The organism is Thauera propionica, from assembly GCF_002245655.1.
In the GTDB taxonomy this organism is placed as follows: domain Bacteria; phylum Pseudomonadota; class Gammaproteobacteria; order Burkholderiales; family Rhodocyclaceae; genus Thauera; species Thauera propionica.
This window is the reverse complement of record NZ_NOIH01000007.1, coordinates 226831-282254: the sequence shown is the minus strand read 5'-3', so window position 1 is coordinate 282254 and position 55424 is coordinate 226831. Positions and strand designations below refer to the sequence as shown.

Here is a 55424-nt window from a genome sequence, read left to right as displayed (position 1 = left end):
GACACGTTGAACAGCACCATCTCGCTGCCGCGGGTGGCCTTGGCCAACTCGGCGACCACCGCAGCGGGCGCGTCGACCAGGAAGTAGCGCACGCCGCCTGCCTGCAGCCTGCTCGCCTCCGCGATCAGCGCGGCGGTGTCGGCGCCTTTGGCGCGTTCGAGCGCGAAATCCACCTTCAGCGCCTGGCCGACGAAGCGCGATTCGCGCAGGGCGACCTCGGCGCCGACGACCGGCGACCCGAGCGGCTGCGACAGCGTGCGGAAGAAGGTGCGCTTGTCGTCATAGGCGGGGTTGCGGTCGAGTTCGAGGAAACCGAAACGGACGGTCTCGGCGGCAGCCGGCAGGCTGGCGCACAGGGTGGCAGCGGCGAAGGCGCTGGCGTGGATCAGTCGGCGAAGAGACATGGTGCGGCCTCTGGGCGGGTCGTTGGGAATCCGGAGTGCATTCGCAGCCCGGTGTGGGCACGGGGTGTCCTGCACCGCACCCACCGGGGGGCGATGCAGGACAGATGCAGGTCAGTCGTCGATCACGGCCGTATGCGGCACGCGGCCGACCGGCACCGACTTGATGACCTTGTTGGTCCTGGTATCGACGATGGACACGTCGTCCGACAGGCCGTTGACCACGAACAGCAGGCTCTCGTCGCGGTTCAGCGTCGCACCCCAGGCGCGCTGGCCGACCAGCACGTAGTCCTTGACCGTACGGCTGGCGACGTCGACCACCGCGAAGTGGTTGGCACGGCCGAGTGTGACGTAGGCGGTCTTGCCGTCGCGCGTCATCGTGATGCCAACCGGTGTCACGTCGTCGGCGCGGAAGCCCTTGGGCGCGAAGGAGACGGTGCCCTTGATCTCGTCCTTTACGCCATCAAGGATGGTGACCGAGCCGCCGAGTTCGTTCGTCACCCAGACCTCGCTGCCGTCCGGCGTGGCGGCGAAGCGGCGTGGGCGGTTGCCGACGACGATGTTGGCCTTGACCTCGTTGGTGGCGGTGTCGATGACGTGCACCATGTTGGCGACCTCGGAGGTGACGTACAGCTTCTTGCCGTCGGGACTGATCATCACGCCCTCGGGTTCCTCGCCCACCTCGATCTCGGCCAGCACCTTGTTGCCGGCGATGTCGATCACCGAGACCTTGGCGTCCTCTTCGTTCGAGACGTAGAAGCGGCTGCCGTCCTTGCTGATGTCGAACATCTCGGGGTCCTCGCCGACATCCACCGAGCGCTCCACCGCCAGCTTGGCGATGTCGATGATGTCGACACGCTCGGAGTTGGAGGCGATCACGTAGAGCTTGTCGCGTGCGGCGTTGAGCTTCATGTCGCGCGGGCGCTCGCCGGTCGCGATGGTCTTGACCACCGCGTGGGACTTGCCGTCCAGCACTGTCACCGCGTTGTCGTTTTCGCTGCTGACGAAGATGTAGCCGGTGTCCTTGGCCACTGCCCCACTCATCGGCAGGGAAAACAGCATTACGGCGGAAAGTACGCCGACGATGCGTTTGACGGTGGCGGCGGGTCGTTTGTCGTTCATTGTGATTGTCTCCTCGGTGGTGGTCGGTTTTCGGCTGGCGCCGTGGTCCTACTCGGCAGTCACGGCTGCTGCATCCGTGCCGCCCGTCATCTGCAGGAAGGCTGCCGCGAGCGAGTCGGCACCGGTGGTGTCGACCAACGCCTGCGGCGATCCTTCCGCCAGAATCCTTCCTTTGTGCAGCACGATCACGCGATCGGCCGCCTCGGCTTCATCAACCAGATGCGAGGCCCACAGCACGGCGACACCGTGCGTGCGAAGGGCCAGCACCTCATCCAGCAGGTGGCGGCGCGAGGCCGGGTCCAGGCCCACGGTGGCTTCGTCCATCAGCAGCACGGCCGGGCGATGGATCAGGGCTCGCGCCAGTTCCACCTTGCGCCGATTGCCGCCGGACAGTTCGCGCACGCGATCGCGCGCACGCTCTGTCAGCCCCAGGCGTTGCAGCGCGTCGGCAATCCGGGCATGGCCCTCGCGGCGACCGAGGCCGTGCAGGCGGGCATGGAAAAGGAGGTTGGCCTCGACCGTCAGGTCGAGATCGAGCGTCATCTGCTGGAACACCACGCCGATGCGACCGAGCGCCCGCACGGGTTCGTGTCGCATGTCGTGGCCGCACACCCGCACCTGGCCGGCGTCGGCATTGAACAGCCCGGTGAGAAGCTGGAAAAGCGTGCTCTTGCCCGCGCCGTTGGGCCCCAGCAGCGCGACGAACTCGCCCGGCGCGACAGCGAGGCTGACGCCATTGAGTGCCGCGCGCGGGCCATAGGACTTGCGCACGTCCGCGACTTGCAGCAGCCAGTCGGCGCGCGGCGCTGCGTTGGCGGCGACAGCGGTCGCGGGCGGGCGTGTGGATGTTGCGTGGAGTTCAGGGCTGCTCAAGCTCGGTCTCCTCGATTGCATCGTCGGCGGCGTTGGCCAGCCCCGCCAGCAACTCGGGATGGCGTTCGAGCACCGCCTGTTGCAGCGCCTGCACAGCCGGATTGGCCGGGCTGCGTGGCCGGTCGAGCCTGACCGGCAGTTCGAGCACCACCCGCGCCGGCGCGCCCGACAGGAAGAACACCCGGTCGCCGAGCGCGAGCGCTTCGCGCAGGTCGTGGGTGACGAACAGCACCGTGGTCTGACGTTCGCGCCAGATCTCGACCAGCATGGTGCGCAGGCGGTCGGCCGTCGGCGCGTCGAGCGACACGAAAGGCTCGTCCATCAGCAGCAGTCGCGGCTCGATGACGAAGGCGCGCGCCAGTGCCACACGACGCTGCATGCCGCCGGACAAGCGCCCCGGGAAGGCGTCGAGGACGTCACCGAGCTCCATCGCCGCCAGCAGTTGGCGCGCCCGTTCCGGACCGCCGGGGTCGTCGCCCAGCACCAGCCGCACGTTGTCGAGCACGGTCAGCCAGGGCATCAGCCGGGGTTCCTGGAACATGAAGCCGACACCCCCGGCTGGCGGTTGTCCGTCGAGCGCGATGCGACCCTGGAAATCCGCATCCAGCCCGCCCACCAGGTTGAGCAGCGTGCTCTTGCCGCAGCCCGAGGGGCCGACGACGCAGGCGAACTCGCCGGGACGCACCCGCATGCGCAGGGCTTCGAGGGCCAGATGGGGCTGGCCGCCGCGATCCGGGTAGGACTTGCGCGCGATGTCGATCTCGAGCACGGTCAGCCCCTCCACCGCGTGACGCGCCGTTCCAGCGGGCGCAGCACCAGCGCCTCGACCAGCAGCACGATGGCAGCGAACACCAGCGTGTAGGCCAGGATGCCGGTGATGTCGAAGAACTGGAAGAACACGTTGAGCTGGAAGCCGATGCCGTTGCTGCGGCCGAGCAGCTCCACCACCAGCACGATCTTCCAGATCAGCGACAGGCCGGAACGTGCGGCCGCCATCAGGTAGGGCTGCAGCTGCGGCAGATAGACCCGCGTGAAGGTTCGCCAGCGCGACAGGCGGTAGGCGCTCGCTACCTGCATCAGTCGCGGATCGATCGCGCGCGCGCCCTCGCGCACCGTGACCACCACCGTCGGGATCTTGTTGATGGCGACGGCGATGATGGCGGCGGCGTCGTTGAGGCCGAACCACACGTAGCACAGGATGATGGTCACCAGCGCCGGGATGTTGAGCCCGAGCACCAGCCAGCCATCGAGGAACAGGTCGAGCCGGCGCCAGTGCCCCATGGCGATGCCGATGGCGGTGCCGATGAGCATCGCCGCGCCGAAGCTGATGACGACGCGCGACAAGGTGGTCGCCAGGTGCTCGGGCAGCGCAAGCGAAACGGTTTCGGCCACGATGCGCTCGAACACCGTGAGCGGCGGCGGCAGCGTGGAGGACTCGACGGCGAGCGCAGCCACATGCCAGACCAGCACGAAGACCAGCAGCGAGGCAAACCGGGTCAGCGCATCCCTGCGGGCAGGCGGGGATTCACTGGCGGGTGCCTGTGTGCTGGCCCTCTGGTGCGGCTGGGCTGACATGCGGGGTTCGTACTGTGCCTTGACCGTCACCGATCCGCGTGCTCCGTCCAGAATGTGCCGGCCGCCAGGCTGCGCGCATTGCCCACCAGCGCGGTGCCGCCTTCTGCGGCGAGGATGTCGAATACCTTGCGTGCGGCCTCTTCGGCCTCGCCCATCTTGGCGGCGGGAATGCCAGCGCGGTAGCCCTCGCGCAGCGCCACGAAGGTGGCGTCGTCATCGACCTTCATCGACGGGCGCAGCGCCAGCCAGGCTTCGTCCGACTCGCGCAGCAGGCGTTTCGTTTCGGCCGACGCCTGCAGGAAGCCCCGGATCGCGGCCGCATTGCTGGCGGCCCATTGCTCGCGGAACACCCAGCCCACCAGCGGCAACTCGGCCTTGACGTCGAGCGTCGCGAGAATCTCTTCCATGCTGAGCAGCGGCACCATGCCCGCGGCTTGCAGCCGGGCGGCGTAATGCCAGAAGTTGAGGCCCGCGGGCAGTTCGCCCTTGAACATCAGCTCGTTGAGCAGCGGCGGCGCGACAAAGTCGGGCTTGAGCCACTGTGCCGCATCCTCGCCCACCGTACGGCGCGCATAGGCGCGCAGCAGCAGCCAGCTCTTGTCGAGGGGGCCGCCGGCGATGCCGAGGCGTTTGCCGCGCAGATCGGCAAAGCCCCGGATGCCCGCATCGGGCCTGACCATGATGCCGCCCACTGCGAGCGAGTACGGTACGAAGGTGAAATCTCGCCCTTCGGCACGCTGGCGGGCGACCCAGATCCAGTCGTTGACGATGACATCGACCGCGCTGCCGAGCATGGCGACGTTGGCCGCATCCTTCAGCGCTAGCGGCACCACCTGCAGCCGGATGCCGGCCCGGGTGTCGAACCCCGCACGCTGCATGGCCTCGAGTTCCCAGCTGACGGTGCCGAACTGCAGCACACCGACGCGGATCGTCGGCAGCTCCGCCGCGCGCGATGACGCCGCGCTGAACGCGCAGGAAATCACCAGCATGGCCAGCCAGGCCCGAAACATCGTGCGCATGCCCCCTCCCGGATTCGTGTCGTCAGCTTCGGCGCGCGGGAAACGGCGCCAGCCATTGCCTGGACTTAGCAGTAAACGTGCCGAAAGGCGCACCGGGCGGTGATTTCAGGCAGGTCGAGGCGGATCTGAGCCCAGCGGCCGGGCCCGCGCGCCGGGACTCCTGTTTCGATTGGGAGCAGGTGTTCAATCCTGAAACAGCCCGTTGGCTGCTCCATGCTCCGCAGGACTCGCCCGCGACAGTCGAGTGCAACGGCACGAAATCTGCATAGCCGACGCTGCGACCGCTCCACGCTGCTCTTGCGGATGGGGGTCGCAACCCTCGTCACAGGACGACCCGCAACATGAGCCGAGCAGATCACACCGAGCATGTCGCAGACACCGGTTCCCCGGCGCCTCTTGCTGCAAGCGACGTGCTCGATGCCGAGCACGAGCGCTTGCTCGCGTTCTCGATGCCGGCCATGGAAAGCCTGCACCAGCAGTTGGCCAGCCCATCGCTTACCGTGCTGCTGGCGGACCGCCAGGGATTCGTCCTCGGCGTCGTCGGCCCGCTGCGGCCGGCGGCCTCTCATTCCCGGGAAACGTCCTCAACCCGTGAGGCGTCCCCAACCCGCGAAGCGTCCCGACTCGCGGCGGCCGGGTTTGGTGCGCACCCCGGCGCAGATGCGGACGATGCGGAATCGGGCACGTTCGCCGTCTTTGCGGGCAACCGGATCGTGATGGGTATCACCGCGCCCATTCTCGCGCCGCTGGGCGGCGTGCTCGGCATCCTCGATCTGTCTGCCGCACCCTTCGACAACCTGAGCCATGCGGGCGCCCTGCTGCAGACCACCGCCGGCATCATCGAACACAGGCTGATCGAGAGCGACGAACGCGGATTCCTGATGCTCCGCTTCCATACGCACCCGGGGGTACTGGGCAGCCCGCTCGAGGCCCTGGCCGTCTTCGACCGTGAAAGCCGGTTGGTGGTCGGCAACCGCGTCGCACGCAATCTGCTCGAGATCGACGAGCGGCGAGCCAGCCTGCTGTGTCCGGACTGTTTCGACGCGCCGTGGCCGGGGCTCGTCGGCCAGGCGGCACTCGCGCAGTCCGAGCCCTTCGTGTTGCGCACCTGTGGCGGCGGGCGATTCTTTGCCCGGGCCAGCCTGCGACTGAAGGCCACGGCATGAACCCTGCTTATGTCTGCAAATGAAGTCACGTATTCCTCACTCCTTGCCCGTCGAAACAATTGGAAGACGTCGCTCGCAGCGGGCTGAGTCTCCTTGCGCGAGGCTGCCGCGATGAAGTCGCTCATCCACTGGCTGACGGGCATCGCACCCGAGCGCGGTTCTCTGCCCGGCGCCCGCTCCGCCGCGAGGATCACCCTGCGAAGCCGGGTCACGCTGGTGCTCACCGCCCTGCTCGCCCTCGTCCTCGTGGTCGGCAGCACCGCCTGGGTGCGCGAGACGCGCCACGCGATCCACGAGGAGATCCAGGCTGCGAGTCGCGTCGCCGAGCAATGGCTGGTGGTGCTGATCGACGAAACCGTGCGTGACGGCGACGAGGGTCTGACACGGCTGATGTCCCACCTGGGCGCGGTCGGCCGCGTTCGGGCGAACCAGCTTGAGGTCTATGGCGCCGAGGGCGAGCTGCGCTACGTGTCGCCCGCCCCGACCTACAAGGCGGGCCGCTTCGCGCCGTCCTGGTTCGCGGAGTTGCTGACGCCTGAACTGGCCGCGCGCGACTACGCCGCCGGCGAACTTCACATCCGCATGGTGCCGGACGCGTCGCGTGCGGTACTCGATGCATGGGACAACGTGGTCGCCGGACTCGGCTGGGCCTGCGCGCTGCTCGTGCTTGGCTGGGTCATCAGCCGCGCGGCACTGGACCGTGCCCTCGCTCCGCTTGCGCAGATTCGCGATGCGCTCATTCGTGGCGCGGAAGGCAACTTCCAGACCCGGTTGCCGGCCTACCCGGTCGCGGAGGTCGACCTGCTGGCGCGCAGCTACAACCGCCTCGCCGACAGCCTCGACAGCACGCGCGCGCAGAATGCCCGCCTCGAACAGGATCAGGCTTTCTCGCGCGAACTGCACGCGCGCCTGGAGGAGGAGCGCCGCGTCATTGCGCGCGAACTGCACGACGAGCTGGGGCAGTCGATCACGGCCGTGCGCGCTATCGCCGGCGCCATCATGCAGCGCAGCGAACAGCTGCCGCCCATCCACGGCAGCGCCCAGGCCATCCTGGCGATGACCGGGCAGATGCAGGACGGCGTGCGTTCCATCCTGCAGCGCCTGCGACCCGGCAGCGCCGTGGCCGATGTCGCCATCGGCGATGCGGTGCGCGACTACTGTTCTTTATGGTCCAACCACCATCCCAGCATTCAGGTGGTGCTCGACCTCGGCACCCTGAACGCGCCCTTGTCCGAGAAGCTGGCCCTGACCGTGCTGCGCCTGCTGCAGGAGAGCCTGACCAATGTTGCCCGGCACGCAGGGGCGACCCAGGTGGAAGTGAGTCTGAAGCGCATCGGTGCGATGCTCGAGCTGCGCGTGCGCGACAATGGGCGCGGGTTCTCGGGCACTGCAGCACCTGATCGCTTTGGCGTGCTGGGAATGCGGGAGCGGGTCAGCGAACTGCACGGCGAGCTGTATTTCGAATCGCCCCCGAGCGGTGGGCTCAGCGTCTGTGCCCGCCTGCCGCATCGGGACAGCACACGGGAGACTTGAGTTGGGTTCGACGCTGGACAATCTGCGCATCCTGCTCGCCGACGATCATGCCGTCGTGCGCATGGGCTTTCGCCTGCTGCTCGAGGGTGCGGGCGCCCAGGTGGTGGGCGAAGCCGACAGCGGCGAGGCCGCGGTGTCGCGGTTCCTGGCGCTGAAGCCCGACGCACTGGTGATGGATGTGTCCATGCCGGGCATCGGCGGCATCACCGCGCTGGAGCGGCTGCGCGCGCATGCCCCGGAGGCGCGGGTGCTGATGCTTTCCGCGCATGAGGACGCCCAGATTCCGAGCCGCGCCCTGAAGGCGGGCGCGACAGGCTACCTGTCCAAGCGTGCCGAACCGCAGGAGTTCATCCGTGCGGTTGGCCAGGTGGCGCGTGGCAAGCGCTACCTCGACCCCGAGCTCGCGCCGCAACTGGCGCTGGCGCAACTCGGCGGAACGTCAGATCCGCTCGAGGCACTGACCGAGAAGGAATTCGCGGTCTTCATCCAGCTTGCTCAGGGCCGTTCGGTATCGGAAGTGGCGAGCAGCCACAACCTGAGTCCCAGCACGGTGGGCACGCACCTCTATCACATCAAGCAGAAGCTCAATGCGAGCAATGCTGCGGAATTGACGCTGATCGCGGTGCGGAGCGGGCTGATTGAAGTCTGATCCCGGGGCCAAGCCGTCGCCGGGCCCTTACCGCGCCTGTGCCGCGTCCTGATCCTGCGCGATCGGCTCCCCATGCAGCTTCGGCCGCCGGCGCGACTCCTCCGGCCCGCGGAACACCAGCGGCATCTCGCGCAGCAGCGGTTCGCCGCGCTGGGCGCGATCGACCGCTTCCAGCACCTTGTGGTGCGACGGCGATTTGTCGCACACCGGGTCGGCGGCAGCCGGATCGCCGGTGAGCATGAAGGCCTGGCAGCGGCAACCGCCGAGGTCCTTTTCCTTCTCCGGACAAGTGCGGCACGGCTCCTTCATCCAGCTGTCGCCGCGGTAGCGGTTGAAGCCCTCGGAGTCGGACCAGATGCTGCGCACGTCCATGTCGCGCACGTTGGGGAAGGACAGCCCGGGCAGCATGCGCGCCGTGTGGCAGGGCAAGGCGGTACCGTCGGGGGTGACGGTGAGGAACACGTTGCCCCAGCCGTTCATGCACTTCTTGGGTCGCGTCTCGTAGTAATCCGGCACGACGAAGAAGATGCGGATGCGATCGCCGTAGCGCTGGCGGCGTTCGTTGGTGACCCGTTCGGCGCGCTCGATCTGCTCGCGCGAGGGCAGCAGCTGGTCGCGGTTGAGCAGTGCCCAGGAGTAGTACTGGCTGTTGGCGAGTTCCAGGTACTCCGCATCGAGCTCCACCGCCATGTCGATGATGTGGTCGATGTAGTCGATGTTGAGGCGATGGATCACGCAGTTCATCACCATCGGCCAGCCATTGTCCTTGATGATGGCCGCGACCTTCTGCTTGAGGTCGAAGGTGCGGGTGTGCGACAGGAAGTCGTTGAGTTCCCTGGTGGAATCCTGGAAGGAGAGCTGTATGTGGTCCAGCCCGGCGTCCTTCAGCGCCCTCGCCCGTGCTTCCGTGAGGCCGACACCGGAGGTGAGCAGGTTGGTGTAGAAGCCGAGCCGGTGCGCCTCGGCGACCAGCACCTCGAGGTCGTCGCGCAACAGCGGTTCACCGCCGGAGAAGCCGCATTGAACGCTGCCGGCCGCCCTCGCCTCGCGCAGAACGCGCAACCAGTCGTCGGTGGAAAGTTCATCCGGCGTATGGGCGAAATCGACCGGGTTGTAGCAGAACACGCAGTGCAGCGGGCAGCGGTAGGTGACTTCGGCCAGCAGCCACAGTGGCGGCCCGGGTGGCGTTAGGGACGATGCGGGCGACGCCGGCGATGCGTGCTGGGCGCTCATGTCAGCCCTCGATCCAGTGCTGCTGCCTTGCCATGCCGAGGAAAGCCTGCACGTCGGCGAGCAGCCCGGTGGTGGCGAAGGCCTGTTCGAGGTCGGCGACGATGTCGAGCGTGCTGCGCGTGCCGTCGCAGCGCTGCAGGATCTCGCCGGCGCTCTGGTTGAGCTTCACCATCCCCTCGGGGTACAGCAGCACCCAGGCCTGCTGCGCGTCCTCCCACTGCAGGCGGAACTTGCGCGAGATGCGGGGGTAGGCGTCGGGGCTGAAAACAGCGGCCTCGGTCATTGCGCCCTCGCCCCCAGTTCGCGCGGTCCGGCAATGTGCACCTCGCACTGGCTCAACATGATTGCGTCGGCCAGCGCCCACAGCACGTCGAGCTTGAATTGCAGGATGTCGAGCGCGCGCTGCTGCAGCGCGCGGCTCTGGCTGAAGTAATCGAGCGTGAAGCGCAGGCCGTGCTCGACGTCGCGCCGCGCCTGGGTGAGGCGGTTCCTGAAGTACTGCAGGCCGGCGGTGTCGACCCAGGGGTACTGCGTCGGCCAGGTGTCGATGCGCTGCTGATGGATGTGCGGCGCGAACAGTTCGGTGAGGCTGGAGGCGACCGCTTCCTGCCACGGGCGCTGGCGGGCGAAGTTGATGTAGGCGTCGACCGCGAAGCGCGCTGCGGGCGCCACGTAGCGCAGCGAGGTGACGTCGTCGCGGCTGAGGCCCACCGCCTCGCCCAGCCGGATCCACGCCTCGATACCGCCGGGGTCGTGGATGCCACCGCCATCACCCAACTGAGCATAGCCGTCGTGGTCGAGGATGCGCTGGATCCACTCACGGCGGATCTCGCGGTCGCTGCAATTCGACAGGATCGCGGCGTCCTTCACCGGAATGGCGATCTGATAGTAGAAGCGGTTCGCGACCCAGCCCTGCAACTGCGAACGCGTGAGCCTGCCCTCGGCCATCATCACGTGAAACGGATGGTAGATGTGGTAGCTCGTGCCCTTCTCGCGCAGCAGGGCTTCGAATTCTTCTGCACTCCAGGGCGGCAGGTCGCCGGCGCCGGCGCCGCGGGCGGAGAGGAGTTCGGCGTGGGCAGCTTCGGGCGGTGCGGCGGTCTGCATGCGGGCGTTCACAGGGCGATCTCCATGCCGTCAAAAGCGACCTCGATGCCGCGGGCGCTCAACTCGGCGCGCTGCGGGCTGTCCTCGTCGAGGATGGGGTTGGTATTGTTGATGTGAATCAGTATCTTGCGTGTGGTTTGCGGCAACTGCTCCAGCCATTCGAGCATGCCGCCCGGGCCGGACTGCGGCAGGTGACCCATGGCGCGCGAGGTCTTGGACGAGGCGTCGAGGCGGATCATCTCGTCGTCGGTCCACAGCGTGCCGTCGACGAGCACGCAGTCGGCGCGCTGCATGGCGGTCCACACATGGGCTTCCATTTCGCCCAGCCCCGGCGCATAGAAAACCCGCTTGCCACTTGTCGCGTCGACGAGCGTGACGCCAATGTTGTCGCCGGGTTGCGGCTTATCGCGGTGCGGGGAGTACGGCGGCGCATTGCTGGTCAGCGACAAGGCCTCGAAGGCGAGACCCGGGGCGCCGTCGATGGAGAAGCGGTCGTCGAGCGGCAGCGCGCGCCAGTCGACGCCGGCGTAGTGCGCCAGTACGCCGAAGATGGGGTTGCCGACCGACAGGTCCTCGCGCACGCCGGGCGTGCACCACACCGGCCAGGGCTTGCGATGTTCGCGCAGCATGTAGAGGCCGGTGGTGTGGTCGATCTGGGCGTCGATCAGCACGATCGCGGCGATCGCCGTGTCGCGCAGCGCACGCGCCGGTTGCAGCGCCGGGAAGCTGCGGATCTGCTGCAGTACGTCGGGTGAAGCGTTGAACAGCACCCAGCTCTCACCGTCGCCGCTGGCGGCGATCGACGACTGCGTGCGTGCCGAAGTGCGGATGCGGCCCTTGCGCACGCCGTCGCAGTTCGTGCAGTTGCAGTTCCACTGCGGAAAACCGCCGCCGGCGGCAGAGCCCAGTACGTGAATCCTCACGCGACCTCCGGTAAACGTGACAGGGCGGCTCCGAGGAGCCGCCCTGTCGGCCTGGATCAGCGGTTGGCGATGTACATCGTGATTTCAAAGCCGAAACGAAAATCGCAGGCGGCCGGGGTTTCCCATTTCATGATGTGTCTCCTGTCGGTGTTGGTTTTCGTGGCCCTGTCGGGCAAGGCCACGCGATGCATCATGGGGGAGTTGCCGGTGTGAGGCATCGTGAGGACGTGGAACCTGGCCTCATGATTTTCATGAGATGCGCTTTCGACGCCCTGCGACACCTGTCGAGCGCCTAAGATCGACACATGAGCAAGAAGTCTGGCACCCCAAGGACTGACAACCACGCAGGCAGCGCTTGCGATTCCGTTTCCGCCCCAGTTGGCGAGCCCGCCCTTGCGGGCGTCGAGACGGAGGCTGTCCTGTTTCCGCCGCTCGAGCCGTTCGACACCGGCATGCTCGCGGTGGGCGACGGGCATCGTCTCTACTACGAGCAGTGCGGAAACCCGGACGGCCTGCCGGTGGTGTTCCTGCATGGCGGCCCGGGCAGTGGCTGCTGCCCGCGGCACCGGCAGTTGTTCGATGCCGAGCGCTTCCGGGTGGTGCTGTTCGACCAACGCGGCTGCGGACGCAGCCTGCCCCGGGGCGGGCTCGCCGCAAATACCACGCCGCACCTGATCGCAGACATCGAGTTGCTGCGTGCCCACCTGGGCATCGATGCCTGGCTGGTGGTGGGCGGGTCGTGGGGGGCTAGCCTCGGTGTCGCCTACTGCGCAAGCCATCCTGCGCGCTGTCTCGGCGCGCTGTTGCGCGGCATCTTCCTGACCGGTCGCGAAGACATTGACTGGTTCTTCCAGGGCGCCGGAGCCCTGGCACCCGAAGCGTGGACGCAGCTGATCGAAGGTGTCGGCGCGGCCACGCCGGAGCGCGTCGCGGCGCAACTGTTGGCGGCGGTCCATGCGGTTGACCCGAACCTCGCCGCACAGGCGGTAAGGGCCTGGATGGCCTGGGAAGCCGCAGTGGGGGCACCCGGCATGGCGCCGCCAGCCCTGCCCGAACTGGACGTCCCGGCGCTGCAGGCCGCCATCGACAAGTATCGGGTGCAAGCTCACTACCTGGCGCACGCGTGCTTCCTTGGTGACGAGGCCTTGCTCGGCATGGCGAACCGCCTTGCCGTGATGCCGGTCTGCATTTTGCACGGCCGTCTCGACCTGGTATGCCGCCCGGTCAATGCGTGGCGCCTGCACCGGGCGGTGCCGGGCAGCCGGCTGGTCTTCGTGGACGGCGCGGGACATAGCCCGTTCGAGACTGCCATGAGCCGGGCGATCATTGAAGCACTGCGCAGCTTCGATCGAAATGGTCATTTCGAGGCCGTGGCTGGCTGTGCTCATGAAAATCGCTAGTGCCGACTCCCGATGGGGATGATGTAAGCGGGGGCACAGAAGTCCAAAATCGGCCAACACCCTATTGGAGTAGAAATCGCCATGCAACGCGCGCCCGCCTTGAAGCCCCTGCCCCGTCTCGTTGCGGCTGCCCTTCTCCCGTCCAGCTTGCTGTGCGTCGCGCCGGCGGCCGCGCAGGATGCGGCTGCAACGCCGGTGATGCTCAATCCGGTCGTCGTCACCGGTAGCCGGGTCGAGACCGAGAGCTTCGACTTGCCGTATTCCGTCGACGTCGTTGATATGCGCGGCACCCAGGAGGGCAACCTGCGCGTAAACGTCTCGGAGGCGCTCAACGGCGTGCCGGGCCTCGTGATCCAGAACCGCCAGAACTACGCGCAGGATCTGCAGATCTCGGTGCGCGGTTTCGGCGCACGTGCGGCCTTTGGCGTGCGTGGGGTGAAGCTCATCGCCGACGGCATTCCGGCCTCGAATCCCGATGGACAGGGGCAGGCGGCGACCTTCAATCTCGACACCGCCGAGCGCATCGAGGTGCTGCGCGGCCCCTTCTCCACCGTGTATGGCAACCACGCGGGCGGCGTTATCCAGCTCTTCTCGCGCGACGGTGAAGGCCCGCCGCGCATCACCGGTGGCGTGACTGCCGGGTCGTGGGGTACGACGCGTTTCGGTCTCGGGACCGAAGGCGAGAAGAACGGCGTCGGCTTCGTGCTCGACGCTTCGCGTCTGGACACCGACGGCTATCGTGACCACAGCGAGGCGCGTCGCGACCAGGGCTTCGCCAAGATCACCTTGCGGCCGGACGAGGACAGCAAGCTCACGCTGGTGGGCAGCGGCTTGCGCCAGAAGGACACCGAAGACCCGCTGGGCGTCACCTGGGAGACCTACAAGCGTGATCCGCGCGGGGTGGAACAGGTCGCCCTCGACAACAACACCCGCAAGAGCATCGACCATTTGCAGGGCGGCGTGACCTATGAGCGCCGTTTCGGCCGGGACCGCCTGCAGCTCTCGGCCTATTCCGGCACGCGCAGCGTGACACAGTATCAGTCCATCCCGACCGGGCCGCAGGCCGCGCCGCGCCATGCCGGGGGCGTCGTCGATTTCGACCGAGACTTCTTTGGCGGTGGCGCGCGCTGGATCGCGGAGCGCAACCTGGGCACCGGCCTGCTGACCGTGACGGCGGGTATCGACTACGACGAAGCCGAGGACGCGCGTCGCGGCTACCAGAACTTCATCGGCAGCGTGCTGGGCGTCAAGGGGACGCTGAGGCGCAACGAGACTGACACGATCACGAGCACCGATCCCTACCTGCAGGCCCAATGGAAGCAAGGCGACTGGCTGTGGACCGCCGGCGTGCGCCACTCCAAGGTGCGCTTCAAGGTCGACGACCGCTACATCGTGCCCGGCAATGGCGACGACAGCGGCTCGGTCTCGTACAGCGAAACGACGCCTGCCCTCGGGGTCGCGTACGCGCTGAGCCCGGCCGTAAACGTTTATGCGAGCTACGGCGAGGGCTTCGAGACGCCGACGCTGAACGAGCTTTCGTACGCATCGCCGAGCACCGGCTTCAATTTCGACTTGAAACCTTCGACCAGCAAACAGGCCGAAGTCGGCCTCAAGGCGATCGTGGGTGATGCGACCCGCGTGAATGTCGCGCTCTTCCAGATCGGAACGGACGACGAGATCGTCGTTGCCGAGTCGTCCGGCGGGCGTACCAGCTACACCAACGCGGGCAAGACCAAGCGCAAGGGCGTCGAGCTGTCGGTGGAATCGGAACTGCAGGCCGGTCTGGTCGCACGAGGGGCTGTGACCTGGCTGGATGCACGCTATGACGACGCCTTCGTGAGCCGCGGCACCACCGTGCCTTCCGGCAACCGCATTCCCGGCATCCCTGAGGTGAGCGTGTTTGGCGAGCTGGCGTGGTCCGTGCGCAGTGGCCTGACAGTCGCGGCCGAGGCGATCTAGCGCAGCAAGGTCGAGGTCAACGACCTCAACGATGCCAGGCCCGCGCCGGCCTATACGCTGGTGAATCTGAGGCTGTCGGCCGAGCAGAAATCCGGCCCCTGGACGTTCGCCCAGTTGCTGCGCCTCGACAACGTGTTCGACCGCGAGCACATCGGCTCGGTGATCGTTGGCGATGCGCAGGGGCGCTACTACGAGCCGGGCCCCGAACGCAGCCTCTACGGCGGCGTGCGCGCGACCTACAGCTTCTGAGTCTGGCGGGAGATGGGGCGCAAGCTGCGCCCTACTCCAGCTCGCGCATCTTCTCCAGCGCTTCCTCGACGCGGTCAACGGCGATGACCTTCAGGCCGTCGATGGCCTGCTTGGGGGCGTTGGCCTTGGGCACGATCGCGACGTCGAAGCCGAGCTTGGCCGCCTCCTTGAGGCGCTCCTGCCCGCGCGGCGCCGGGCGGATTTCGCCGGCCAGGCCGACCTCGCCGAACACCGCCAGGCCGCGGCGCAGCGGACGGTCGCGTAGCGAGGACACGATTGCGAACAGGATGGCCAGGTCGGCCGCCGGCTCGGTGATCTTGACCCCACCCACCGCATTCACGAACACGTCCTGATCGAAGCACACCACCCCTGCATGGCGGTGCATGACCGCGAGCAGCATGGCCAGCCGGGTCGGCTCGAGGCCGACCGACAGCCGCCGCGGATTGGGGCTCTGCGAGGCATCGACCAGCGCCTGCACCTCGACCAGCAGCGGACGCGTGCCCTCCTGCGTGATCAGCACGCAGCTGCCTGCGACCTGCTGCGAATGCTGCGACAGGAAGATCGCCGACGGGTTGGATACGCCGCGCAGCCCGCGCTCGGTCATGGCGAACACGCCGAGCTCGTTGACCGCGCCGAAGCGATTCTTGAAAGCGCGGATCAGACGGAAGCTCGAATGCGTGTCGCCCTCGAAATACAGCACGGTGTCGACAATGTGCTCGAGTACACGCGGGCCGGCGAGCGTGCCGTCCTTGGTGACATGGCCGACCAGGATCAGGCTGGTGCCGCTCTGCTTGGCAAAGCGCGTGAGCTGCGCGGCACACTCGCGCACCTGGGCGACCGAACCCGGGGCCGACTGCAGGGCCTCAGAGTACACCGTCTGGATCGAATCGATGACCGCCACGCGCGGGCGGGATTCGCGCAGCGTGTGCAGGATGCGCTCGAGGTTGATTTCGGCGAGCATCTGCAGCTCGGATGGCGGAAGTTGCAGACGATGCGCGCGCAGCGCCACCTGTTCGCCGGACTCCTCGCCGCTGACGTAGACCACTTTGTGCGCGGCCGACAGGTTTGACAGGGCCTGCAGCAGCAGCGTTGACTTGCCGATGCCCGGGTCGCCGCCGATCAGCACGACGCCGCCCGCGACGAGGCCGCCGCCCAGCACGCGGTCGAACTCGTCCAGACCGGTGGGCTGGCGCGGTTCCTCGCGCGGCTGCAGCGAGGACAGCGGTTGCAGCCGGCTCGTCTGTCCGGCCAGTGCGGCAAAGCGACTCCCTGCGGAGGGGCCGCTCTCGATGATCGTTTCGCTGAGGGTGTTCCAGGCGTGGCACTGGGGGCACTGCCCCTGCCAGCGCGGCACCTGCGCGCCGCATTCGCTACAGACGAAGGCCGACTTCGCCTTCGCCATCAGCTCACGGTATCCTTGTCCTGCGCCATGCGTGCGAACTCGTCGCATGCATAGTCGGCAAAGGCCGTGATCAGGCGCGAACGGAACTTGTCGCGCGGTACGATCACTTCCAGCGGCGTGTAGATGCGCGGTTCGAGGCGGATGGCGGCGAGGCGGCCCTCGGCCACGTCGCGGCGAATCGCGCGTTCGGAGGCAATCGCGAACCCGAGGCCGGCGGCGGCCAGTTGCTTGATCGTGGCCAGGCTGCCGACTTCGGCGCACAGGGTGATCTCGCTGCCGGCGATGCCAGCGGCCTCGAAGAACTCGTCGGCGATCTGGCGGATGCCGTTGCCAGGATCGCGGTCGATGAAGGGATGGCCAACCAGGTCCTTGGCGGTCAGCTTGTCGAACTTGGCCAGCGGATGGTCCGGGCTGCAGATGACCATGAGTTCGTCGCGTGCGGCGCTACGGCGCTCGATGGTGTGCTGCTCGGTGACGATTTCGATGAGCCCGATGTCGAGGTCGCGTGCCGCGACGCTGTCCTCGGTCAGTTTCGAATTGCCGACCACGACGCGCGGCAGCACCCGCGGGTACTTGCGCTTGAAGCCTTCGAGGATGGTCGGCAGCCAGTAGGCGGCGATCGTGGTGCTGGTGCCGATCTTGATCTGGCCGGCGAGCTCGTCGGTCATTTCGGAGACGCGTGAATCGAGCTCCGCCGATAGGCCGAGAATGCGCTCGGCGTAGGCGAGCACCAGCTCACCTGCGGGCGTCAACGTGATCTTGCCGTGGCCGCGATCGAGCAGACGGGTGTCGAAGTGTTCCTCCAACTGCTTGATCTGGAAGGTGACGGCCGGCTGCGTCATGTAGAGATGCTCGGCGGCACGGGTGAATGAGCCGTGCTTGGCCACGGCATGGAATACCTGAAGTCTGCGATCAGCCATGGTGTAGATAAGTATGATTTATTGTGTGAATTAGATCATAAACCAGTACGCCCTTGCACACCCCGGAAAACACGGTCCTCATTCTGCGTGATCCACGTCAGCGCAGGCGTCAAGGCTTCGTGTTATAAACCGCGCTCCCGACAACTTGTTGCCCGGTCCACACGATGCCGTTCGGCTTCTACATCATCATGGCGGCGCAGTTCTTTTCTGCGCTTGCGGATAACGCCCTGCTCATCGTCGCCATTGCCTTGTTGCGGGACATGGCCGCCCCTTCGGAATACGAGCCCCTGCTCAAGCTGTTCTTCACCGTTTCCTACGTGGCGCTGGCCGCCTTCGTCGGCGCCTTTGCCGACTCGATGCCGAAGTGGCGCGTGATGCTGATCAGCAACACGATCAAGATCGGCGGCTGTCTGATGCTCTTCCTTGGCGTCCATCCCCTGTTCGCCTACGCCATTATCGGGCTCGGCGCAGCAGCCTACTCGCCGGCCAAGTACGGCATTCTCACCGAGTACCTGCCGCACCGCCTGCTGGTCGTCGCAAACGGCTGGATCGAGGGTCTGACGGTTGGCGCCATCATCATCGGCACGGTGATGGGTGGCCTCATGATTCGTGGCGACGTTGCGGGCTTCCTCATGGGCCTCGGCCTTCCCTTCGTCGATACGCCGTTCGAGGCTGGCGTACTGGTCATCGGTTCGCTCTACCTGATCGCCGCGGGCTTCAACTTCTACATCCCGGATACCGGCGTCGACCACAAGCCGCTGAAGAACAATCCGCTATACCTGCTGCATGACTTCAACCACTGTCTGCACCTGTTGTGGCGCGACAAGCTCGGGCAGATTTCGCTCGCGGTGACGACGCTGTTCTGGGGCGCCGGGGCTACGCTGCAGTTCATCGTGATCAAGTGGGCCGAGCACAACCTGAGCATGAGCCTGTCACAGGCCTCGATGATGCAGGGCGTCGTTGCAGTCGGTGTTGCAGTCGGATCCATCCTGGCTGCGCGCTACGTCACGTTGCGCAAGGCCGTGCGGGTGATTCCGCTCGGCATCGCGATGGGTATCGGCGTGATCTCGATGATCTTCGTCACCAACACAACCGTCGCCATGGCGCTGATGGTGGTCGTCGGCGCGCTGGCCGGCTTCTTCGTGGTGCCGATGAACGCCCTGCTCCAGCACCGCGGGCACATCCTGATGGGTGCGGGCCATTCGATCGCGGTGCAGAACTTCAATGAGAACCTGTCGATACTGGTGATGACCGGCACCTATGCCCTGCTGATCATGTTCGGCCTGTCGATCGACGTCGTGATCGTGCTGTTCGGCCTCTTCGTCGCCGGAACGATGCTGATGGTCAAGCGCCGCCATGAGGCCAACCAGCGCGAGTTCGACAACGTCTCCCTGCTTGAAGACCGCGCCCACTAAGGGCGGATCGCGCGGGCTTCAGTTGCTCGCCGCGCCCCGTTTCCGCTCTGCCACGATACGGCGTGCGAGGCAGAGATCGGCCCACGCCTTGCCCTTGTCCTGCGGATTGCGCAGCAGGTAGGCGGGGTGGTAGGTCACCACCACCGGAATGCCTTTGTAGTCGAAACTGCGCCCGCGCGCGGCGCCGATGCTGACTTCGCTCTCGAGCAGCGCCAGCGCGGCGGGACGTCCGAGCGCGACCAGCACCGTGGGTTGCACGAGCGCGATCTGACGCTCGAGGTACGGACGGCAGCTGCTGATCTCCTCCGGTGCCGGAGTGCGATTGTGCGGCGGGCGGCACTTCACCGCATTGGCGATGTAGACGTCCTCCCCCCGCTGCAGGCCGATCGCTGCAAGCATGTTGTCGAGCAGCCTCCCCGCCTGGCCGACGAAGGGTTCACCGCGCTGGTCCTCCTCGCTGCCCGGCCCTTCTCCGACGAACATCCAGCTCGCGTGGCGGTCGCCGATGCCGGGGACCGCCTGATTGCGGCGCTCGCAGAGTACGCAGGCGGAGCACGTTCGCATGTCGGCCTCGAGGGACGTCCAGTCCAGTGTCGCGATTCGTTCGGAACGGGCCGGATCACGCATTGCCACGACACCGGCGGGCGTCGTTGGGCGCGGTCTGTCCTCGGTCCCAGCGCGGTTCCGCGAGGATGCTGCAGGCGATGCAACGGAATGGCGTGGCGGCACAATGGCTTCGGCGACATGTGCCGCCGGCACGACCTGTGCCGAAACCAGTGTGTCTGCGACCGCGCGTGCGTGTGGCACAAAGTCTGGGGCGATCGGTGAGGCAGACTCACGTTGAGCCGCAGCCGACGCTTCCGGCGGAGCGGGGGCTTCTTCCTCGACAGCGGTGCGCAGACGCCAGACCGGGCCGAGGCCCATCTCGCGCAGAACGGCGTCGCGCCGGGACGTGATCCTTGCGGCAGCACGGGCCATGAAATCAGAGCTCCCGGCGCATCACGATGGCGTCTTCCCGTCCCCCGGCCGCGGGGTAGTAGCCCTTGCGTCGACCGATCTGTTCGAATCCCTGCGAGCGATACAAGGCAAGCCCGGCGAGATTTGACGGGCGTACTTCCAGGAAGAACTGCCCCGCCCCATTCCGCTTTGCGGTTAACTGGAGCCACTCCAGCAGCGCCCTGCCGTGCCCCTTGCCCTGCGCGGCCCGAGCGACGCTGATGTTGAGCAGATGAGCCTCGTCCAGCACCTTGAGTACCACTGCGTAGCCGACGCGCTCGTTGTCGACGCGCATGAGCCACGCGCCATGGCCCGCCGTCAGCGAGTCGGCGAAATTGCCCCGTGTCCACGGGAAGGGATGCAGATCGACCTCCTGGGCGTGGACCCAATCGAGGTCGTTCGGCGTCAGGGGAGAAAAATGGCGGATGGCGCCCTCGTTCACGCACGTCCTCCACGTGCAAGGCGCTCAGCGGTCGTCAGTGCGACCTTGTCGCGGACGTAGAGCGGCGCGGCCTGTTCCGGGGGGAGCAAGCGGCTGCTGACGGCCATGCGGGCGCCGAGCACGGCGACTTCATCCGCTCGCGCGACGAGATTGTCGCGGCAGTCGTCGATGAACATCGCCAGACGATGACGAAGGGCATCCGGCCAGACTGCGAACGCGGACCCGACCGCAGTCCAGTGCCCCTCCAGCAGTTCGATATCTTCAGGTACATCGCAGCGTGGGCCGCTGACGAGCCTGGGGGTTCCGTCTTCGTCACGCACATACGCTGCGTGGTAAACCTCGCCCATGCGCGCATCGGTGGCGACGAAAACCCTTGGCGCGCTGGCCTGCAGCGCCAACGCATCGAGACTGCCCACGGTGGCAATGCCAAGCCCCGCGCCCAGGGCAAGCCCCTGGGCTACGCCGCAGGCGAGCCGAAGCCCGGTGAAGGCGCCGGGCCCCGCACCGAAAGCGACTGCGTCCAGTTGGCCCACGGTCAGGCCGGCCTCGCTCAACAGCGCAGCAATGTCGCGCAGGACGGATTCGGAATGATTGGCAGCCCCGTCGATTCGGCGGCTGAGAATTGCTCCGTCGACGAGTAACGCAACACTGCCCTGCTCGCTCGACGCTTCGATAGCCAGGATTTTCATGATCGCCGTATTCTAACGGCTTGGAGGCCCAGCGCGCGCCGCGCGCGGCAAAGGCATTGAGCCTCAGCGCCCCTTTTTGCGCCCTACGGCGTTCTCCGGATAGGCACCGCGCATCGCGTCGCGCAGATCGCGGTGCAGGGCGTCCCGCTCTTCCGCGTTCAGGCGGCGTCGGGCGGGTGGAGCTTCCTGCGATTCATGGTTAGAGATCAGGACGCGGCGCAGGTCGCCACGCGGCCGCTCGATCAGAACCCCTTCGCTGTCCTGCAGGACAGGCGACGCATTCGGACTGCGTGCCAAGGCGCTGCTGCTCGTCAGTCCCATCACCGAAGCCGTCAACACCGCCAAGCCGAACGCAACCCGCACTCTGCGGGCAGGGTGAGACGTTTGTGGGAAAGCGGGTTGACTCGTCTTCATGATCTACCGTTCGGGTGGTTTTCACGCGCAACGCGGTAATACGCAGGACGAAACATACGGGATTCCCCTGTCCGAAAACAGTCTTGCGACGACATCGCAGACGCCCTTTGTAAGGGCGTGTTGCCTTTTGGCATCATGCTTACGAAGCGTTACCCGTCTCCCCCCGGGATGCAGATTCCGGGCACTGGCCAGCGTTCGGGACTAAGGATACGATTTGCGCCATGAACGGAAAAACACGATACCGCGTACTGCTGGTGGACGACGATGCGCGACTGCGCGAGTTGTTGTCCCGTTATCTTCAGGAACAGGGCTTTGCCGTGAAGGCCGTCGGTGATGCGCCGATGATGGACCGGGCGCTGCACCGTGAGCACTTCGACCTGATGGTGCTCGACCTGATGCTGCCCGGTGAGGATGGACTGGCGATCTGCCGCCGACTGCGCGCGGCCGAGAACCACATCCCGATCATCATGCTGACGGCGAAGGGTGACGACGTTGACCGTATCGTCGGCCTTGAAATGGGTGCGGACGATTACGTGGCCAAGCCGTTCAATCCGCGCGAACTGGTTGCCCGCATCCAGGCGGTCATGCGCCGTCAGCCGCAGAGCCTGCCCGGCGCGCCGACGCCCGAGGACGAGATCGTGGTCTTCGGCAGTGTCCGCGTGAATCTCGGCACGCGCTCCCTGGAGCGCAACGGCGAGGAAATCCAGCTCACCACGGGCGAGTTTTCGTTGTTGAAGGTGCTTCTGCAGCACCCCCGGCAGCCCCTGTCGCGCGACAAGCTGATGGAACTCGCCCGCGGCCGCGAGTACGGCGTGTTCGACCGGGCGATCGACGTTCAGATTTCCCGCCTGCGCAAGCTGGTCGAGGACGACCCCGCCAAGCCGCGCTACATCCAGACGGTCTGGGGCTTCGGCTACGTCTTCGTACCGGACGACACCAAGGGCGGCCAGGGAGAGGAACGCGAGGCGGACGCCGCCGAGTGAGCGCGGCATGCCCCGTCCTCTGAGCATCCGGCGCATGCGTGCGCTGGGGCGTTTCGTGACCGCGTGGCTTCCGCGCACCCTGCTCTGGCAGACCTTCCTGCTGGTCGCGTTGCTGCTGATCCTGTCGCTCGGCGCTTGGTCGCAAATCTTCCGCTACTTTCAGGAGCCGGCGCGTGCGCGTGATGTGGCACAGATGGTTGTGTCGGTCGTGAACCTGACCCGGACCGCGCTGATCAACGCGCACGCGGAACGCCGTATCGACCTGCTGATCGACCTTGCCGCGCTTGAAGGGATCCGCATCTACCCGGCGGAGGCGTCCGACGAAATCCTGCCACTGCGTGGGAGTCGCCCTCTCAGGCTATTGACCGACGAGGTACGACGGCAACTCGGCGAGCACACGCGCTTCGCGTCGCGGTGGAAGGCGCTCGACGGTTTCTGGGTGAGCTTTCGCCTTGATCCGGACGACCAGTTCGACGAGTACTGGGTCATGCTGCCGTCAGAGCGCATCGAGACCACGGACACGCTGGGATGGCTCGTATGGGGTTTCGGCGCACTCGTGGCTGCACTGCTCGGCGCATATCTGATCGTGTCCCGCATCGGCAAGCCATTACGCGCCCTGGCGCGCACAGCGCGCTTGGTCGGCAGCGGACAGACCCCCCCGCCGCTGGAAGAAAGCGGCCCGCAGGAGATTGCCGTCGTCGCCCATGCCTTCAACCAGATGGCGGGCGATCTCGCGCGCACCGACGCCGATCGAGCCCTTATCCTCGCCGGCGTGTCGCACGATCTCAGGACTCCCCTGGCGCGATTGCGGTTGGGAATCGAGATGTCCGGGGCGCCGGAGGATGAAGTTAGCGCGATGGTCGCCGACATCGAAGAGATGGACCGCATCATTGGCCAGTTTCTCGATTTCGGCCGTGGCACCCCGCAGGAGCCACCCCAGGCGATCGACATCGCGAGCCTGGTGCGGGATGTCACAGAACCCTATCGCCTCAGGGGTGTCGACATCACGGTCGCGGTGCCGGACAGTCTGGTCGCGCCAGCTCGTGCATTGTCGATCAGGCGGGCACTCGCAAACCTCATCGACAATGCCCTGCGTTACGCAGGAGAGGACAAGCCTTTGACAGTCACGGCAGGCGTCATGGAGTCGGAGGTCTGTATTGAAGTCGCCGATCGCGGTCCGGGCATTCCCGAAAACGAAGTGGAACGCATGCGCCATCCCTTCACGCGGCTGGAGAAGGCCCGCTCGAACACCAAGGGGGCGGGGCTCGGTCTGGCTATCGTAGACCGCGTGATGCGTGCCCATCAGGGCCACCTCGACCTCCTTCCGCGAGAAGGGGGCGGCCTGCGCGCAATTCTCCGCCTGCCCGCAGGCGGAAGCGTCGCGAGCCACGCTAGAATGCCGGAAGACGGTCGGGAGGCAAATGACAAATGAGCATCATCTTTCGCCAGTTGTTCGATGAGCAAAGCTCCACACTTACCTACCTCCTCGCCGATGCGCAGTCCGGCGATGCTGTGCTCATCGACACGGTCGCCGAGCACAGCGCAATGTATCTGGGGCTGCTGCGCGAGCTCGATCTGAATCTCGTTTATCTGCTCGAAACGCACGCGCATGCGGATCACGTCACCGGCGCAGGCGTGCTCAGGGAGCATACGACAGCGCGTACCGCCACCGGACATCGCACAGGGGTCGCCTGCGCCGATTTGCAACTCACTGATGGGGATACCCTGGTGTTCGGCGACGAGGTGATGCGCGTGATCGCGACGCCAGGCCATACGCCGGGCTGCGTGACTTACCGCTGGCGCAACTGCCTGTTTACCGGCGATGCCCTGCTGATCGGCGGCTGCGGCCGGACGGACTTCCAGGGTGGTGATGCAGGCGCGCTTTACGACAGCATCACGCAACGCCTGTTTACGTTGCCGGACGAAACCCTCGTGTATCCCGCGCACGACTACAAGGGTATGCGGGTGAGTTCGATCGGACAGGAGAAACTGACCAACTCGCGGGTGCCCGGCCGCTCGCGCCAGGAGTTCATCGAACTGATGCAGTCGCTCGACCTACCACGCCCACGCCTGATCGAACAGGCCGTGCCTGCCAACCTGCGCTGCGGCCTGTCCGCCGGCCCGCTCGATATCCATGCCTCCTGAGCAAAGACACGAACCCACCGCCACGCCCTACGAACGTATTGGCGGTGAGGCTGCCGTACGTGCTCTCGTAAGGCGGTTCTACAACCTGATGGACGAGTTGCCCGAGGCATGGGGAGTGCGACGCCTGCACGCCGAGGACCTCGGCGGTTCTGAGGAGAAGCTCTTCCTCTTCCTCTCGGGCTGGCTGGGCGGCCCCAACCTCTACGTCGAACGATTCGGCCCGCCATTCATGCGCGCACGCCACCTTCCCTTCTCCATCGGTGTGGCCGAGCGCGACCAGTGGCTGCTGTGCATGCGCCTTGCGCTCGAAGAGTGTGTCTGCGACGCGGCGCTGCGGGAGAGTCTCTACGGCGCGTTCGCCGGATTGGCAAATCACATGCGCAACCGCGCTGAAACGCCTGCTGAGCAGGCCGGGCAACAATCGCTATAATTCCATCGCATGAAATTCCTGTTCGATCTGCTACCCGTCATTCTGTTTTTTGGCGCCTACAAACTGGCCGGAGCGCAGCCCGAGGCCTCCCACGAACTCGCCGCTCACTGGCTGGGTGACGGCATCGGCGTGGCACAGGCGCCGATCCTGATAGCGACCGCGGTTGCAATCCTTGCGACCTTCGCGCAGATCGCGCTGGTGTGGATCAAGCACCGCAAGGTCGACACCATGCTTTGGGTCAGCCTGGCAATCATCGTCGTCTTCGGCGGTGCCACCCTTTTCTTCCACAATCCCACCTTCATCAAGTGGAAGCCGACCGCGCTTTACTGGCTTTTCGGTGGCGTGCTGCTCGGTTCGGTGACACTGTTCCGCAGGAACCTGATCCGGAAGATGCTCGAGGCGCAGATCCAGTTGCCGGACCCGGTTTGGGGCCGCCTGAATCTGGCCTGGGCGGGTTTCTTCATTTCCATGGGCCTGCTGAACCTGTATGTAGCCTACAGTTTCAGCGAGGAAGCCTGGGTCAACTTCAAGCTGTTCGGCGGCATGGGTCTGATGTTTGCATTCGTGCTAGCCCAAGGCTTCTATCTCTCACGTCACCTCGAAGAGGAAAGTAACTGATGTTCTATGCACTGATCGGCGAGGATGCTCCAGGTACGCTCGATCGCCGCATGGCGGTCCGTCCGGAGCACCTTGCGCGGCTCGAGGCCCTGCGCGACGAGGGGCGTCTGCTGATCGCCGGCCCGATGCCCGCGATCGACTCGCCGGACCCCGGTCCTGCCGGTTTCGCCGGCAGTCTCGTTGTCGCCGAGTTCGACTCCCAGGCCAGTGCCGAGAGATGGCTGGCTGAGGACGCATACGTGCGCGAGGGTGTGTTTGCCCGCACCTCCGTACGCCCGTTCAAGAAGGTCCTGCCGTGACGCAAGCCGTCGTCTCCCGCATCCATGAACGGCTGGTGGACGCGTTCGAGCCCGAGTTGATCGAGATCCACGACGACAGCGCCCTGCACGCGGGCCACGCCGGCGCGCGTGAGGGCGGCGGCCACTACCGCTTGCGGATCGTGTCGCCAGTCTTTGCGGGGCATGGCACCGTCGCACGTCACCGAATGATTTACCAAGCCTTGGGCGACATGATGAAGAAAGACATTCACGCCCTCGCCATCAAGGCAAACACGGCCGAAGAGGCCACCACACAACCCTCCTGAAGGAACACCTATGAAACGCTTTCCGAGCCGCCTTGCCATTGCCCTGATGGCCGGCTTCATTGCCCTCCCCGCGGCTGCGGCCGAATCGCTGGCCAAGGTTAATGGCATTGCGATTCCGGCCGAGCGTGCCGAAGCCATGCTTGCCGAACAGCGCGCCCAGGGTGCGCCTGAAAGCCAGCAGCTGAAGGATGCCGTCCGTGAGGAGCTGATCCGTCGCGAAGTGCTGAGCCAGGAAGCCACCAACAAGGGGCTGGCCAAGAAGGCTGACGTCCAGGCCCAGATGGAAATGGCCAAGCAGGCCATCCTGATTCGCGCCTACCTGCAGGATTTCGTCAAGAACAACCCGGTCAGCGATGCCGACCTGAAGAAGGAGTACGACGCGATCAAGGGCCGCATGGGCGACAAGGAATACAAGCCCCGTCACGTGCTGGTCGAAACCGAAGACGAAGCGAAGGCCATCATCGCCAAGCTGCAGTCCGGCACCGCGTTCGAAGAGGTAGCCAAGGATTCGCGCGACCCGGGCTCGAAGGATCGCGGCGGCGATCTTGGCTGGAGCAACCCGGGCATGTTCGTGAAGCCGTTCTCCGACGCCATGGTGGGTCTCGAGAAGGGCAAGTTCACGACCACGCCGGTCAAGAGCGACTTTGGCTATCACGTCATCCAGCTCGACGATGTACGTGCGACTCAGGCGCCCCCGTTCGAAGAAGTGAAGCCGCAACTGCAGCAGCGTCTGCAGCAGCAGAAGGTCGAGAAGCATGTGCTCGACCTGCGCGCCAAGGCAAAGGTGGAGTAAGGCATCCGACGGATTCGCCTCCGTCTGCGGCAAAGAAAAAGACCCGGGTTTTGGCCCGGGTCTTTTTTTGTCCGCTTCGGTTTCGCGCCCGCTTGCGCGGGCACGAAACCGAAGATCAGAACTGCTCTTCGCTCAGCTCGAGGGCGCCTGCCGCGCCGTTGACGATGGTGTAGGCCAGGCCGGATGCCTGGGCCAGCACGTGGTCGGCGTAGAAGCGCGCGGTGACGATCTTCGTCTTGTAGAACGACGCTTCACCTTCACCAGCTTCCAGCTTGCGCTTCGCGATCAGCGCGGCGCGTCCCATCTGCCAGCCGCCGGCAACGATGCCCAGCAGCTTCAGGAAGGGTACGGACCCGACCGATGCAGCCTTGATGTCCTGGCTGTAGGTGGCGAGGATGTAGGCCACGGCCTCCTCCACCGCGGACACACCGGCGCCCAGCGACTTGGCGATCGCGCCCAGCGCGGCATCGCCGGCACCGGCCAGTTCCGCCTCGACTGCACGCATCATCTTGACCACGCCGGCAATGGTGACACCGTTCTCGCGGGCGATCTTGCGGCCGATCAGGTCGTTCGCCTGGATCGCCGTCGTGCCCTCGTAGATCGTGGTGATGCGGGAATCGCGGAAGTGCTGCGCCGCACCCGTCTCCTCGATGAAGCCCATGCCGCCATGAACCTGCACGCCGTCGGACGTGACGTCGATCGAGTTCTCGGTGCACCAGCCCTTGACCACCGGGATCATCAGGTCGACGAATGCCTGGTTCTGAGCGCGGACGGATTCATCCGGATGGTTGTGGGCCTTGTCGAACGCCGCGCCGACCACGTACGCCAGCGCACGCATCGCCTCGGTCTTGCTCTTCATGTTCATCAGCAGGCGGCGGACGTCGGCATGGTGAAGGATGTTGACCTTCGGACCGCCGCGCACGCCGGCGTCGGTGCCCTGCACGCGATCCTTGGCGTACTGCAGCGCATGCTGGTAGGCGCGCTCCGACAGCGCCAGGCCTTCCATGCCGACCGCAAAACGGGCTTCGTTCATCATGATGAACATGTACTCGAGACCGCGGTTGGGCTCGCCCACCAGCGTGCCGATCGCGCCACCCTTGTCGCCGAACGCGAGCACGCAGGTCGGGCTGGCGTGAATGCCGAGCTTGTGCTCGATCGACACGCAATGCACGTCATTGCGCGCACCCAGGCTGCCGTCGGCATTGACCATGAACTTCGGCACCACGAACAGCGAGATGCCCTTCACCCCTTCCGGCGCGTCCGGCAGGCGAGCCAGCACCAGGTGGATGATGTTGTCCGTCATGTCGTGATCACCGTAGGTGATGAAGATCTTCTGGCCGAAGATCTTGTAGGTGCCATCACCCTGCGGTTCTGCCTTGGTGCGGACAGCGGCGAGGTCCGAACCCGCTTGCGGTTCGGTCAGGTTCATGGTGCCGGTCCACTCGCCCGAGATCATCTTCGGCAGATACATCTCCTTCTGCTCGTCCGTACCGCGCAGCAGCAGCGCCTCGATGGCGCCAGTGGTGAGCATCGGGCAGAGCGAGAACGCCATGTTGGCCGACTTCCACATCTCCATGACGGCCGTCGATAGCAGCTTGGGCAGGCCCTGGCCTCCGTAGTTGGTATCGCCCGCGAGTGCGGTCCAGCCCGATTCGGCGAACTGCTTGTAGGCGTCCTTCCAGCCGGGGGCCGTCGTCACGGCGCCATCGTTCCACTTGGCCCCTTCCTGATCGCCCGTCCAGTTCAGCGGAGCGAGCACGCCGCTGGCGAACTTGTCGGCTTCCTCGAGAATGGCGTCGACCAGGTCGGGGGACACTTCCTCGTTGCCCGGCAGTTGGGCGACTTCGTCAAGGCCGGCCAGTTCGCGCATAACGAACTGCATGTCACGGATTGGGGCGCTGTAGTTGCTCATGGATTGGGTATCTCCAGAAAGGGTGTTGGTCTTACTTGTTCAGGAGGTAGCGGCTATCGTCGAAGCCCGCTACCCAGTCGGGTCGGTAAACCACCAGCAACGTGACGATGGCGCCGCTGATCCATGCCTCGGAGAAACCGAGAAGCAGGAAAAAGGGCAGGTAGTCGCTGAGCAGGAACTCGGCGCTGTAGGCACCCGCCACGACCATTGCGGCCGAGGCGACCGCGCCTTGCAGCATGACCGTGAGTGCAGCACCGGCAAAACTCGTCACGAAGATGAAGACGAAGAAGTGGGCGGGCAACCATCTCTCGATGCATCGCTGGATGCCGCTCGCGATGGCCACCGGGACCACCGCCATCAGGATGAAGTTGATCGGCCAAGCATCCCATTCGATTGCCCCGTTTAGGGTGACTCCGCTCAGGGCCGCCGCGAGCGCAACCAGGGCGAGCCACGGCCCAAGCGTGAGTGTCGCGGCCATGGCTCCAAGCATGTGGAGGTTGAGACCAGGTTTCACGCCGGCCTTCAGGCTCCACATCAGGGTGAGCCCCACCGCGAACCCCAGTAGCAGGTTGAGCTGGGAGCTCTCCAGAAGTCGCCGCCAGGGGGCGCGGCGCACCGTTTGCCATACGACAGCCAGCGAAAGCGCCAGCATGATGCCGTGCCAGACCGCCGGAAACAGCGAACTCGCAAGGTTCATGTCGGCGCCTCCGCCAGGCCGGTCGCGCGATCAGATCGCCGAGGTCAGTTGCGGAACCACCTCGAACAGATCCCCCACCAGGCCGTAGTCGGCCACCTGGAAGATCGGTGCTTCCGGATCCTTGTTGATCGCCACGATCACCTTGGAGTCCTTCATGCCCGCCAGATGCTGGATCGCGCCGGAGATGCCGATCGCGATGTAGAGCTGCGGCGCGACGATCTTGCCGGTCTGGCCGACCTGGTAGTCGTTGGGCACGTAGCCGGCGTCGACCGCGGCGCGGCTCGCGCCCAGCGCGGCGCCGAGCTTGTCGGCCAGCGGCTCGAGCAGCTGGTGGTAGTTGTCGCCGCTGCCCAGGCCGCGACCACCCGAGACGATGATCTTGGCCGCACCCAGTTCGGGACGGGCACTCTTGGTGATCTCGCGACCGACCAGCGCGGTCACGCCGAGATCGGCCGCTGCCGCCACGGCTTCCACCGGTGCGGCGTTGCCGTCACCGGCGGCGTCAAACGCGGTGGTACGCACCGTGATGAGCTTGATCGCGTCAGCGCTCTTGACCGTGGCCAGCGCGTTGCCGGCATAGATCGGGCGCACGAAGGTGTCGGCGGACTCGACCGCGACGATGTCGCTGATCTGCGCGACGTCGAGCTGCGCGGCCACGCGCGGCAGCATGTTCTTGCCGGCCGAGGTGGCCGGGGCGAGCACATGGCTGTAGCTCGGGGCCAGACCCTTCACCAGCTCGGCGACGTTCTCCGCGGTCTGGGCTTCGTACTGCGGGGCGTCGCACACGAGCACCTTGGCCACGCCTGCGACCTTGGCCGCCGCCTCGGCCGCGGCACCGCAGCCGGCACCGGCCACCAGCACGTGGATGTCGCCACCCAGCTTGCTCGCCGCGGTTACGGTGTTGAGCGTGGCGGCCTTGATCGATTGGTTGTCGTGTTCGGCAATGACGAGAATGGCCATGTTCAGATCACCTTCGCAACGTTCTTGAGTTTGTCGACCAGCTGCGCGACATCGGCCACGCGTTCGCCCGCGCTGCGCTTGGGCGGCTCGGACACCTTGAGCGTGGTCAGGCGCGGCGCCACATCGACGCCCAGATCGGCCGGCTTGACGGTGTCGAGCGGCTTCTTCTTGGCCTTCATGATGTTGGGCAGCGTGGCGTAGCGCGGCTCGTTCAGGCGCAGGTCGGTGGTGACCACCGCGGGCAGCTTCACCGACAGGGTCTCGAGACCGCCGTCGATCTCGCGCGTGACTTGTGCCTTGCCGTCGGCGAGCGCGACCTTGGAGGCGAAGGTGGCCTGCGGCCAGCCCATCAGCGCGGAGAGCATCTGCCCGGTCTGATTGGCGTCGTCGTCGATCGCCTGCTTGCCGGCGATCACCAGGTCGGGCTGTTCCTTGTCGCACACGGCCTTGAGCAGCTTGGCGACGGCCAGCGGCTGCAGTTCGACGTCCGTCTCGACCAGGATACCGCGGTCGGCGCCAATCGCCATCGCCGCGCGCAGCGTTTCCTGGCAGGCGGTGACGCCGCAGCTCACCGCCACGACCTCGGTCGCCACGCCGGCTTCCTTCAGGCGCACGGCTTCTTCCACCGCGATTTCGTCGAAGGGGTTCATGCTCATCTTGACGTTGGCGATGTCCACGCCGCTGCCGTCGGCCTTGACGCGAACCTTGACGTTGTAGTCCACAACGCGTTTGACTGGTACGAGAATCTTCACTCTGCCGCGCTCCTTGTATTGATCGAAGTCTCCTCCGGCGCTTGCGACCGGACCGGATGATTATGGCACTGCTCCTGCCGCAAGACACGCAGGTCCCGCAAGGGACGACGCACGCTTTGCGACAGCATCGACATACGGTAGCGTATGGGGCGGGAATCGTCAATACTACTCCGTATGGAAAACACTCCCAAGAAGACCCGCGTCCAGCTCGATCGTCAGAGCTGGGTGACCGCCGCCGTCGAAGTGCTGGCAGAGGAAGGTATTGCCGGCCTGCGCGTGGAGGTGCTCGCAAAACGCCTCAAGGTGACGAAGGGCAGTTTCTATTGGCACTTCCAGGACCGGCGCGACCTGCTTCTTGCCATCCTGCACCACTGGAAGGACGGCCGGATCCGCGACATCATCAAGCAGACGCGTGCCCAGCCCGGCAAGGAACTGGCCCAGATCTACCACGTGATTGACGTGTATAGCGCCAGCCGCAGCCGGCGCGGCATGATGATCGAGCTGGCGGTGCGCGACTGGGCGCGGCGCGACGCCGAGGCTGCGGCCATCGTGGCCGAGGTGGATGACGTACGTCTGCGGTGCGCGCGCGACCTCTTCCTCGCCTGTGGCGTGCCGATGGAAGAGGCGTCCAGCCGCTGCATGCTGCTTTACGCCTACGTGTTCGGCGTATCGCTGATGATCTACGAGAAGTTCGACAGCGATGTCCTGCGGCTGAAGCGCGACATCGCAGATCTGATTGCCCGTTCGCAGTCGTCCGCGGAAGCGTCCGGCGCCCGCTAGCGTCTCCAACCCAGGACGTCGAGCGCGTTGCGCCCGGTGATCGCGATCACCTCGGCAACGTCGACGCCCCGCAAGGCAGCGAGAATTTCGGCATAGCGCGCAAGATTGGCGGGTTCGTTGCGCCGCCGCTGTGCCCACTCGGGCGGGATGTCCGGCGCGTCCGTTTCGAGCACGATGGCCCCCAGCGGCAACGTGGCGGCCAGTTCGCGGATCCGCGTCGATCCGCTATAGGTCATCGCGCCCCCGAAGCCGAGCTTGAACCCGAGATCGATGAACATCTGGGCCTGCTGACGGCTGCCGTTGAAGGCGTGAGCGATGCCGCCCTTGACGCCGATGCGGCGCAGCTGCTTAAGGATGGGGTCGATCGCCCGCCGAACATGAAGGATCACGGGTAGATCGTGGCGTTTGGCCAGCCTGAGTTGTGCAACGAAGAATTCGAGCTGGCGGGCGTGATCGACGTCCGCAACGAAATGGTCGAGTCCGATCTCGCCCACCGCCACTGCCCTACCCTCGCCAAGCCGGACGTCGAGTTGCTCGAGATCGGCCTCCTGCGCCTGCATCACGTAGAGCGGATGGATGCCAAGGGCAAAGCAAATGTCCTCGTGCGCCGACGCTAGCGCTGCGACCGCGTCGAAGCTCGATCGGTCGACCGCAGGCACGACGAACCCACCGACCCCCGCCCTGCGTGCGCCCTCGATGAGTTGCGGCCGGTCCGCGTCGAATTCGGCCGCATCGAGGTGAATATGAGTATCGATCAGCATGGCGCACGGCGACGAGGTGCAGCCGCTCCGGCTCAACGTCCCTTCCACTCCGGCTTGCGCTTGGCGATGAAGGCGTCGATGCCCTCTGCCGCATCCTCGCACATCGCGTTGCAGGCCATGGTTTCGGCGGCCATCTGGTAGGCCGCATCCATGCCCATCTCGATTTGCTTGTAGAACATCTGCTTGCCCATGCGGATGGCCACCGGTGACTTGGCGACGATCGAGGCGGCGAGCTTCGCGATCTCGGCGTCGAGTTGCTCGAGCGGCACGACGCGATTGATCAGGCCCCGGCGCCTGGCTTCGTGGGCGTCGATGAAATCACCGGTCACCAGCATCTCGAAGGCTTCCTTGCGCCCCATGTTGCGCGACAGGCCTACGCCCGGCGTGGCGCAGAACAGGCCGACATTGATGCCGGACACGGCAAAGCGTGCGACGTCGGACGCGACTGCCAGGTCGCACATCGACACCAGCTGGCAGCCCGCCGCGGTGGCGATGCCGTGCACCCGGGCGATGACGGGTTGTGGCAGCTCGGTGAGCTTCATCATGAACTTGCCGCACAGGCGGAACAGACGCTGCTGGAAGTCGTGCGTGTGGTTGGCACGCATTTCCTTCAGGTCGTGCCCGGCGCAGAACGCCTTGCCCTCACCCGCCAGCACCACGACGCGCACGCTGTCGTCGCGCGCAATCTCGTCCACGGCCGCGATCAGGGCCTCCAGCATCTCGAAGGACAGGGAGTTGAACTGGTTCGGGCGATTCAGCGTCAGCGTCGCGACGCCGTCGTGGTCATGACGCAGCAGCATGGAATCGGTGTTGGGAACGGGCACGGCGCTCATTGGGATCTCCTCCGGTTGTCAGGTCTCGGGTGCTGTGGTTTGTTTACGTTAACGTAAACGTCGACTGATGGTACCCGGCGACGCTTCGAGTCGCCAAGCCCACTGCATCGGCGAACATGGGCTGAGATGCGAAGTTGGTCTGCCGCTACGCCCAAGGCGGACGATCCGTGGCGCCCTCCGCCTCAGTCGACGTTCAGGCGCCGCAACGCCCGCGGCCATTCAAGCCCTCGCCCGGCTCCTGGTCAAGTTCGGTGATCCATTCGGCTACCTTCGAGGCAAGCAGTTCGCTGGCCCGGCGGAACCCGGCAACGCCGCCCGCCGCATCGGCCGTCGGCGCGGCTTCGACGATATGGAACTCGCGGTGCGCGACTGGCACATCGCTGCGCGGCGGGAACAGCCCGATACGGGCAAGGAGTTCGACCCGGCTCTGCTCGGGATTCGGGAACACCTGCACGAATTCGTCCAGTTCGACCTGCAAGCGGCAACGCAGGCCGCCGGTGCCAGTGCCGAGACTGCGTTCGAGTACGAGCGCGAGCATCTCGGCCGGCTGCGAAGCCCAGCGGCTTTCGGCGTAAGCCCGCCGCCGGTCGGGATCCTGCCACAGCAGGCGGTATTGCATGGCGCTGAGTGCGAGCCAGGGGCGCGTGTTCACCTCGACCCGGCTCGGTGCGAGGGCGGACGGCAGGATGCGCGCGTTGTCTGCGCCAAGATCATAGAACGCCATTGGCGGCGGTTTGATCTGCAGGCCGCCGCAACCGGCGAGCAACTGGACTGAAGCGATACCGGCAAGGAGGTAGCGGAAACCCCGCGAGAACTGGATGCGCATTCCGGATGCTCTTTCTGCTTGTGCTTTCATTACCGCCCTTCGACGAAACCCGTCTCGCCCGGGCCAGGCTCCCGCACTGCGCGCCCCGTCAACAACATCTGCGGCGTGGACTCGACCTCCTCGATTAGCCTGCCCACGCGGCGCGAGGTTGAGGTCAGGTCGCGCAGCAGCTCGTTGAGCCGCGGCAAGGCGTCTTCGAGCAGGCCATCGCTGGCGGTCATTGCAGCCTGGTCGAAGCGGTCGGCCATGTCGTCCAGTCTGGCCAGCAGCGCACGCAGTTCCTGCAGCGCCGGTTTGGCTTCGGCGGTGCTCTGTTCGATGTTGGCCAGCGCGGCGGACAGACGCGTGACGTTGTCGGGTGTGAATACGCTGCGGATCGCTTCGAGCGTCCGCGGTGCTTCGGCGAAGCTGCGATCCATGCCCTCGGCCGCGGCCTCGAGCCGCACCAGGGTCTGTTTCAGCCGTGTTGCACTGTCGTCGTCGAATACCGCGGACATCCGTTCGCTGAGCAGGCGGAACTGATCCACCGCGGCCAGCGCGCGGTCGCCGATCTGGCTGAGGAGCCCGGGCTCAAGCGGTATGCGCGGCGATTCGCCGTTCTCGCCGACGAGCGGGGTCGGGTCTGTTCCCCGGTCGTCGAGCTGAACATAGGCGAGACCGGTCACGCCAAGGGTGCCCAGCGTCGCCCGTGTGCCGCGCGTCAGTGGCACGTCAGCCGCCACTCGGACGCGGACGAGGATGTTGCCGCTGTCCTCGGGGTCAATACGGATCTCCTTCACCGTGCCCACCGCAAGGCCGCGGAAGCGCACGCGTGCCTGCGGGCCCAGGCCGTTGATGTCCTCGCGAGCGACCAGAACGACCTCCTTTGCCGTCTCGCGATCCTGCGAGAACCACCACAGGGCGATGAGGACCCCCGTGCCGAGCAGTAGCGCAAAAAGACCAGCCGCCAAGGCGTGCGCCCGATTTTCCATGTCAGGACTCTCCGTTGGCGCGGGCCAGGGCCCGGCGTCCATGTTCGCCGTGGAAGAATCGCTCGATGAACGGGTGTTTCACGTGCAGCGTCTCCTGCAGTGGTGCGTAACTGACAATGCGCCGGTCGGCCAGCACCGCCACGCGGGTGGCCATTGCCGCCAGGGTGTCGAGGTCGTGCGTGACGAGGACAACCGTCAGCCCGAGCTCCTGCCTGAGCGCCAGGATCAGGCGCACGAAGCTCGCACTGCGATCCGGGTCCAGCCCCGCAGTCGGCTCGTCGAGCAGCAACAGCTCCGGCTCCAGCGCAAGCGCCCGGGCCAGCGCCGCCCGCTTGATCATGCCGCCCGACAGCTCCGCCGGCATCATCAAGGCGTTCTCCGGTTCCATCTCGACCATCGCCAGCTTGAGTGCGACGAGGGCGTCGAGCTCCTCGTGTCGGGCAATGCCCAGCTCCTTCAGCGGGAAAGCGATATTCTCGCCCACGGTCAGCGCCGAGAACAGGGCCCCCTGCTGGAACAGGACGCCGTAGCGACGCTGGCGCGCGATGCGCGCGTTCACCGAGCCTTCGTCGAGCCGCTCGCCAAAAAGCCGGACCTCACCGCCTTGCGGTTGCGTCAGGCCGATGATGTGGCGCAGCAGCGTGGTCTTGCCGCTACCCGAACCGCCGACCAGTGCGACGATCTCGCCGCGTTCGACCTCGAGGTCGAGGCCGTCGTGCACGACGTTCCGCCCGAAGCGCGTGACCACGCCGCGCAGGGAGACGATGGTGTCGGCGCCCGCACTCATCGGCGTCACCCCGGTATCCCGATCGAGCGCGTGGCGATGGCGAACACCGCATCGGCGAGGATCACGACGGTGATCGCCGACACCACGGAAGCTGTCGTGTGGGTGGACAGGCTCTCGGTATTGGGCTGCACGCGCAGCCCGAAGTGGCAGGCAATCAGCGCGATCAGCAGGCCGAACACCGCCCCCTTGGCGAGGCCGATGTAGAGGTTCGCAATCGGCACCGCATCCGGCAGCGCAGTGACGAAGAAATGGAAGGAGATGTCGAGTTCGATCAGCGCCGAGACCCAGCCGCCGATGAGCGCCACGCTCGAGGTCCACAACACCAGCAAGGGCATCGCCAGCGTCAGTGCGATCACCTTCGGCAGCACCAGCCGCAGAGAACGCGACACCCCCATCGCGGCCAGTGCGTCGATCTCCTCGGTCACGCGCATGACCCCGAGCTGCGCAGTCATGGCCGACCCCGAGCGACCCGCGACCAGCACTGACACGAGCACCGGCCCTAGCTCACGGATGATGCCCAGACCGAGGATATTCACGATGAAGGCGTCGGCACCGAAGATCTTAAGCTGCAAGGCCGACAGGTAGGACAGCACCACGCCGATCAGGAAACCGACCAGTGCGGTCACCGGCATGGCCTTGACGCCCACCTTGAAGACGTTGGCGGAGATTTCCAGTAGCGGCCATTCGCGCGGATTGCGCAGCAGATAGACGAGGTCGAGTCCGAGCCGGCCCAGCAATGCGACGAAGCTGAGCAGGTGCTCGACAAAGGCGATCAGTGCGCCACCGAGCGTCGCGATGGCATCGGCAACGGTAAACCGCGGCGCTGCGGGGATGGGGTGCTCCGCGCTGAGGGCAATGCGCTCGATGACCGCGCGGTGCGCCGGATCGAGCACCAGCCGCTCGGGCCAGCGGCCCTTCCATGCCCGCCACAGCAGGGTGGCGCCGAAGCTGTCCAGCCGTCCCAACCCACTCAGATTCCAGGCGAAGTTTGCCGGAACGAGGGCAAGTCCCTGGCGAACCTCGGCGATGACCGTCATTAGCGTGCGTATCGTCCAGTCACCGATGACCCGCGCCTCGAGCCGCTCTGGCGCGAGTTCGACCCGGGCGGCGGCGGGCTGACCCCTGCTCACGGGCGTTCAGGCTGCTGCGTTGCGCCCGCCGAGGGAGCGGATGTAGAGCCCGCGCCCAAGCGCCATCCACTGGCGCTGCTCCTCGTCGAGCGCCGCGGCCGTCAGCGGCAGCTTCTGCAGCCAGCCTGCCGCGGTGTTGACGCTGAAGCCGCGCCCTTCGCGCTGCATCGTGATCGGCGGCACGCCGCGGGCGTCGCGGGCGCGGTGGATCACCACCGCCAGGCGCAGACAGGCGATCAGCAGCCAATCCACACTGCCCGGGTCGATCGAGGCGACGCGTTCGAGCTTGCCGCGATGTGACAGCACCAGCCGCGACAACCGGCCTTGGTCCATCCGGGAGAAGCCCGGCATGTCGGCGTTGGCCACGATGTAGGCGCTGTGCTTGTGGTAGCTGGAATGTGCGACCGAAATGCCGATCTCGTGCAGCAGTGCAGCCCAGCGCAGGAAGCGGCGGTCCGGATGTTCGGGGTCGGCCATCGCCGGCTCGAGCTGTTCGAGCAAGTAGCAGGCGGTGTCGGCCACCTGCTGCGCTTGACGCAGGTCTACGTTGTAGCGGCGCACGAACGCGCTTACGGTCGCGTCGCGCAGATCATGGTGGTGGTAGCGCCCCAGCAGGTCGTAGAGCACGCCCAGACGCAGCGCGCCCTCGGAGAACACCATGCGCTCGATGTCGAATTCCTTGAAGATCGCGCTCATGATGGCGAAGCCACCGAGGATGACCGGCAGGCGGTCGCCCTTCAGGCCCGCCAGGTCGAGCGCATCGATGCGTCCCGCACGCAACAGCTCGGCCCGGAAGCGCTCGAGTCCGTCACGCGTGATGCCCGAATGCGAGAAGCCGTTCTGTTCGAGGATCTCGGTCAGCGCCTTGGCCGAACCGCTGGAACCCACCGCCTCTTCCCAGCCGACCTCGCGGTAGGCGCCGACGATGGTCTGCAACTCGCGGCGTGCGGCGAGTTCGGCATCCTTCAGGCTGCGCTTGTCCACCTTGCCCTCGGGGAAGAAGCGCAGACTGTAGCCGACGCAGCCCATGTAGCGCGATTCGAGCAGGATGGGCTCGAAGCTCTTGCCGATGACGAATTCAGTGGAACCGCCGCCGATATCGACCACCAGCTGTTGCTTGTGCGGATCGGGCAAGGTGTGGGCGACGCCGACATAAATCAGGCGCGCTTCCTCACGCCCGGCGATCACCTCGATCGGGAAACCCAGCGCGGCCTCGGCGCGGATCAGGAACTCGGGGGCGTTCTTTGCCACACGCAGAGTGTTGGTCGCCACGGCGCGCACCGCGCCGGCATCGAAGTCGTGGAGTCGCTCGTGAAAACGCTGCAGGGCGGTCACGCCGCGCTGTTGCGACTCGAGGTCGAGCTTCTTCTCAGGAGAAAGGCCGGCGGCGAGCCGCACCGATTCCTTGAGCCCGTCGAGCGGGTAGATCTGATCATTGACGATGCGTCCGACCTGCAGCCGAAAACTGTTTGAACCCAGGTCAACTGCAGCAATCAGATTTCGCATCATCGAAGGGAGGCCATTGGGGCGGTACGCTGAAGCCGCGGATTCTATCACTCCCGTTTCGATGCGCCGCAGCACCAGATAATTGCTGCCAATGAATCAGCGCGCGGCGGGCATGCGCGCTTACCGCCGTCATCAAGTTGAAACGAATCTGTCACATAATCGCGAAGACTCATCCACCGCGCCGAAGAGCCCTCATGTACGCACCGAAGAACGATCGCAACTACCCAACGGATCACTTCATCAACCGCGAACTTTCGCTGCTGCAGTTCCAGCGCCGGGTGCTGGCGCAGGCGGCAGATCCGACCGTACCCCTCCTCGAGCGCCTGCGATTCCTGTGCATCGTATCGAGCAACCTCGACGAGTTCTTCGAAGTGCGCGTTTCGGGCATCAAGGAGCAGATTCGCCTCGGCAGCCGCAAACCTGGCAACGATGGCATTTCGCCGCGCGACCTGCTGGAAAAGGTCAGTGACGAAGTGCACGAGATCATCTCGGAGCAATACACGCTGCTCAACGAGGATATCCTGCCCGCGCTCGAACAGGAGGGTGTGGTGTTCCTTCGTCGCAGCCTGTGGACGGAGACGCAACTGCGCTGGATTCGCGACTACTTCATGCGCGAGGTCATGCCGGTGCTGACCCCCATCGGACTCGATCCGGCGCACCCCTTCCCACGCGTACTCAACAAGTCGCTCAACTTCGCCGTCGAGCTCGATGGCCGCGATGCCTTCGGTCGCGACTCCGGCGCCGCCATCGTGCAGGCGCCGCGCGCCCTGCCCCGCGTCATCCGCCTGCCGCGCGAGATCTGCGAGCAGGAATACACCTTCGTCTTCCTTTCGTCGGTGCTGCACGCACATGTACATGAACTGTTCTCGGGCATGACGGTGCTGGGCTGCTACCAGTTCCGCGTCACGCGCAACTCCGACCTGTTCGTCGACGAGGAAGAGGTAAAGGACCTGCGCGCCTCGCTGAAGGGCGAACTGCAGCAGCGCCACTTCGGTGACGCCGTACGCCTCGAGGTCGCCGACAACTGCTCGGACGAGATGGCGAACTTCCTGCTGCAGCACTTTCATCTGGAGCAGGATGACTTGTACCGCACGCCGGGCATCGTAAACCTGGTCCGGCTGATGCAGGTGCCCGACTGGGTCGAGCGTCCGGAACTGAAATATTCTCCCTTCGTGCCGGGCGTGCCGAAGGCGCTCGACAAGCGGCGGCAGATCTTCGCCGCGCTGCGCAGCACCGACGTGCTGCTGCATCACCCGTTCCAGAGCTTTGCACCGGTCATCGACCTGCTGCGCGCCGCGGCGGACGATCCGCAGGTGCTGGCCATCAAGATGACGGTGTATCGCACTGGCACCGACTCGGTGCTGATGGAGCATCTGGTGCGTGCGGCACAGAAGGGCAAGGAAGTCACGGTGGTGCTCGAACTGATGGCCCGCTTCGATGAAGAGGCGAACATCACCTGGGCGAACCGCCTCGAGGAAGTGGGTGCGCACGTCGTCTATGGCGTGTTCGGCTACAAGACGCATGCCAAGCTGCTGATGGTGGTGCGGCGCGAGGAAAAGGGCCTGCGCCACTATGTGCATCTGGGTACTGGCAACTACCACCCGCGCACCACGCGTTTCTATACCGATTTCGGCCTGCTCACCGCCAACGAGGAGATCGGCGAGGATGTCGCCACCGTGTTCAAGCAGCTCACCGGGCTCGGCACGGCAAGCGAACTGCGCCACTTGTGGCAGGCCCCCTTCACCCTGCAGCCCAAGGTGGTCGAGGCCATCAAGCGTGAAACCGAGATTGCCCGTGAGGGTCGTCGCGGCCGCATCATTGCCAAGATGAATGCGCTGCTCGAACCCGAGACCATCGAGGCGCTGTATGAAGCCTCGCAGGCCGGCGTCGAGATCGATCTGATCGTGCGCGGACCCTGCGCGCTCCGGCCGGGTGTACCGGGCCTTTCGGACAACATCCGCGTGCGCTCGGTGATCGGCCGCTTCCTCGAGCACCACCGCATCTTCCACTTCCACGCCGACGGCGATGACGTGATGTTCCTGTCGAGTGCCGACTGGATGGACCGCAACTTCTTCCGTCGCATCGAGATCGCCTTCCCGGTGCTCGACCCGCGCCTGAAGCGGCGCGTCATGAAGGAAGGTCTGCGTCCCTACCTGGGCGACAACTGTCAGGCCTGGGAGATGCAGTCGGACGGGAGCTACAAGCGCAAGAATCCGCGCGGCATCCGCCGTGCCGCACAGCTGATCCTGCTGCAGGAACTCGCCGCCAGCAGCTGAGTTACACAGCGGCGGCACGGGTTGAAAACGATCGGGGGCTGCGCCGGCATGGCGCAGCCCCCGATTTCATTGAGGACGCAGAGGCTTACTTGCGCTGTGCGTCGATGACGCCCGACACCTCGCGGATCAGCGTGATGGCGCGCTGCACCTGCTTGATGCCGCCGACTTCCATCGTGAAGCGCATGTAGGCCGTGCCCTTCTTGGTCAGCGTGTTCACCGCGATCACGTTCAGCTTCTCGCGCGACAGCACTTCCGAGATGTCACGCAGCAGACCCTGGCGGTCCATGGCCTGAACCGTGATGTCCACCTGGTAGAGCGCGCCCTTGGTATCGGTCGCCTTGTCGCCCCATTCGGCGGAGATCACCCGTTCCGGGTGCTTCAGCGCCAGCAACTGGAAGTCGTGGCAATCGACGCGGTGGATCGATATGCCCCGCCCGCGGGTGACGAAACCCTCGATTGCGTCCGGTGGTGCCGGTTTGCAGCAGCGTGACAAGGAGGTCATCAGCTTGCCGACACCGACGATCAGGATCTTGTCCGAGTTGTCGCCCGAGCGACTGCGGCTGACGACGAAATCGGGCTCGGCCGGCGTGTCGGACTCGGGCGCGCTGCCCTCGCGCAGGGCAACCTGCACCGAGCGCGGCCCCACTTCGCCACGGCCTGCCGCCAGGTAGAGCGCCTCGGCGTTCTTGAAGCCCAGGCGCTCGGCCAGGCCGTCGATGTTGGCCTGGGCATGGCCGTCGCGCTGCATCTCCTTGGTGACGAAGGTTCTGCCTCGCGCTAGCAACTCTTCCTCGTCGAGTTGGGCGAAATACTGTTTGATCTTCGAGCGCGCGCGCGAGGTCGCAACGTAGCCCTGGCGTACGTCCAGCCAGTCGCGCGAGGGGCCGCCCTCCTTCACCGTTGTGATCTCGACCGTCTGGCCGTTTTCCAGCGGCGTGTTGAGCGGCACAAGGTGGCCATCGACCTTCGCGCCGCGGCAGCGGTGGCCCAGGTCGGTATGCAGGCGGTAGGCGAAGTCCACCGGCGTGGCGCCGCGTGGCAGGTCGACCACCTTGCCTTGCGGCGTCAGCACGTAGAGCGTGTCGTCGAGCGAGGCGCGCTTGTACTGCTCCATCCACTGCGCGGAGTCCGTCACCTCGTCGCGCCAGGAAAGCAGGTTGCGCAGCAGCGCGATCTTCTCGTCGTAGTCGGAACCGGACTGCGTTCCTTCCTTGTAGCGCCAATGGGCGGCTACGCCCAGTTCGGCATGCTTGTGCATGTCGAAGGTGCGGATCTGCACCTCCAGCGCGCGGCCGTCTCCCGCCAGCACCGCGGTGTGCAGCGACTGGTAGTTGTTGCCCTTGGGCTTGGTGATGTAGTCGTCGAACTCCTTGGCGATCGGCTGCCAGATCTGGTGCACGAAGCCCAGCACGGTGTAGCAATCCTTCACCTCGTCGACCAGTACCCGCAGCGCGCGGATATCGAACACCTGCGAGAAATCGAGCCGCTTCTTCCGCATCTTGTTGTAGATGCTGTAGATGTGCTTGGCGCGGCCGGTGATCTCGGCCTTGATGCCGACTGCCGCAAGTTCGCTGCGCAGGCGCTCGATGGCGTCCTGGATGAACTGCTCGCGCTCGATGCGGCGCTCGTCGAGCATCTTGGCGATGCGCTTGTAGGTCTCGGGTTCGATGAAGCGGAAGGAGAGATCTTCCAGTTCCCACTTGAGCTGCCACACGCCCAGCCGGTTGGCGAGCGGCGCGTAGATGTCGAGGCTCTCGCGCGCCACATCGACGCGCGCGTCGCCCGGCAGATCGGTGTAGAAGCGCAGAGTCTGCGTGCGCGAGGCTAGCCGGACCAGGACGACGCGGATGTCCTCGACCATCGCCAGCAGCATCTTGCGCAGGACTTCGGTCTGCGCACGGATCTCCGGCGCCGTGGTGGTCGCCGTCATGCGCGTGAGCACGCGCAACCCGTTGAGCTTGTGCAGCCCGCGCACGAGCACGGCGATGTCCTCGCCGAAGCGCGACTTCAGTTCCTCGGCCGGGTCATCGAGCTCGTCCCATACGGCGAACAGCAGCGCGGCGATCCGCGTCTCCGCATCGAGGCGCAGCGACGCCGCGATCAGGGCGGTGCCGATGGCGTGCGTCCAGATGGGCTCGCCCGTGCCGAGCACCTTGTTGTCGTAGAGCTCGGCGATCCATTCGAGCGCGGACTCGACCTGGCCGCGTTCGGTCTCGGTGAGGCCGGCGGCAAGCAGGTCGATCGGGGGGGCGGTGTCGCCCTGAGAGATGGCATGAGTGACGGAGACCATGGGGGCGAATTATTCCATACGGTGAAGGCTTCTGGCCGTGCCATCCGACCGCCGCGGTGCATGAGCGTTCGTCACCGGGCCGCCGTGTGCGATCATCTCGGGCCGAAAACAAGCAGATCCCGCGATGCACCGCCTCACCGCCAACCCCTACCTGCTGCTGACCCTCACTGCCCTGTTCTGGTCCGGAAACATGGTCATGGGCCGTGGCATCCGTGCCGACGTGCCGCCCATCGCGCTGGCGTTCTGGCGCTGGATCATCGCGCTGGCGCTGGTCGCCCCGCTCGCCCTGCCCCATCTGCGCAGCCAGTGGCCGCGGCTCAGGGCGGCGTGGCCGATCGTCGTCGTCCTCGGCCTGCTCGGCGTTGGCGGCTACAACACCTTCGCCTACCTGGCGCTGCAGCACACGACCGCCACGAGCGCGACGCTGCTCAATTCCTTCATCCCGATCGCGACCATCGCCTTCGCCTTCGTGTTCTTCGGCAAGCGCCTGAGCCGCCTCGAAGCGGCCGGCGTCGTCGTGTCGCTGTGCGGCGTGGCGGCCATCGTCAGCCGCGGCAGCCTGGAGACCCTGCTCGGGCTCACGCTGAACACCGGCGACCTGTGGATGCTGGCAGCGGTCACGGTGTGGGGGCTGTACACGGTCGGACTGCAGAAGCGGCCCGAGGGGGTGCACCCGATGCTGATGCTGGCGGCCTTCACCGTGGTCGGATTGCTTGCGCTCGCGCCCGCCTATGCCTGGGAGTTGTCCACCGGGCGCACGATCAACCTCGGCTGGAACGCGATCGGCGGCATCCTGTACACAGGCATTTTCCCCGGCTTTCTCGGCTACGTGTTCTACAACGCCGGCGTCGCCGCCGTGGGGCCAGCGCGTGGGTCGCTGTTCATCCACCTGATGCCGGTGTTCGCGACCATCCTCGCAGCGATCTTCCTCGACGAGCGGCCCTACCTCTACCACTTCGTCGGCATCGCCCTGGTGTTTGCGGGCATCTACCTGACGACCCGGCGGCAGTCGGCCTGAACGATGGTGTTCGCGCGGATTCGTCGCTGGCTGGGACTGGGTGCGCGTGAGGTCCCGTCGGTGCCCGACGACCAATGGGCTCGGGTCGAGGGCCGCCTCCCCTTTCTCGACTTCCTGCCCGCGGAGGACCGCCCCCGCCTGCGCGCGCTGGCGCTCGAATTTCTTGCCGTGAAGCAGTTCCACGGCGCGCATGGCCTGGTGCTGGATGACGACATGCTGCTTGGCATCGCCCTCCAGGCCTGCCTGCCTATCCTCAACATCGGTCTGCGCGCCTACGCCGGCTGGGTAGGCGTCATCGTCTATCCAGGCGACTTCGTGATCCCGCGGCGCGAGTACGACGAGGCCGGCGTGGTGCACGAGTACGAGGACGAGGTGCTGGGCGAAGCCTGGGAAGGCGGCCCCGTGCTGGTGTCGTGGTTCGAGGGCGAGGCGCAACCCGCGGGCGTCAATGTGGTGATCCACGAGTTCGCGCACAAGCTCGACATGGAGAATGGCGGCGTGGACGGCTTGCCGCGACTGCGTGCCGGCATGTCGCGCCAGGCATGGGCCAACGTCTTCTCAGAGGCTTACGAGGCGTTCTGCGACGAGGTGGATAAGGGCGTCGAGACCGAGATCGACCCCTATGGGAGCGAACATCCGGGCGAGTTCTTCGCGGTCGTGTCAGAGGTCTTCTTTGAAGCGCCCTCCGTGCTGATGCGTCACTTCCCGCAGGTCTACGCGCAGTTAAGGCAGTTTTACGGCGTCGATCCCGCCGCACGCGAAGCGATGTTCGCGGAGACTGCGCCTTGAGTCCGCGCAAGCGCCTGCTGGTCGTCTTCCACACGCAGTCGGGCAACACGGCCCAGCTTGCCGAAGCCGTGCTGCGCGGCGCCAATCGCGTTGCGGAAACCGAGACCCGGGTCTTGCGGGCGTTCGACGCGGGCATCGACGAGTTGCTGAACTGCGACGGCCTGCTGCTCGGCACGCCCGAGAACTTCGGCTACATGTCCGGTGCGCTGAAGGACTTCTTCGACCGCACCTACTACCCGTGTCAAGGCCGCCTCGTCGGCCTGCCCTACGCGGTGTTCGTCAGCGCCGGAAACGACGGCAGTGGCGCGGTGCGGGAGATCGGCCGCATCGCGAACGGCTATGGCTGGAAGTGCGTCGCCGAACCGCTGATCGCGCGCAAGGCGATCGCTCCCGAGCATCTGAGCGCGGCCGAAGAACTCGGCGAGGCGATGGCGTCTGGGCTGGCGATGGGTATTTTCTGATTGCTCGCTCGCCTGTTCGCCAGCCGGCGCGGCTTGGCAGGGCGCGATTCATTGCTCGAAACGCTTTTTCATACTGCGGTAACAAACCCGTTTGGCAGTCCCCTCGAGAGTGGCTAAGCTTGAAACGGTGGCACTCGTCCGCACATGTTTGGTGCGCCGGATCGCACATCGACCTTTTCACGCAACGGAGGTTGTTTCATGGCCATCACCTGGATTTTGGTTGCCAACGCCAGCCTGGCGAAGCTGTATGCAAACCTCGGCCCGAACAAGGGCCTGACGCTGGTCAAGGAACTGATCCACCCCGAAAGCAGGCAGAAGAACTCTGAACTCGTCACCGACCGCTCTGGCGCCATGGCCGGCAACGGCGGCGGTGGTTCGATGCAGCCGCAGACGCTTCCCAAACAGCACGAAGCCAAGGTCTTCGCGCAGGAAATCGCTCAGGAGCTCTATCAGGGGCGCTCGCAAAACGCATTCAAGCGCGCCATCCTCGTCGCTCCGCCTGCCTTCATGGGCATGCTCAACACCGTCATCGACGGCCCGACGGCACAGCTGATCACGGAGCGCTTCGAGAAGGACTACACCAAGACTTCGGAATCCGAACTCAGTGAACGACTGGCCTCGGCCATCTATCTTTGAAGCCGAGCGATCGGCATGCTGAAGGAGGACGCATTTGACGAGACTCCATCTATCCCTCGACCAAGCTTGATCGGGCAGCGACCGATCCTTTGACGTCTCCTTCGAGGAGATCTGCAGGCGTCCCTTTGGGGCGACCTCTGGCACTGCGGGGCGCTTGGCGCCCCGCAACCGTTTCCTACAGCCGTTTTCTCAATTCGCGGCTTCTTTGATGAGCGGCCAACGGCCGATTTCCCGGTAGTGTGCGCCGTCGGGGCCGCGTTCCGACGCAACCAGCACGAATGCAGGCACATCCCAGGTGATCGCCGGTACCGGCGCCGCGGCCGGTGGGCGCAAGGCATTGCGCACAACGGTCACGTGCGGTGCAAACGGCCGTTTCTCGAGTGCAAAGCCACGTTCGCGCAAGGCCTTGCCCAACTGTGCGGCCAGCAGGCCGAGCGGCGTGGGCGGGCAGCTTGGCCCAAGCCACAGCACGCGGTTGCCATGCCAGTTTCCACAGCGGTCCAGCACCAAGGCACAGGGCGGAACCCGTACCTGCGCCGCCGCCTCGGCAAGTGCCGGCAGGCGCGAAACTGGCGTATCGCCGAGAAAGGCCAGGGTCAGGTGGATCGTGTCCTGCCGCATGAGCCGGCCGCCACACGCCCGCTGCAGTTGCCGGGCCTCGCGATGCAAGCGGGACGCGGTCGGCGCGTCGGGCCACAGCGCGAAGAACACGCGCAGGCGTGGCTCCGCAGCGGCCGCTGCCGAATCAGGCATGGGCGCTCTTCGCCAGCAGCGCGACCGCCTGCGCGGCAATGCCCTCGCCCCGGCCGGTGAAGCCGAGCTTTTCGGTGGTCTTGCCCTTGATGTTGATCGCGGCTGGATCCATCTCCAGGTCGGCGGCGAGGTTGCTCACCATGGCGGGCGCGTGCGGCAAAATCTTCGGCGCGGTGCAGATCACGGTCGCGTCGATGTTCGCTACCGCCCAGCCCGCGTCGCGAACGCGGGCAAAGGCCTCGCGCAGCAGCACGCGACTGTCGGCGCCGGCATGGCGGTCGTCGGTGTCGGGAAACAGGCGGCCGATATCGCCCAGGCCGGCGGCACCCAGCAGCGCATCCGTGATGGCGTGCAGCAGCACGTCGGCGTCGGAGTGGCCGAGCAGGCCGCGCGGAAACGGGATCGTCACGCCACCGATGATGAGCGGCCGGCCGGGCACCAGGGCGTGCACATCGAAACCCTGTCCGATTCGAAACGGAATGTTCATCACTTGAGCCCCTCGCGGTTCTGCAGGATCCACTCGGCCAGGTGCAGGTCGAGCGGATAGGTCACTTTCAGGTTGGTGGCGTCGCCCTGCACCAGACGCGGCCGCAGCCCCGCCGCCTCGATGGCGCTGGCCTCGTCAGTCGCGTCCGACGCCCCCTCCAGCGCGCGGCGCAACATCACGTAGCGGAACATCTGCGGCGTCTGTGCCTGCCACAAGCTGTCGCGCGGAACCGTCTCGGCCACGTGGCGATGCGCATCGGCGCGCTTGAGGGTGTCCGCTACCGGCACGGCGAGCAGGCCGCCCACTTCGTCGTGCGCCAGTTCGCGCACCAGCTTGTCGATGTGCCAGGGGGCGAGACAGGGGCGTGCGGCGTCATGTACCAGGATCCAGTCCGACTGGGCCACGTCCCCGGCGATGGTACGCAGGCCGCCCAGCACGCTGTCAGCGCGGGTCGCTCCGCCGCAGAACAAGGGCACGAGCTTGTCGCCGAGCGCACTCCAGTCGTAGCGCGCCCATTCGCGGTCGTCCACCGACAGGACCACGAAAACCTTGTCGATTTCCGGTGCCGCGCAAAGCACGGAAAGCGCGTGATGGATCAGGGGGCGGCCGAGCAGAGAGAGGTACTGCTTGGGACGCGCCGCTCCCATGCGGGAACCACTGCCGGCAGCGGGCACGATGGCGTAATGGCGGGGGTGATGGTTTTGCATGGCGCGCATTCTAACCAAGGGGCCTGCCCTGAAAAGGGCGAATGGCGTGAAACCGCGTCGAAAGGCGCATCCCGGCGACTGTTTCACGGCGCCGGGCGCTCACGCGTGTATGATCGATTCAGTCCGCACAGCATATCCGCAGACGCCATGCCCGACTCTCTTCCGCTGGATCCGGCCCAGATCGAAGCCTTCCTGATCGCCATCGGCATCGGCCTGCTGATCGGTCTCGAGCGCGAGCGCGTACCCTCGGCACGCGCCGGGCTGCGCACCTTCGGCCTCGTCGGCATGTTTGGCGCCCTTGTCGCCATGCTTGGCCAGGACTTGCAGAGTATCGCGCCCTTCGTGGCCGGCCTGGTCATCGTCGGCGTCACCATCATCAGCGCGTACCTGCGCCACCCTGATCCCTCCGACCCCGGGACGACCTCGGTCGCCGCCCTGCTCGTGTGCTACTGCCTCGGTGCGGCGGTGTGGATGGGCTATGCACAGCTCGCGGTGATGCTGGCAGTCGGCACCACGGTTCTGCTGTACTTCAAGGCGCAACTGCGCGGCATCGCCACGCGCCTTCAGCCACGCGACTGGATCTCGATCCTGCAGTTCGGCGTGCTGTCGCTGGTGATCCTGCCGATCCTGCCGAACGAGGAGTTCGGTCCGTTCGGCGCCTTGAACCCGTATCAGATCTGGTGGATGGTGGTGCTGATTTCCGGCGTGAGCCTGGCCGGCTACACCGCGCTGCAGGTCGTGGGCGCGCGCTATGGCACGGTTTTCGTCGGGGTGTTCGGCGGGCTTGCCTCGAGCACGGCAACGACCATGGTCTATGCGCGTCAGGCGCGCGAATCCACTGCGATTGCGCCGATGGCCGGTCTCGTCATCGTGCTGGCAAACCTCGTCATGTTGGTGCGGGTTGCGGTCATCGCCGGCCTTGTCGCGCCAGCGGTGCTGCGGCCATTGTTGCTAGTCGTGCTGCCCGGCTTCGTTCTTGGTCTGGCGGCGGTAGCGTGGAACTGGCGCCGGCTCGGAGAGCGTGGCGAAACTGTGTTGCCGAACACCAGCAACCCGACCGAACTGAAAGCCGCATTGGGTTTCGGGCTGCTGTACGGCCTGGTGCTGCTGTCGGCGGCGTGGCTGTCGGACTATTTCGGCAACCGCGGTCTTTATGTGCTGGCACTGGTGTCTGGCCTGACGGACGTCGATGCGATCACCCTATCCAGCCTGCGGCTGTTCTCGATGGACAAGCTCGCCCTGGAGCCAACCGTGATCGCGATCGGGCTGGCGATGCTGGCCAACCTCGGGTTCAAGACGGCAATGGCGCTGGTGATCGGCGGCCGCCCGCTGGCCGTGAAGGTTCTTCCGGGAATGCTGGTGGTTGCACTCGGACTGAGCGCCGGCATGGGCTGGAGCGCGTTGCATGCGGCAAGTCTATAATTCGGCTTGTCAAACGGGTTTCCGTTGTCAGACGCAAGGGAATTCAGCATGGCCAATGCTTCCGTCCGACCGGCGGCCGTCGCCGGCCAGTTCTATCCGGCTGACGAGCGTGTGCTGCGCATCCAGCTCGCCGAAATGCTCGCGACGGCCGTTCCGCTCGAGCAGGTTGCGCCGCCCAAGGCGATCGTCGTGCCGCACGCGGGTTACATGTACTCGGGACCGGTCGCCGCCTGCGCCTATCGCGCCCTTGCACCGCTACGCGAGCAGATTCGACGCGTCGTGATGCTCGGGCCGACGCATCGCATGGTGGTGCGCGGGTTCTCGCTGCCCGCGGCGCAGGCGTTCATGACTCCGCTTGGCGAGGTTCCGCTGAGCCGTGCCGACTGGCTGGCCCTGCAGGCGCGCGACGATGTGCTGGTGGACGACTCGCCCCACGCTTTCGAACACTGTCTTGAAGTGCAACTCCCCTTCCTGCAGATGGTGCTCGACAGCTTCACGCTTGTCCCGTTGCTGGTCGGCGACGCTGCCGACGAGAGCGTGGCCGAGCTGATCGAAGCCCTCTGGGGCGGTCCCGAGACACTGATCGTGATCAGTTCGGACCTTTCGCATTACCTGCCCTACCGCCAGGCGCAGTGGATCGACCGCTCGACCGCGGACCAGCTCATCGCCCTGCGCGCGGGGCTTAACCACGAGCAGGCCTGCGGGGCAACACCCCTCAACGGCATGGTGCTGGCCGCCCGACGCCACCATCTGCAGCCTCACCTGCTCGATCTGCGCAATTCCGGCGACACTGCCGGCGACCGCACGCGCGTGGTCGGCTACGCGAGCATCGCCTTCTGCGAACCGGAGCCCGGCGCCCATGCCCGACACTGAGTTTGGATCCGAACTGCTGCGTCTCGCACGCGCGGCGATCGCGCATCACCTCGGGATCGGCCCAGCGCCCGAGCCCGGGGCCGATCCGCGGCTTGCCGAACGCGGCGCGACCTTCGTCACGCTGACGCTCGATGGCGAGTTGCGCGGCTGCATCGGCAGCCTGCGGCGCACACGCGCGCTGGGGGCCGACGTGATCGCGAATGCCGTCGCGGCTGCCAGCCAGGATCCGCGCTTTCCGCCGCTCGGTGCCGACGAGTTCGCGCAGGCCGAGATCGAGGTGTCGCTGCTCAGCGAACCGGAGTTCATCGACTTCAGCGACGAAGCCGACCTGCTGCGCCAACTGCGCCCCTTCGAGGACGGCCTCATCCTCTTTGCAGGCTGCCGCAGCGCCACCTTCCTGCCGCAGGTGTGGTCGCAGCTGCAGCAGCCCGAGATGTTCCTCGCCGCGCTCAAGCGCAAGGCCGGCATGCCGGTCGAGCGCCCGGTGGACGGCCTGATGGCAGCACGCTACAGCGTCAGCAAGTGGCATGAATCCCGCGCGGAGGCCTCATGAACGCAAGCCCGGCTACCACCCAGAACCATCCCGGCCTGTACTGGCATCGCCTCGACGACGGCCGCATCCAGTGCGATCTCTGTCCGCGCTTCTGCAAGCTGCACGAGGACCAGCGCGGCGCGTGCTTCGTGCGCATGCGCGAGGGCGACGGCATCGTGCTCACGACCTATGGCCGCAGCTCGGGTTTCTGCATCGACCCGATCGAGAAGAAGCCGCTGAACCACTTCTACCCGGGCAGCAAGGTCTTCTCCTTCGGTACGGCGGGCTGCAATCTCGCCTGCAAGTTCTGCCAGAACTGGGACATCTCCAAGTCGCGCGACATGGACAGCCTGATGGACGCCGCATCGCCTGACGAGATCGTCGCCACCGCGAAGCACTGGGGCTGCCATAGCGTCGCCTTTACCTACAACGACCCGGTCATCTTCGCCGAGTACGCGATGGACGTTGCCGACGCCTGCCATGCGCACGGCCTGCAGACCGTCGCGGTCACCGCCGGCTACATCACCGAGTTCGCGCGGCGCGACTTCTTCAGCCGCATGGACGCCGCGAATGTCGACCTGAAGGGTTTCACCGACGATTTCTACGTCCGGCTGTGTGGTGCGCATCTGCAGCCCGTGCTCGATACCCTGGTCTGGCTGCAACACGAAACGGACGTATGGGTCGAGCTGACCACGCTGCTGATCCCCGGTCAGAACGACTCGGACACCGAGTTGCAGGCTTTGTCGAAATGGGTACATGACGAACTCGGTGCAGAGGTGCCCCTGCACTTCAGCGCCTTCCATCCCGACTTCAAGATGACTGACGTCCCGCCGACGCCGCCTGCAACCCTGACGCGGGCGCGCCGCATCGCGCTGGATGCGGGACTCAAGCACGTCTACACCGGCAATGTCCACGATGTCGAAGGTGACACCACGCATTGCACCGGTTGCGGCCGTGCCCTGATCGTGCGCGACTGGTACGAGATCCGCAGCTACGCGGTGGATGCCCATGGCGCCTGTCCCGACTGTGGCACCAAGCTGGCCGGGCGCTATGGTGCGGTCGGTGCTGCGGTGGGCGATGCGTTTGGCGCGCGTCGCATCCCCGTCGCCATCCATCGCCAGCCCATGGGCGGCAGGACGACCCCGTGAAGCTGCGCCATATCGACCTCAGCATCCCGGCCCAGGGCGTCTGGCTCGACGGCGCGCTGGCCCATGCGCCGGACGTCAGGGCACTGGCCCTGTGCCTCAATTCGTCGGGCCACCCCGCGCTCGATCATCCGGCGCACCCCTTGGAACTGACACTGCAGGCGGCCGGCTTTGCCACCATGACGGTCGACTTGCTGACGCGGCAGGAGGCATTGCGCGACCCGGATGCGTCGTACAACATTCCGCGCCTCACGGACCGCCTTCTTGCTGCGGTGGAATGGGCGGCACATCAACCGCCACTCGTCGGTTTGCCGCTTGCGGTGATTGCAACCGGGACGGGCTGCGCCGCCGCGGTGCGCGCCGCGGTGCGGTCGCCCGAAGCCTTCAGCTCGATCGCCTGCCTGGGCGGGCGCGCCGATCTGGCGGGCGCCGAACCCCTGCGCGCAGTGCGGACGCCAATGCGTTTCATCGTGACGCCGGGCACGCCGGAAGCCACCATCCTTTCTCGCGCCTTCCCCCTGCTGAAGGGCGACCACCACTGGCTGGCGCTGCCCGCGACCGGCAGCGAGCATGAGCACGACCTGCTGACTGCACGGGCCGCCTGCGCCTGGCTGCGGCAGCACTTCCCGCAACCCGAGGGAACAACCCAGGCCTGAGAGCCGGGTTCGGACCACCGACTGCGCCGTGCCCGACCGCGCAGCAAACGCCGACTCAGTCGCGAAAGGCGACCCACTCCGATAGCGGCGCACGCTCGGTCCGGAGCGTGTTCTCCGGTGCTGCCGGATCGGCGTAGCCCAGCGACATGCCGCAGATCAGCGTCTCATTGTCCGGGATCTCCAGTGTCTGGCGGATGATGCGGTGGAACTGGATCAGTGCTGCCTGTGGGCAGGTGTCCAGCCCGCGCGCTTTCGCCGCCAGCATGACGTTCTGCAGGAACATGCCGTAGTCGAGCCAGGAACCCTGCTCCATCACTCGATCGACAGTGAAGATGAGCCCGACCGGCGCATCGAAGAACTTGTAGTTGCGCGCGAACTGCTCGTGCATCCGCTTGGCATCCCCTTTCTGGATCCCGAGCAGACCGTAGAGCTGCAGGCCGACCTTGCGGCGGCGGTCGATGTAGGGCGAGATCCACTGTTTGGGGTAGTACTGGTAAGGGTCGGCGTGCGTCGCAGCCTCTTCCGGGTCGTCGAAGGCGGCGAGCAGGCGTTCGGTTACAGCCGCCTTCGTGGCGCCGGTCAATACCCACGCCTTCCAGGGCTGGATGTTGGTGCCGGAGGGCGCGCGCGAGGCGACGGCGAGGATCTCCTCAATCGTCGCGCGCGGCACGGGACGCGGCAGAAAGGCGCGGCACGAGTACCGGCTCTGGATCACTTCGTCGACTGCGGACTGGAGGGAGTTCGTCATGCTCAAGGTCTCATGCTTGGGTTGTCGGGGCGCGTTGCCGATTGCGATGCGCCGCTCAGGGGATGTCGCGCAGGAAGTCAGCGACGCGTTCGAGTACGTCCGCCGGTCGCTCCCGATGTGGCACGTGGCGCGTCGCTGGCATGACCTCGACACGGGCGGGACCGCTCACCAGCCGGCCGATCCGTTCAGGGTGTCGCGGGCTGCCGTATTCGTCCTCAGCGCCATGAAGCGCGAGCACCGGACAACGCACCTGCGGCAGCACTGCATCCAGCGACCACGGGGCGAACGCGGGACTGAGCCATGAGCCGATCCAGGCGTCGAGCACCCAGGCTGCCTTGTCGCCGTGATACTTCGCGAGCCTTTCGACCTGGGCCGTGTCGGTGAACAGTTCGCGTGCCGTCTCGATGCCTGCGATGGTTCGGTCCTCGACAAACGCCTGGGCTGACTCGGTGATCAGCGCGGCGCAGTCTGCGGCGAACCGCGCGGCGCAATGCACGGCCATGCCGCCCCCGACGCTGTGGCCGAAGGCGATGAAGCTGCCAAGGCCGAGTTGCCGGCGGACGGCCTCGAACCCGCTGTCCGCCTCGCGTGCGACGAAGTCCAGTGGCAGCTTTCCGGGGTAGGCATCCGACTGCCCGAAACCGAGGCGATCGTAGGCAATAACGCGACGACCGGTCTGGATGCTGAGTGCGGCCGGAAAGTCGCGCCAGAGCTCGACGCTGCCAAGCGAGTCATGCAGCAGGACGATCGGCGTGGCCTTCACGGCCGATTCCGGGAACCAGGTTCGCACGTACAGTCGGCCGCTGCCCGAATCGAACCAGCGGTCCTGAATGTCGAGTCGTGGAACGTTTCGAGTCATGGTTGCGCGGGATTCAGTAGTGGGGGGTAGATGGTGCCTGGCTTTCGCCCGAAGGATGATGATGCGTTTACTTAACGTTGACGTCAACGGCATGTTCCGGCGTCAAGTCCTGGTGTCGACGACGACCGTCGCTACCTTCCGCCGCCAAGGCTGGCCGCCTTCCCTATAATTACGTCTTCAAAACGCGCATCCCGGCCTCTACAGCCAGTGTGTTGCCGAGCCTTCAGTCACGCCCCATGCCCAATCCCCTCGATTCACTGCTCGCCAGACTCGCCACCAGCCCCCTTCCAAAACCCGGTGCGCGGACAGACCTGCCGCCGCTGGCGGGGTCCGCCGATGCGCTCGCCGTTGCCCAGCTGGCCGGTCGCGGCCGCATGTTGGTCGTCATCGCGGCCAATCCGCTGGATGCGCAACGCCTGCAGGAAGAGATCGGCTGGGCCTCACCCGGGCTGCGCGTGCATCTGCTGCCAGACTGGGAGACCCTGCCCTACGACAACTTTTCGCCCCACCAGGATCTGATCTCCGAGCGCCTGTCCTCGCTGTATGCGATCGGTCGCGGCGAAACCGACGTCCTGCTGGTACCGGCGTCTACCGCGCTGTACCGCATGGCGCCGCCCTCCTATCTCGCCGCCTATACCTTCTTCCTCAAGCAAGGCGAGAAGCTCGACGTCGAGCAGTTCAAGGCCCAGATGGCGCTCGCGGGCTATGCGCACGTCACCCAGGTCGTGAGCCCGGGCGAGTTCTCGGTGCGTGGCGGCCTGGTCGACCTGTTTCCGATGGGTTCGCCGCTGCCCTTCCGCATCGACCTGTTCGACGAC

59 protein-coding genes and 1 pseudogene (2 of these 60 only partly in view) are annotated in these 55424 nt (G+C 66.0%); 26 read left to right on the top strand and 34 right to left on the bottom strand.

The window, feature by feature from the left end:
- From CGK74_RS07270 to CGK74_RS07245, 6 genes are all read right to left on the bottom strand, one after another.
- Positions 1-404, bottom strand: the 5' end (the start) of a protein-coding gene (locus CGK74_RS07270; RefSeq protein WP_094267811.1) for an ABC transporter substrate-binding protein. It extends 778 nt beyond the left edge of the window; only the first 404 of its 1182 coding nucleotides appear in the window; its start codon is at positions 402-404; its stop codon lies beyond the left edge, outside the window.
- Between the two features lie 111 nt (positions 405-515).
- Positions 516-1523 (bottom strand): PQQ-dependent catabolism-associated beta-propeller protein, encoded by a 1008-nt coding sequence (locus CGK74_RS07265; RefSeq protein ID WP_094267810.1) that lies wholly within the window; start codon positions 1521-1523, stop codon positions 516-518.
- 48 nt (positions 1524-1571) lie between these two features.
- Positions 1572-2312, bottom strand: coding sequence for an ABC transporter ATP-binding protein (locus CGK74_RS07260; RefSeq protein ID WP_094267973.1), 741 nt, complete (start codon positions 2310-2312; stop codon positions 1572-1574).
- Between the two features lie 70 nt (positions 2313-2382).
- Entirely contained in the window at positions 2383-3165 is a 783-nt protein-coding gene (locus CGK74_RS07255) for an ABC transporter ATP-binding protein (RefSeq protein ID WP_094267972.1), read from the bottom strand.
- A gap of 2 nt (positions 3166-3167) precedes the next feature.
- Positions 3168-3971 (bottom strand): ABC transporter permease, encoded by an 804-nt coding sequence (locus CGK74_RS07250; RefSeq protein ID WP_240498653.1) that lies wholly within the window; start codon positions 3969-3971, stop codon positions 3168-3170.
- Between the two features lie 26 nt (positions 3972-3997).
- Complete coding sequence (locus tag CGK74_RS07245; RefSeq protein ID WP_094267808.1) at positions 3998-4990, bottom strand: ABC transporter substrate-binding protein; 993 nt, start codon at positions 4988-4990, stop codon at positions 3998-4000.
- A gap of 410 nt (positions 4991-5400) precedes the next feature.
- Between CGK74_RS07245 and CGK74_RS07240 the strand changes: the two genes are divergently transcribed.
- The 3 genes from CGK74_RS07240 (at position 5401) to CGK74_RS07230 (ending at position 8338) form a co-directional block, all read left to right on the top strand.
- Positions 5401-6156 (top strand): sigma-54-dependent transcriptional regulator family protein, encoded by a 756-nt coding sequence (locus CGK74_RS07240; protein WP_094267807.1) that lies wholly within the window; start codon positions 5401-5403, stop codon positions 6154-6156.
- 111 nt (positions 6157-6267) lie between these two features.
- Positions 6268-7689 carry a histidine kinase gene (locus tag CGK74_RS07235; protein WP_240498652.1) on the top strand — a complete coding sequence of 474 codons (1422 nt, stop codon included), beginning with the start codon at positions 6268-6270 and terminating at the stop codon, positions 7687-7689.
- 1 nt (position 7690) lies between these two features.
- Entirely contained in the window at positions 7691-8338 is a 648-nt protein-coding gene (locus CGK74_RS07230; protein ID WP_094267806.1) for a response regulator, read from the top strand.
- Positions 8339-8365: 27 nt separating this feature from the next.
- Here CGK74_RS07230 and pqqE read toward each other — a convergent pair whose 3' ends face one another.
- From pqqE to pqqA, 5 genes are read right to left on the bottom strand one after another with little or no spacing between them, the layout of a single operon-like run.
- Positions 8366-9571 (bottom strand): pyrroloquinoline quinone biosynthesis protein PqqE, encoded by a 1206-nt coding sequence (pqqE, locus tag CGK74_RS07225; protein ID WP_094267805.1) that lies wholly within the window; start codon positions 9569-9571, stop codon positions 8366-8368.
- Position 9572: 1 nt separating this feature from the next.
- The gene (pqqD, locus tag CGK74_RS07220) at positions 9573-9854 is read right to left on the bottom strand and encodes a pyrroloquinoline quinone biosynthesis peptide chaperone PqqD (RefSeq protein ID WP_094267804.1); all 282 of its coding nucleotides are present in this window, start codon (positions 9852-9854) and stop codon (positions 9573-9575) included.
- The gene (pqqC, locus tag CGK74_RS07215) at positions 9851-10690 is read right to left on the bottom strand and encodes a pyrroloquinoline-quinone synthase PqqC (protein WP_206186205.1); all 840 of its coding nucleotides are present in this window, start codon (positions 10688-10690) and stop codon (positions 9851-9853) included. The genes pqqD and pqqC overlap by 4 nt, the downstream gene beginning before the upstream one ends.
- Positions 10687-11601 carry a pyrroloquinoline quinone biosynthesis protein PqqB gene (pqqB, locus tag CGK74_RS07210; protein WP_094267803.1) on the bottom strand — a complete coding sequence of 305 codons (915 nt, stop codon included), beginning with the start codon at positions 11599-11601 and terminating at the stop codon, positions 10687-10689. The genes pqqC and pqqB overlap by 4 nt, the downstream gene beginning before the upstream one ends.
- 56 nt (positions 11602-11657) lie before the next feature.
- On the bottom strand, positions 11658-11732 hold the full coding sequence (gene pqqA / locus CGK74_RS19375; protein ID WP_106408400.1) for a pyrroloquinoline quinone precursor peptide PqqA: 75 nt from the start codon (positions 11730-11732) through the stop codon (positions 11658-11660).
- A 321-nt stretch (positions 11733-12053) separates the two neighbouring features.
- Here pqqA and pip point away from each other — a divergent pair, with 321 nt between their 5' ends.
- Positions 12054-13001: a prolyl aminopeptidase gene (pip, locus tag CGK74_RS07200; RefSeq protein ID WP_240498651.1), complete on the top strand. Its 948-nt coding sequence runs from the start codon at positions 12054-12056 to the stop codon at positions 12999-13001.
- Between the two features lie 81 nt (positions 13002-13082).
- Positions 13083-15209 (top strand): annotated as a pseudogene (locus tag CGK74_RS07195) (TonB-dependent receptor family protein).
- Between the two features lie 31 nt (positions 15210-15240).
- On the opposite strand, the gene radA reads toward CGK74_RS07195, so the two are convergent.
- Complete coding sequence (radA, locus tag CGK74_RS07190; RefSeq protein WP_094267801.1) at positions 15241-16611, bottom strand: DNA repair protein RadA; 1371 nt, start codon at positions 16609-16611, stop codon at positions 15241-15243.
- A complete protein-coding gene (locus CGK74_RS07185; protein WP_094267800.1) occupies positions 16611-17531 on the bottom strand; it encodes a LysR family transcriptional regulator in 921 nt (306 codons plus the stop codon). The genes radA and CGK74_RS07185 overlap by 1 nt, the downstream gene beginning before the upstream one ends.
- A 164-nt stretch (positions 17532-17695) precedes the next feature.
- On the opposite strand from CGK74_RS07185, the gene lplT reads away from it, so the two are divergent.
- Positions 17696-18946 carry a lysophospholipid transporter LplT gene (gene lplT, locus CGK74_RS07180; protein ID WP_094267799.1) on the top strand — a complete coding sequence of 417 codons (1251 nt, stop codon included), beginning with the start codon at positions 17696-17698 and terminating at the stop codon, positions 18944-18946.
- Positions 18947-18964: 18 nt separating this feature from the next.
- On the opposite strand, the gene CGK74_RS07175 is transcribed toward lplT, so the two are convergent.
- The 4 genes from CGK74_RS07175 to CGK74_RS07160 all read right to left on the bottom strand — a co-directional run bounded on the left by CGK74_RS07175 (position 18965) and on the right by CGK74_RS07160 (position 21394).
- Positions 18965-19870: a uracil-DNA glycosylase gene (locus CGK74_RS07175; RefSeq protein WP_094267968.1), complete on the bottom strand. Its 906-nt coding sequence runs from the start codon at positions 19868-19870 to the stop codon at positions 18965-18967.
- A 58-nt stretch (positions 19871-19928) separates the two neighbouring features.
- A complete protein-coding gene (rimI, locus tag CGK74_RS07170; protein WP_094267798.1) occupies positions 19929-20384 on the bottom strand; it encodes a ribosomal protein S18-alanine N-acetyltransferase in 456 nt (151 codons plus the stop codon).
- The gene (tsaB, locus tag CGK74_RS07165; RefSeq protein ID WP_094267797.1) at positions 20381-21073 is read right to left on the bottom strand and encodes a tRNA (adenosine(37)-N6)-threonylcarbamoyltransferase complex dimerization subunit type 1 TsaB; all 693 of its coding nucleotides are present in this window, start codon (positions 21071-21073) and stop codon (positions 20381-20383) included. The genes rimI and tsaB overlap by 4 nt, the downstream gene beginning before the upstream one ends.
- 63 nt (positions 21074-21136) lie before the next feature.
- Positions 21137-21394: a hypothetical protein gene (locus CGK74_RS07160; protein WP_094267796.1), complete on the bottom strand. Its 258-nt coding sequence runs from the start codon at positions 21392-21394 to the stop codon at positions 21137-21139.
- Positions 21395-21708: 314 nt separating this feature from the next.
- On the opposite strand from CGK74_RS07160, the gene ompR reads away from it, so the two are divergent.
- From ompR to CGK74_RS07120, 8 genes are read left to right on the top strand one after another with little or no spacing between them, the layout of a single operon-like run.
- Complete coding sequence (gene ompR, locus CGK74_RS07155) at positions 21709-22470, top strand: osmolarity response regulator transcription factor OmpR (RefSeq protein ID WP_094267795.1); 762 nt, start codon at positions 21709-21711, stop codon at positions 22468-22470.
- 34 nt (positions 22471-22504) lie between these two features.
- Positions 22505-23902 carry an ATP-binding protein gene (locus tag CGK74_RS07150; protein ID WP_094267794.1) on the top strand — a complete coding sequence of 466 codons (1398 nt, stop codon included), beginning with the start codon at positions 22505-22507 and terminating at the stop codon, positions 23900-23902.
- Positions 23899-24615 carry an MBL fold metallo-hydrolase gene (locus CGK74_RS07145; RefSeq protein WP_276206046.1) on the top strand — a complete coding sequence of 239 codons (717 nt, stop codon included), beginning with the start codon at positions 23899-23901 and terminating at the stop codon, positions 24613-24615. The genes CGK74_RS07150 and CGK74_RS07145 overlap by 4 nt, the downstream gene beginning before the upstream one ends.
- A complete protein-coding gene (locus CGK74_RS07140) occupies positions 24605-25045 on the top strand; it encodes a group II truncated hemoglobin (protein WP_094267793.1) in 441 nt (146 codons plus the stop codon). Before CGK74_RS07145 ends, CGK74_RS07140 begins: the two co-directional genes overlap by 11 nt.
- A 9-nt stretch (positions 25046-25054) precedes the next feature.
- The gene (locus CGK74_RS07135; RefSeq protein ID WP_094267792.1) at positions 25055-25663 is read left to right on the top strand and encodes a septation protein A; all 609 of its coding nucleotides are present in this window, start codon (positions 25055-25057) and stop codon (positions 25661-25663) included.
- Complete coding sequence (locus tag CGK74_RS07130; protein ID WP_094267791.1) at positions 25663-25962, top strand: YciI family protein; 300 nt, start codon at positions 25663-25665, stop codon at positions 25960-25962. The genes CGK74_RS07135 and CGK74_RS07130 overlap by 1 nt, the downstream gene beginning before the upstream one ends.
- Positions 25959-26246, top strand: coding sequence for a BolA family protein (locus CGK74_RS07125; RefSeq protein ID WP_094267790.1), 288 nt, complete (start codon positions 25959-25961; stop codon positions 26244-26246). Before CGK74_RS07130 ends, CGK74_RS07125 begins: the two co-directional genes overlap by 4 nt.
- Before the next feature lie 10 nt (positions 26247-26256).
- Positions 26257-27039 carry a peptidylprolyl isomerase gene (locus CGK74_RS07120; protein ID WP_094267789.1) on the top strand — a complete coding sequence of 261 codons (783 nt, stop codon included), beginning with the start codon at positions 26257-26259 and terminating at the stop codon, positions 27037-27039.
- A 115-nt stretch (positions 27040-27154) separates the two neighbouring features.
- Here CGK74_RS07120 and CGK74_RS07115 read toward each other — a convergent pair whose 3' ends face one another.
- Genes CGK74_RS07115 through CGK74_RS07100 form a run of 4 tightly spaced genes read right to left on the bottom strand, consistent with a single transcriptional unit; the run spans position 27155 to position 31360 of the window.
- Entirely contained in the window at positions 27155-28951 is a 1797-nt protein-coding gene (locus CGK74_RS07115) for an acyl-CoA dehydrogenase (RefSeq protein WP_094267788.1), read from the bottom strand.
- 31 nt (positions 28952-28982) lie between these two features.
- Positions 28983-29648, bottom strand: a complete 666-nt coding sequence (locus tag CGK74_RS07110; protein ID WP_094267787.1) for an energy-coupling factor ABC transporter permease — start codon at positions 29646-29648, stop codon at positions 28983-28985.
- 30 nt (positions 29649-29678) lie between these two features.
- Positions 29679-30608: an electron transfer flavoprotein subunit alpha/FixB family protein gene (locus CGK74_RS07105; RefSeq protein ID WP_094267786.1), complete on the bottom strand. Its 930-nt coding sequence runs from the start codon at positions 30606-30608 to the stop codon at positions 29679-29681.
- A gap of 2 nt (positions 30609-30610) precedes the next feature.
- Complete coding sequence (locus CGK74_RS07100; protein ID WP_094267785.1) at positions 30611-31360, bottom strand: electron transfer flavoprotein subunit beta/FixA family protein; 750 nt, start codon at positions 31358-31360, stop codon at positions 30611-30613.
- 174 nt (positions 31361-31534) lie between these two features.
- Between CGK74_RS07100 and CGK74_RS07095 the strand changes: the two genes are divergently transcribed.
- Entirely contained in the window at positions 31535-32140 is a 606-nt protein-coding gene (locus CGK74_RS07095; RefSeq protein ID WP_094267784.1) for a TetR/AcrR family transcriptional regulator, read from the top strand.
- Here CGK74_RS07095 and CGK74_RS07090 read toward each other — a convergent pair.
- From CGK74_RS07090 to ppx, 7 genes are all read right to left on the bottom strand, one after another.
- Complete coding sequence (locus tag CGK74_RS07090; protein ID WP_094267783.1) at positions 32137-32901, bottom strand: TatD family hydrolase; 765 nt, start codon at positions 32899-32901, stop codon at positions 32137-32139. The genes CGK74_RS07095 and CGK74_RS07090 overlap by 4 nt on opposite strands.
- 32 nt (positions 32902-32933) lie before the next feature.
- Positions 32934-33734 carry an enoyl-CoA hydratase gene (locus CGK74_RS07085; RefSeq protein WP_094267782.1) on the bottom strand — a complete coding sequence of 267 codons (801 nt, stop codon included), beginning with the start codon at positions 33732-33734 and terminating at the stop codon, positions 32934-32936.
- A gap of 193 nt (positions 33735-33927) precedes the next feature.
- Entirely contained in the window at positions 33928-34560 is a 633-nt protein-coding gene (locus CGK74_RS07080) for an ABC-type transport auxiliary lipoprotein family protein (RefSeq protein ID WP_165770052.1), read from the bottom strand.
- Positions 34561-34589: 29 nt separating this feature from the next.
- Complete coding sequence (locus CGK74_RS07075; protein ID WP_094267966.1) at positions 34590-35531, bottom strand: MlaD family protein; 942 nt, start codon at positions 35529-35531, stop codon at positions 34590-34592.
- Position 35532: 1 nt separating this feature from the next.
- The gene (locus tag CGK74_RS07070) at positions 35533-36318 is read right to left on the bottom strand and encodes an ABC transporter ATP-binding protein (protein ID WP_094267780.1); all 786 of its coding nucleotides are present in this window, start codon (positions 36316-36318) and stop codon (positions 35533-35535) included.
- A gap of 5 nt (positions 36319-36323) precedes the next feature.
- The gene (locus CGK74_RS07065) at positions 36324-37448 is read right to left on the bottom strand and encodes an MlaE family ABC transporter permease (RefSeq protein WP_240498650.1); all 1125 of its coding nucleotides are present in this window, start codon (positions 37446-37448) and stop codon (positions 36324-36326) included.
- 6 nt (positions 37449-37454) lie between these two features.
- Positions 37455-38957, bottom strand: coding sequence for an exopolyphosphatase (ppx, locus tag CGK74_RS07060; RefSeq protein WP_094267778.1), 1503 nt, complete (start codon positions 38955-38957; stop codon positions 37455-37457).
- Positions 38958-39148: 191 nt separating this feature from the next.
- On the opposite strand from ppx, the gene ppk1 reads away from it, so the two are divergent.
- A complete protein-coding gene (gene ppk1 / locus CGK74_RS07055; RefSeq protein WP_094267777.1) occupies positions 39149-41230 on the top strand; it encodes a polyphosphate kinase 1 in 2082 nt (693 codons plus the stop codon).
- Positions 41231-41315: 85 nt separating this feature from the next.
- Here ppk1 and CGK74_RS07050 read toward each other — a convergent pair whose 3' ends face one another.
- On the bottom strand, positions 41316-43520 hold the full coding sequence (locus CGK74_RS07050) for a RelA/SpoT family protein (protein ID WP_094267776.1): 2205 nt from the start codon (positions 43518-43520) through the stop codon (positions 41316-41318).
- Positions 43521-43644: 124 nt separating this feature from the next.
- Here CGK74_RS07050 and CGK74_RS07045 point away from each other — a divergent pair, with 124 nt between their 5' ends.
- The 4 genes from CGK74_RS07045 (at position 43645) to CGK74_RS07030 (ending at position 46424) form a co-directional block, all read left to right on the top strand.
- A complete protein-coding gene (locus CGK74_RS07045; protein WP_094267775.1) occupies positions 43645-44538 on the top strand; it encodes a DMT family transporter in 894 nt (297 codons plus the stop codon).
- Positions 44539-44541: 3 nt separating this feature from the next.
- Entirely contained in the window at positions 44542-45327 is a 786-nt protein-coding gene (locus CGK74_RS07040; RefSeq protein WP_094267774.1) for a M90 family metallopeptidase, read from the top strand.
- Positions 45324-45788, top strand: coding sequence for a flavodoxin family protein (locus tag CGK74_RS07035; protein WP_094267773.1), 465 nt, complete (start codon positions 45324-45326; stop codon positions 45786-45788). The genes CGK74_RS07040 and CGK74_RS07035 overlap by 4 nt, the downstream gene beginning before the upstream one ends.
- Positions 45789-45986: 198 nt before the next feature.
- Positions 45987-46424: a host attachment protein gene (locus CGK74_RS07030; protein ID WP_094267772.1), complete on the top strand. Its 438-nt coding sequence runs from the start codon at positions 45987-45989 to the stop codon at positions 46422-46424.
- A gap of 189 nt (positions 46425-46613) precedes the next feature.
- On the opposite strand, the gene thpR is transcribed toward CGK74_RS07030, so the two are convergent.
- The 3 genes from thpR to ispD are packed head-to-tail and all read right to left on the bottom strand — an operon-like array spanning position 46614 to position 48371.
- Positions 46614-47135 (bottom strand): RNA 2',3'-cyclic phosphodiesterase, encoded by a 522-nt coding sequence (thpR, locus tag CGK74_RS07025; RefSeq protein WP_240498649.1) that lies wholly within the window; start codon positions 47133-47135, stop codon positions 46614-46616.
- A 34-nt stretch (positions 47136-47169) separates the two neighbouring features.
- Complete coding sequence (ispF, locus tag CGK74_RS07020) at positions 47170-47664, bottom strand: 2-C-methyl-D-erythritol 2,4-cyclodiphosphate synthase (protein WP_094267770.1); 495 nt, start codon at positions 47662-47664, stop codon at positions 47170-47172.
- Positions 47664-48371 (bottom strand): 2-C-methyl-D-erythritol 4-phosphate cytidylyltransferase, encoded by a 708-nt coding sequence (gene ispD / locus CGK74_RS07015; RefSeq protein WP_420823167.1) that lies wholly within the window; start codon positions 48369-48371, stop codon positions 47664-47666. Before ispD ends, ispF begins: the two co-directional genes overlap by 1 nt.
- Before the next feature lie 147 nt (positions 48372-48518).
- On the opposite strand from ispD, the gene CGK74_RS07010 reads away from it, so the two are divergent.
- Genes CGK74_RS07010 through CGK74_RS06990 form a run of 5 tightly spaced genes read left to right on the top strand, consistent with a single transcriptional unit; the run spans position 48519 to position 52999 of the window.
- On the top strand, positions 48519-49793 hold the full coding sequence (locus tag CGK74_RS07010; RefSeq protein ID WP_094267768.1) for an MgtC/SapB family protein: 1275 nt from the start codon (positions 48519-48521) through the stop codon (positions 49791-49793).
- A gap of 48 nt (positions 49794-49841) precedes the next feature.
- The gene (amrB, locus tag CGK74_RS07005; RefSeq protein ID WP_094267767.1) at positions 49842-50666 is read left to right on the top strand and encodes an AmmeMemoRadiSam system protein B; all 825 of its coding nucleotides are present in this window, start codon (positions 49842-49844) and stop codon (positions 50664-50666) included.
- Complete coding sequence (gene amrA / locus CGK74_RS07000) at positions 50653-51219, top strand: AmmeMemoRadiSam system protein A (protein ID WP_094267766.1); 567 nt, start codon at positions 50653-50655, stop codon at positions 51217-51219. The genes amrB and amrA overlap by 14 nt, the downstream gene beginning before the upstream one ends.
- Positions 51216-52346, top strand: coding sequence for an AmmeMemoRadiSam system radical SAM enzyme (gene amrS, locus CGK74_RS06995; protein ID WP_094267765.1), 1131 nt, complete (start codon positions 51216-51218; stop codon positions 52344-52346). Before amrA ends, amrS begins: the two co-directional genes overlap by 4 nt.
- Complete coding sequence (locus tag CGK74_RS06990; protein WP_094267764.1) at positions 52343-52999, top strand: dienelactone hydrolase family protein; 657 nt, start codon at positions 52343-52345, stop codon at positions 52997-52999. Before amrS ends, CGK74_RS06990 begins: the two co-directional genes overlap by 4 nt.
- Positions 53000-53054: 55 nt before the next feature.
- On the opposite strand, the gene CGK74_RS06985 is transcribed toward CGK74_RS06990, so the two are convergent.
- Both CGK74_RS06985 and CGK74_RS06980 read right to left on the bottom strand, forming a co-directional pair.
- On the bottom strand, positions 53055-53747 hold the full coding sequence (locus CGK74_RS06985; protein ID WP_094267763.1) for a nitroreductase: 693 nt from the start codon (positions 53745-53747) through the stop codon (positions 53055-53057).
- A gap of 55 nt (positions 53748-53802) precedes the next feature.
- Complete coding sequence (locus CGK74_RS06980; protein WP_094267762.1) at positions 53803-54606, bottom strand: alpha/beta fold hydrolase; 804 nt, start codon at positions 54604-54606, stop codon at positions 53803-53805.
- A 236-nt stretch (positions 54607-54842) separates the two neighbouring features.
- Here CGK74_RS06980 and mfd point away from each other — a divergent pair, with 236 nt between their 5' ends.
- Positions 54843-55424, top strand: partial view of a transcription-repair coupling factor gene (gene mfd / locus CGK74_RS06975; RefSeq protein ID WP_094267761.1) — the 5' portion only. Its footprint extends 2868 nt past the window's final position; only the first 582 of its 3450 coding nucleotides appear in the window; its start codon is at positions 54843-54845; its stop codon lies beyond the right edge, outside the window.

Coding starts and splice junctions, on each gene's coding strand:
- CGK74_RS07265 (WP_094267810.1), bottom strand. CDS start 1,523: ATGAACGACAAACGACCCGCCGCCACCGTCAAACGCATCGTCGGCGTA.
- CGK74_RS07250 (WP_240498653.1), bottom strand. CDS start 3,971: ATGTCAGCCCAGCCGCACCAGAGGGCCAGCACACAGGCACCCGCCAGT.
- CGK74_RS07245 (WP_094267808.1), bottom strand. CDS start 4,990: ATGCGCACGATGTTTCGGGCCTGGCTGGCCATGCTGGTGATTTCCTGC.
- CGK74_RS07235 (WP_240498652.1), top strand. CDS start 6,268: ATGAAGTCGCTCATCCACTGGCTGACGGGCATCGCACCCGAGCGCGGT.
- pqqE (WP_094267805.1), bottom strand. CDS start 9,571: ATGAGCGCCCAGCACGCATCGCCGGCGTCGCCCGCATCGTCCCTAACG.
- pqqD (WP_094267804.1), bottom strand. CDS start 9,854: ATGACCGAGGCCGCTGTTTTCAGCCCCGACGCCTACCCCCGCATCTCG.
- pip (WP_240498651.1), top strand. CDS start 12,054: ATGCTCGCGGTGGGCGACGGGCATCGTCTCTACTACGAGCAGTGCGGA.
- radA (WP_094267801.1), bottom strand. CDS start 16,611: ATGGCGAAGGCGAAGTCGGCCTTCGTCTGTAGCGAATGCGGCGCGCAG.
- CGK74_RS07185 (WP_094267800.1), bottom strand. CDS start 17,531: ATGGCTGATCGCAGACTTCAGGTATTCCATGCCGTGGCCAAGCACGGC.
- lplT (WP_094267799.1), top strand. CDS start 17,696: ATGCCGTTCGGCTTCTACATCATCATGGCGGCGCAGTTCTTTTCTGCG.
- CGK74_RS07175 (WP_094267968.1), bottom strand. CDS start 19,870: ATGGGCCTCGGCCCGGTCTGGCGTCTGCGCACCGCTGTCGAGGAAGAA.
- tsaB (WP_094267797.1), bottom strand. CDS start 21,073: ATGAAAATCCTGGCTATCGAAGCGTCGAGCGAGCAGGGCAGTGTTGCG.
- CGK74_RS07160 (WP_094267796.1), bottom strand. CDS start 21,394: ATGGGACTGACGAGCAGCAGCGCCTTGGCACGCAGTCCGAATGCGTCG.
- ompR (WP_094267795.1), top strand. CDS start 21,709: ATGAACGGAAAAACACGATACCGCGTACTGCTGGTGGACGACGATGCG.
- CGK74_RS07150 (WP_094267794.1), top strand. CDS start 22,505: ATGCGTGCGCTGGGGCGTTTCGTGACCGCGTGGCTTCCGCGCACCCTG.
- CGK74_RS07145 (WP_276206046.1), top strand. CDS start 23,899: ATGAGCATCATCTTTCGCCAGTTGTTCGATGAGCAAAGCTCCACACTT.
- CGK74_RS07140 (WP_094267793.1), top strand. CDS start 24,605: ATGCCTCCTGAGCAAAGACACGAACCCACCGCCACGCCCTACGAACGT.
- CGK74_RS07135 (WP_094267792.1), top strand. CDS start 25,055: ATGAAATTCCTGTTCGATCTGCTACCCGTCATTCTGTTTTTTGGCGCC.
- CGK74_RS07130 (WP_094267791.1), top strand. CDS start 25,663: ATGTTCTATGCACTGATCGGCGAGGATGCTCCAGGTACGCTCGATCGC.
- CGK74_RS07120 (WP_094267789.1), top strand. CDS start 26,257: ATGAAACGCTTTCCGAGCCGCCTTGCCATTGCCCTGATGGCCGGCTTC.
- CGK74_RS07115 (WP_094267788.1), bottom strand. CDS start 28,951: ATGAGCAACTACAGCGCCCCAATCCGTGACATGCAGTTCGTTATGCGC.
- CGK74_RS07110 (WP_094267787.1), bottom strand. CDS start 29,648: ATGAACCTTGCGAGTTCGCTGTTTCCGGCGGTCTGGCACGGCATCATG.
- CGK74_RS07105 (WP_094267786.1), bottom strand. CDS start 30,608: ATGGCCATTCTCGTCATTGCCGAACACGACAACCAATCGATCAAGGCC.
- CGK74_RS07095 (WP_094267784.1), top strand. CDS start 31,535: ATGGAAAACACTCCCAAGAAGACCCGCGTCCAGCTCGATCGTCAGAGC.
- CGK74_RS07090 (WP_094267783.1), bottom strand. CDS start 32,901: ATGCTGATCGATACTCATATTCACCTCGATGCGGCCGAATTCGACGCG.
- CGK74_RS07085 (WP_094267782.1), bottom strand. CDS start 33,734: ATGAGCGCCGTGCCCGTTCCCAACACCGATTCCATGCTGCTGCGTCAT.
- CGK74_RS07080 (WP_165770052.1), bottom strand. CDS start 34,560: ATGCGCATCCAGTTCTCGCGGGGTTTCCGCTACCTCCTTGCCGGTATC.
- CGK74_RS07075 (WP_094267966.1), bottom strand. CDS start 35,531: ATGGAAAATCGGGCGCACGCCTTGGCGGCTGGTCTTTTTGCGCTACTG.
- CGK74_RS07070 (WP_094267780.1), bottom strand. CDS start 36,318: ATGAGTGCGGGCGCCGACACCATCGTCTCCCTGCGCGGCGTGGTCACG.
- ppx (WP_094267778.1), bottom strand. CDS start 38,957: ATGATGCGAAATCTGATTGCTGCAGTTGACCTGGGTTCAAACAGTTTT.
- ppk1 (WP_094267777.1), top strand. CDS start 39,149: ATGTACGCACCGAAGAACGATCGCAACTACCCAACGGATCACTTCATC.
- CGK74_RS07050 (WP_094267776.1), bottom strand. CDS start 43,520: ATGGTCTCCGTCACTCATGCCATCTCTCAGGGCGACACCGCCCCCCCG.
- CGK74_RS07045 (WP_094267775.1), top strand. CDS start 43,645: ATGCACCGCCTCACCGCCAACCCCTACCTGCTGCTGACCCTCACTGCC.
- CGK74_RS07040 (WP_094267774.1), top strand. CDS start 44,542: ATGGTGTTCGCGCGGATTCGTCGCTGGCTGGGACTGGGTGCGCGTGAG.
- CGK74_RS07030 (WP_094267772.1), top strand. CDS start 45,987: ATGGCCATCACCTGGATTTTGGTTGCCAACGCCAGCCTGGCGAAGCTG.
- ispF (WP_094267770.1), bottom strand. CDS start 47,664: ATGAACATTCCGTTTCGAATCGGACAGGGTTTCGATGTGCACGCCCTG.
- ispD (WP_420823167.1), bottom strand. CDS start 48,371: ATGCAAAACCATCACCCCCGCCATTACGCCATCGTGCCCGCTGCCGGC.
- CGK74_RS07010 (WP_094267768.1), top strand. CDS start 48,519: ATGCCCGACTCTCTTCCGCTGGATCCGGCCCAGATCGAAGCCTTCCTG.
- amrB (WP_094267767.1), top strand. CDS start 49,842: ATGGCCAATGCTTCCGTCCGACCGGCGGCCGTCGCCGGCCAGTTCTAT.
- amrA (WP_094267766.1), top strand. CDS start 50,653: ATGCCCGACACTGAGTTTGGATCCGAACTGCTGCGTCTCGCACGCGCG.
- amrS (WP_094267765.1), top strand. CDS start 51,216: ATGAACGCAAGCCCGGCTACCACCCAGAACCATCCCGGCCTGTACTGG.
- CGK74_RS06985 (WP_094267763.1), bottom strand. CDS start 53,747: ATGACGAACTCCCTCCAGTCCGCAGTCGACGAAGTGATCCAGAGCCGG.
- CGK74_RS06980 (WP_094267762.1), bottom strand. CDS start 54,606: ATGACTCGAAACGTTCCACGACTCGACATTCAGGACCGCTGGTTCGAT.